Source organism: Colwellia sp. Bg11-28, assembly GCF_002836245.1.
GTDB classification, from domain to species: Bacteria; Pseudomonadota; Gammaproteobacteria; order Enterobacterales; family Alteromonadaceae; genus Colwellia; species Colwellia psychrerythraea_A.
The window spans coordinates 403699-461369 of the sequence record NZ_PJBA01000001.1; the positions used below are offsets into that span (position 1 = coordinate 403699).

General features: G+C 37.9%; 43 protein-coding genes (2 of these 43 only partly in view). 16 read left to right on the forward strand and 27 right to left on the reverse strand.

Annotation, left to right across the window (positions count from 1 at the left end):
• From CXF79_RS01670 to CXF79_RS01680, 3 genes are all read right to left on the reverse strand, one after another.
• On the reverse strand, positions 1–1275 hold the 5' portion of the coding sequence (locus tag CXF79_RS01670) for a TonB-dependent receptor (RefSeq protein WP_101153647.1). 978 nt of this gene lie to the left of the window's left edge; 1275 of the gene's 2253 nt are visible here — the first part of the coding sequence; the start codon lies at positions 1273–1275; its stop codon lies off the left edge, out of view.
• Between the two features lie 140 nt (positions 1276–1415).
• Positions 1416–2366, reverse strand: coding sequence for an extracellular catalytic domain type 1 short-chain-length polyhydroxyalkanoate depolymerase (locus tag CXF79_RS01675; protein WP_157825823.1), 951 nt, complete (start codon positions 2364–2366; stop codon positions 1416–1418).
• Between the two features lie 166 nt (positions 2367–2532).
• Positions 2533–3429 (reverse strand): LysR family transcriptional regulator, encoded by an 897-nt coding sequence (locus CXF79_RS01680; RefSeq protein WP_101153649.1) that lies wholly within the window; start codon positions 3427–3429, stop codon positions 2533–2535.
• A 149-nt stretch (positions 3430–3578) separates the two neighbouring features.
• On the opposite strand from CXF79_RS01680, the gene CXF79_RS01685 reads away from it, so the two are divergent.
• Both CXF79_RS01685 and CXF79_RS01690 read left to right on the forward strand, forming a co-directional pair.
• Positions 3579–4268, forward strand: a complete 690-nt coding sequence (locus CXF79_RS01685; protein WP_101153650.1) for a type 1 glutamine amidotransferase domain-containing protein — start codon at positions 3579–3581, stop codon at positions 4266–4268.
• A gap of 218 nt (positions 4269–4486) precedes the next feature.
• On the forward strand, positions 4487–5530 hold the full coding sequence (locus CXF79_RS01690) for an NADP-dependent oxidoreductase (protein WP_011041774.1): 1044 nt from the start codon (positions 4487–4489) through the stop codon (positions 5528–5530).
• Positions 5531–5840: 310 nt separating this feature from the next.
• Here the strand turns inward: CXF79_RS01690 and CXF79_RS01695 are convergent, their stop codons facing one another.
• The 4 genes from CXF79_RS01695 to CXF79_RS01710 form a co-directional block, all read right to left on the reverse strand.
• The gene (locus CXF79_RS01695) at positions 5841–6260 is read right to left on the reverse strand and encodes an acyl-CoA thioesterase (RefSeq protein ID WP_101153651.1); all 420 of its coding nucleotides are present in this window, start codon (positions 6258–6260) and stop codon (positions 5841–5843) included.
• Positions 6261–7093: 833 nt separating this feature from the next.
• Complete coding sequence (locus CXF79_RS01700; protein ID WP_101153652.1) at positions 7094–7987, reverse strand: SET domain-containing protein; 894 nt, start codon at positions 7985–7987, stop codon at positions 7094–7096.
• A 417-nt stretch (positions 7988–8404) separates the two neighbouring features.
• Positions 8405–8614 carry a hypothetical protein gene (locus tag CXF79_RS01705; RefSeq protein ID WP_157825824.1) on the reverse strand — a complete coding sequence of 70 codons (210 nt, stop codon included), beginning with the start codon at positions 8612–8614 and terminating at the stop codon, positions 8405–8407.
• 46 nt (positions 8615–8660) lie between these two features.
• Positions 8661–8870, reverse strand: coding sequence for a hypothetical protein (locus CXF79_RS01710; RefSeq protein ID WP_101153654.1), 210 nt, complete (start codon positions 8868–8870; stop codon positions 8661–8663).
• Positions 8871–9329: 459 nt separating this feature from the next.
• Here CXF79_RS01710 and CXF79_RS01715 point away from each other — a divergent pair, with 459 nt between their 5' ends.
• The 4 genes from CXF79_RS01715 to CXF79_RS01730 all read left to right on the forward strand — a co-directional run bounded on the left by CXF79_RS01715 (position 9330) and on the right by CXF79_RS01730 (position 17582).
• Positions 9330–11543, forward strand: a complete 2214-nt coding sequence (locus CXF79_RS01715) for an ATP-dependent nuclease (protein ID WP_101153655.1) — start codon at positions 9330–9332, stop codon at positions 11541–11543.
• A 3-nt stretch (positions 11544–11546) separates the two neighbouring features.
• Positions 11547–13334: a UvrD-helicase domain-containing protein gene (locus CXF79_RS01720; RefSeq protein ID WP_101153656.1), complete on the forward strand. Its 1788-nt coding sequence runs from the start codon at positions 11547–11549 to the stop codon at positions 13332–13334.
• A 259-nt stretch (positions 13335–13593) separates the two neighbouring features.
• Positions 13594–16392, forward strand: a complete 2799-nt coding sequence (locus tag CXF79_RS01725) for an SEC-C metal-binding domain-containing protein (RefSeq protein ID WP_101153657.1) — start codon at positions 13594–13596, stop codon at positions 16390–16392.
• A 452-nt stretch (positions 16393–16844) separates the two neighbouring features.
• Positions 16845–17582: a hypothetical protein gene (locus CXF79_RS01730; RefSeq protein ID WP_101153658.1), complete on the forward strand. Its 738-nt coding sequence runs from the start codon at positions 16845–16847 to the stop codon at positions 17580–17582.
• 89 nt (positions 17583–17671) lie between these two features.
• Here CXF79_RS01730 and CXF79_RS01735 read toward each other — a convergent pair whose 3' ends face one another.
• From CXF79_RS01735 to CXF79_RS01760, 6 genes are all read right to left on the reverse strand, one after another.
• On the reverse strand, positions 17672–18067 hold the full coding sequence (locus CXF79_RS01735; RefSeq protein WP_101153659.1) for a hypothetical protein: 396 nt from the start codon (positions 18065–18067) through the stop codon (positions 17672–17674).
• Entirely contained in the window at positions 18067–20187 is a 2121-nt protein-coding gene (locus CXF79_RS01740) for a hypothetical protein (protein ID WP_101153660.1), read from the reverse strand. Before CXF79_RS01740 ends, CXF79_RS01735 begins: the two co-directional genes overlap by 1 nt.
• Positions 20188–20222: 35 nt before the next feature.
• Entirely contained in the window at positions 20223–21770 is a 1548-nt protein-coding gene (locus CXF79_RS01745; protein WP_101153661.1) for a site-specific integrase, read from the reverse strand.
• Positions 21760–23055, reverse strand: a complete 1296-nt coding sequence (locus tag CXF79_RS01750) for a site-specific integrase (RefSeq protein WP_101153662.1) — start codon at positions 23053–23055, stop codon at positions 21760–21762. The genes CXF79_RS01745 and CXF79_RS01750 overlap by 11 nt, the downstream gene beginning before the upstream one ends.
• A 468-nt stretch (positions 23056–23523) precedes the next feature.
• On the reverse strand, positions 23524–24225 hold the full coding sequence (ssb, locus tag CXF79_RS01755; protein WP_011041773.1) for a single-stranded DNA-binding protein: 702 nt from the start codon (positions 24223–24225) through the stop codon (positions 23524–23526).
• Positions 24226–24584: 359 nt separating this feature from the next.
• Complete coding sequence (locus CXF79_RS01760) at positions 24585–24980, reverse strand: acyl-CoA thioesterase (RefSeq protein ID WP_101153663.1); 396 nt, start codon at positions 24978–24980, stop codon at positions 24585–24587.
• Positions 24981–25422: 442 nt separating this feature from the next.
• Between CXF79_RS01760 and CXF79_RS01765 the strand changes: the two genes are divergently transcribed.
• Positions 25423–27249 carry a hypothetical protein gene (locus CXF79_RS01765; protein ID WP_101153664.1) on the forward strand — a complete coding sequence of 609 codons (1827 nt, stop codon included), beginning with the start codon at positions 25423–25425 and terminating at the stop codon, positions 27247–27249.
• A gap of 72 nt (positions 27250–27321) precedes the next feature.
• Here the strand turns inward: CXF79_RS01765 and pssA are convergent, their stop codons facing one another.
• Entirely contained in the window at positions 27322–28650 is a 1329-nt protein-coding gene (gene pssA / locus CXF79_RS01770; protein WP_101153665.1) for a CDP-diacylglycerol--serine O-phosphatidyltransferase, read from the reverse strand.
• A gap of 125 nt (positions 28651–28775) precedes the next feature.
• On the reverse strand, positions 28776–30818 hold the full coding sequence (locus tag CXF79_RS01775) for an oxidoreductase (protein ID WP_101153666.1): 2043 nt from the start codon (positions 30816–30818) through the stop codon (positions 28776–28778).
• 431 nt (positions 30819–31249) lie between these two features.
• Between CXF79_RS01775 and CXF79_RS01780 the strand changes: the two genes are divergently transcribed.
• Entirely contained in the window at positions 31250–31735 is a 486-nt protein-coding gene (locus tag CXF79_RS01780) for a GreA/GreB family elongation factor (RefSeq protein ID WP_011041767.1), read from the forward strand.
• 30 nt (positions 31736–31765) lie between these two features.
• On the opposite strand, the gene CXF79_RS01785 is transcribed toward CXF79_RS01780, so the two are convergent.
• Positions 31766–31981 carry a dodecin gene (locus tag CXF79_RS01785; protein ID WP_011041766.1) on the reverse strand — a complete coding sequence of 72 codons (216 nt, stop codon included), beginning with the start codon at positions 31979–31981 and terminating at the stop codon, positions 31766–31768.
• Between the two features lie 134 nt (positions 31982–32115).
• On the reverse strand, positions 32116–33480 hold the full coding sequence (locus CXF79_RS01790) for an MFS transporter (RefSeq protein WP_101153667.1): 1365 nt from the start codon (positions 33478–33480) through the stop codon (positions 32116–32118).
• 514 nt (positions 33481–33994) lie between these two features.
• Between CXF79_RS01790 and uvrA the strand changes: the two genes are divergently transcribed.
• The gene (gene uvrA, locus CXF79_RS01795; protein ID WP_011041763.1) at positions 33995–36826 is read left to right on the forward strand and encodes an excinuclease ABC subunit UvrA; all 2832 of its coding nucleotides are present in this window, start codon (positions 33995–33997) and stop codon (positions 36824–36826) included.
• A gap of 92 nt (positions 36827–36918) precedes the next feature.
• Positions 36919–37464 carry a GNAT family N-acetyltransferase gene (locus CXF79_RS01800; protein ID WP_101153668.1) on the forward strand — a complete coding sequence of 182 codons (546 nt, stop codon included), beginning with the start codon at positions 36919–36921 and terminating at the stop codon, positions 37462–37464.
• 59 nt (positions 37465–37523) lie between these two features.
• Here the strand turns inward: CXF79_RS01800 and CXF79_RS01805 are convergent, their stop codons facing one another.
• Complete coding sequence (locus CXF79_RS01805) at positions 37524–37742, reverse strand: helix-turn-helix domain-containing protein (protein ID WP_101153669.1); 219 nt, start codon at positions 37740–37742, stop codon at positions 37524–37526.
• Between the two features lie 609 nt (positions 37743–38351).
• Here CXF79_RS01805 and CXF79_RS01810 point away from each other — a divergent pair.
• Positions 38352–40247 (forward strand): propionyl-CoA synthetase, encoded by a 1896-nt coding sequence (locus tag CXF79_RS01810; protein WP_101153670.1) that lies wholly within the window; start codon positions 38352–38354, stop codon positions 40245–40247.
• 140 nt (positions 40248–40387) lie between these two features.
• Here CXF79_RS01810 and CXF79_RS01815 read toward each other — a convergent pair whose 3' ends face one another.
• Positions 40388–41236: a pseudouridine synthase gene (locus CXF79_RS01815; protein ID WP_232769051.1), complete on the reverse strand. Its 849-nt coding sequence runs from the start codon at positions 41234–41236 to the stop codon at positions 40388–40390.
• A gap of 496 nt (positions 41237–41732) precedes the next feature.
• Here CXF79_RS01815 and CXF79_RS01825 point away from each other — a divergent pair, with 496 nt between their 5' ends.
• The gene (locus CXF79_RS01825; RefSeq protein WP_011041758.1) at positions 41733–42443 is read left to right on the forward strand and encodes a glycerophosphodiester phosphodiesterase; all 711 of its coding nucleotides are present in this window, start codon (positions 41733–41735) and stop codon (positions 42441–42443) included.
• A gap of 55 nt (positions 42444–42498) precedes the next feature.
• Here the strand turns inward: CXF79_RS01825 and CXF79_RS01830 are convergent, their stop codons facing one another.
• The 4 genes from CXF79_RS01830 to hutI all read right to left on the reverse strand — a co-directional run bounded on the left by CXF79_RS01830 (position 42499) and on the right by hutI (position 48678).
• Positions 42499–43785 carry a hypothetical protein gene (locus CXF79_RS01830; protein WP_101153672.1) on the reverse strand — a complete coding sequence of 429 codons (1287 nt, stop codon included), beginning with the start codon at positions 43783–43785 and terminating at the stop codon, positions 42499–42501.
• The gene (locus CXF79_RS01835; RefSeq protein ID WP_101153673.1) at positions 43782–46130 is read right to left on the reverse strand and encodes a bifunctional diguanylate cyclase/phosphodiesterase; all 2349 of its coding nucleotides are present in this window, start codon (positions 46128–46130) and stop codon (positions 43782–43784) included. The genes CXF79_RS01830 and CXF79_RS01835 overlap by 4 nt, the downstream gene beginning before the upstream one ends.
• 25 nt (positions 46131–46155) lie before the next feature.
• Positions 46156–46863, reverse strand: coding sequence for a hypothetical protein (locus tag CXF79_RS01840; RefSeq protein WP_157825825.1), 708 nt, complete (start codon positions 46861–46863; stop codon positions 46156–46158).
• A gap of 558 nt (positions 46864–47421) precedes the next feature.
• The gene (hutI, locus tag CXF79_RS01845; RefSeq protein WP_101153675.1) at positions 47422–48678 is read right to left on the reverse strand and encodes an imidazolonepropionase; all 1257 of its coding nucleotides are present in this window, start codon (positions 48676–48678) and stop codon (positions 47422–47424) included.
• Between the two features lie 213 nt (positions 48679–48891).
• Between hutI and hutC the strand changes: the two genes are divergently transcribed.
• From hutC to hutH, 3 genes are all read left to right on the forward strand, one after another.
• Positions 48892–49629, forward strand: a complete 738-nt coding sequence (hutC, locus tag CXF79_RS01850) for a histidine utilization repressor (RefSeq protein ID WP_011041753.1) — start codon at positions 48892–48894, stop codon at positions 49627–49629.
• 139 nt (positions 49630–49768) lie between these two features.
• The gene (gene hutU / locus CXF79_RS01855; RefSeq protein WP_101153676.1) at positions 49769–51463 is read left to right on the forward strand and encodes a urocanate hydratase; all 1695 of its coding nucleotides are present in this window, start codon (positions 49769–49771) and stop codon (positions 51461–51463) included.
• A 164-nt stretch (positions 51464–51627) separates the two neighbouring features.
• Positions 51628–53172 (forward strand): histidine ammonia-lyase, encoded by a 1545-nt coding sequence (hutH, locus tag CXF79_RS01860; protein WP_011041751.1) that lies wholly within the window; start codon positions 51628–51630, stop codon positions 53170–53172.
• A 461-nt stretch (positions 53173–53633) separates the two neighbouring features.
• On the opposite strand, the gene CXF79_RS01870 is transcribed toward hutH, so the two are convergent.
• The 4 genes from CXF79_RS01870 to CXF79_RS01890 form a co-directional block, all read right to left on the reverse strand.
• Positions 53634–54566 carry a tRNA-dihydrouridine synthase gene (locus CXF79_RS01870; RefSeq protein ID WP_101153677.1) on the reverse strand — a complete coding sequence of 311 codons (933 nt, stop codon included), beginning with the start codon at positions 54564–54566 and terminating at the stop codon, positions 53634–53636.
• Between the two features lie 347 nt (positions 54567–54913).
• Positions 54914–55828, reverse strand: a complete 915-nt coding sequence (locus CXF79_RS01880; RefSeq protein WP_011041747.1) for an SDR family oxidoreductase — start codon at positions 55826–55828, stop codon at positions 54914–54916.
• 27 nt (positions 55829–55855) lie between these two features.
• Positions 55856–56353 (reverse strand): nuclear transport factor 2 family protein, encoded by a 498-nt coding sequence (locus tag CXF79_RS01885; RefSeq protein WP_011041746.1) that lies wholly within the window; start codon positions 56351–56353, stop codon positions 55856–55858.
• A gap of 31 nt (positions 56354–56384) precedes the next feature.
• Complete coding sequence (locus CXF79_RS01890) at positions 56385–57281, reverse strand: bifunctional GNAT family N-acetyltransferase/hotdog fold thioesterase (RefSeq protein WP_101153678.1); 897 nt, start codon at positions 57279–57281, stop codon at positions 56385–56387.
• Positions 57282–57337: 56 nt separating this feature from the next.
• On the opposite strand from CXF79_RS01890, the gene CXF79_RS01895 reads away from it, so the two are divergent.
• Positions 57338–57671, forward strand: partial view of a hypothetical protein gene (locus CXF79_RS01895; RefSeq protein WP_011041744.1) — the 5' portion only. 428 nt of this gene lie beyond the right edge of the window; 334 of the gene's 762 nt are visible here — the first part of the coding sequence; it begins with the start codon at positions 57338–57340; the stop codon falls past the right edge of the window.

Below are 57671 nucleotides of genomic sequence, written 5' to 3' on the forward strand. Positions count from 1 at the left end.
AGTAAACGATAACTTTTCAGTCAGATTATATGAACCTTGTGCATAAACAGCATAACTTTCGCTATTATTACAACCACTTTTTTCTGCTGTTAAACTTTGAAAAATGATGGCGTCATAATGACCGCATGACTCGCCATCAAAATAATATAATCCAGAAACAAATGATAAGTTATCTCCATTATAATTTAACTGAATTTCTTGCGAGAATTGCTCATCATCATAAATAGCTGGTACATCAAAAATTTGTAAAGGAGTATTATCAAAATCAATATTCGTTGGAGAATAATTCTCACGAGCTGCCGTCACTGATTTTAATGACCAATAATCATTAATATAATATTCAGCGGTTAAACTCCAGCCTTCATTCTCAACCACATTTTTGGTTGGTAAGCTTGTATATGAATCATATACACTATCAGGTATAGGCGCATCGGTTACTATACTAGGTAATAAACGGTAACCACCTTTAGCGTTGGAATCATCTTGGGTATTATCGTAATTAAAACGGAAGAACCAATCATCTGTAGGGGTAAATTCAACCGTTACTCGACCAGCAAAAACATCCTTGTTATAGTTTTCTAAATCTTGCCCAGGTAAGCCTGATTGTAAAAACTCACCGTAACCATCACGAGATAAGCTGGCTAAAGCAAAACCAACATAGAGTTTGTCATCAACTACTGGCACCGCACCAGCCACTTTATAATCTTGACGTGCGTAATTACCAAAAGTTGCTTTTATGTCAAACTCCGCATCTCCTGACATTTTTTTGGTGACATATTTGATTGCGCCACCTATGGTGTTTTTTCCGTATAAACTACCTTGTGGACCACGTAATACTTCAATACGTTCAACATCAAGAATATCAAGCACAGCGCCTTGTGGACGTGCAATATATACGTCATCAACATAAATACCAACGCCCGGTTCATAACCCCATAAAGGATCCTCTTGACCAACACCGCGGATAAAGGCGGTCAATGTTGAGTTAGTACCACGGCTACTTTGTAAGGTAGTATTTGGTGAGAATTGCTGAACTTCTGTCATCACGCTAATACCGTTCTGTTCAAGTTGTTCTGCACCAATAGAGGTAACGGCGACAGGAACATTCTGCAGAGTCTCTACGGTTTTACGAGCGGTAACTTCAATACGTTCAAGACCTGAGTTATCTTGAGCGGTTGTTGATTCATTTGCTTCTTCTGCAAGGGCAATGTTAGTGGTTAACGCGCTGGCAATAGCTAAAGCGAGGTAACTTAATTTTTTGTTATAGCGTTTCATAGTAGTGCCTTATTATAATTTTATTGAATCAGTTGTTTTAAGATTTTTTTTGATGTTTTTACTGATGTTTAAACTCTATAACAAAACTAGACAAAGTTAATTTGTACTATAGTACCATAGAGGTTAGTTACTGAATATTATCAACTTTTACCTTTTACACCCCAAAATTCGATGATATTCATAGCACTATCAAACGAAGATTCATATAAAAAGTCCGCACTCGCATCTCTATTTTTGTAACTAGAATTAACGCTTAAACCGTGACCAATTTCATTAATTTCAACCAACTTAACTTGCACAGGCTCTTCTTTATTTTGCCAAAGTGTTTGCTGATAATCTGCGAGTAAAGATTTACTTGGTTTCAATGCAGTTTCTGAAAGCTTTGACCACTGCAAAGCTAAGCTCTGGGAATTTTTGGGATTGACAACTTTATCTTTACTGCCCGTGATGACAATAAGCCTCGGCCATTGTTTAACGGCTTCATTACCGTGCTTTGCTAAGCTAGCTAGTTCGACTGATGACTGTGAAGGGCCATTTCTCATGCAAGAAATTGCTTTAGCCAAATTATTAGCACAAGGATAAGGTAAACCCGCAATAACAGCGCCAGCAGAGAAGAGTTCAGGATAGTGAACTAACAATGCACTGGTCATAGCACCGCCAGCGGAAAGGCCTGCAATAAATACATGGTCAAATTCTGACTGCGCCTTTAGTGCGAGGATCATATTTTTGATCGACAACACCTCCCCTTGATCCTTGTCGCTATCTTGCTCTGAGAACCAATTAAAACAGGAGGTAACATTATTTTTTTTACTTTGCTGTGGTAGTAACAGAGTGAAATTATGTTGTTTAGCAAGCAAAACAAAGCCACTTTGTTTTGCTAAGGTTTCACCTTGCTGCACGCATCCGTGTAGAAATACCACAAGGGATTTAGATTGCTTGGTCGGTTGAAAGTAACTTGCCGCTAAGTTGCCAGGGTTATCACCAAAATCAGTTAAAGGCTGAAAGTTTTCTAATGGATGAGAGGTAGCAATTGCGGAACAACTAAGGCCGCATAGGAACGTCCACAAGAGTGGCTTTAATTTATGTAACATAGTATCAATATTCAGGTTTTGTCGTATGACAATAATGGCGCAATGCCACGTAGCTCTGTATGGTACTTTAGTGCCAAGCAAGATTTAACTGAATGTTCTATGGGTGAAAGATCTTAATTTAATTTACGAAATAGCAAACAAAGTGGATAACCAAAGGCTGGCCCGCTTACTGATTCTTTAAGAAGTATGCTTTTAAAAAATCTATCAACAACCGCAATTTCTTCGACTCGGCATTCCCTGGAGGAAATACCCCATAGACATGAATATCCCTCATATCGTAATCATCAAGTACCGAAAGCAACTGCCCTGCTTTGATTCTAGGTTTTGCATCATAAACAGGAATACGACCTAGACCGTGGCCACCTTCAACAAAAGCGGTTCTTGCTGCCGCATTATTTGTGCTGATTGTGCCTTTCATTTCAATGCTAAAAGAACGACTACCTTTTGTCAGCTCGAGCGAACCCGCAGTTAACTTATACAGCACCCATTGATGTTTATTCAGCTCCGTTGGGTGTTTAGGAAAACCAAACTTTTCAAAATATGCGGGTGAGCCACAAAGACAAGTGCTGAGTGTTGATAATTTTGCTGCTTGTAGGCCTGAATCGGCTAAAGGAGCACCACGAATAGCTAGGTCTATGCCTTCTTTGATAATATTTACCACTTCATCCGTAAGCATGACATCAAGTTCAATTTTAGGGTAAATGGTACGAAACTCATTAAGTGCAGGAACAATAGTTTGCAAACCAACATTAACTGGACAGGTAATCTTTAATAAACCGACCGGTTCATGTTTAAGATTTTCAATCTGTCGATTAGCCGCTGATGCTTGCTCAGCGATAACGCGGCAATATTGATAATACTCAAGCCCTGCTTCAGTCGCTGAAATAGTGCGAGTAGAGCGATTCAGTAGTTTTATACCTAATTGAACTTCAAGTTTTTTTATATGGTAACTCACCACCGCACGAGAGAGTCCAATATGTTTAGCAGCACCACTGAGCGTACCCTGCTCAATCACTTGGGCAAAAACAACCATACTTTTTAGCTGTTCAAAAGAAATATTCATCGTTAACCTATCAAGATGATCATACCCTTATTGTATCATTTATTGATACAAAGAAGTCTATATAATCTGCATTGTTAGCTTAGCTCTACTCAACTACACTTACCGTCAATGAAACATCCCTGGCAATAATTTAAATATCGAGGTTTACAATGCAAACTAAAAACATATTAATGGTATTAACATCACACGCTGAATTAGGTAACACTGGAAAGAAAACAGGCTTTTGGGTAGAAGAGTTTGCAGCCCCTTATTACGCGTTTAAAGATGCAGGCATAAACGTTACTTTAGCTTCTCCAGCAGGAGGACAAGCGCCAATCGATCCGACTAGTGAATTAGATGATTTTCAAACAACAGCAACCAAGCGTTATTTCGAAGATGCTGAAAGCCAAAACCTTATCGCCAATACTCAGGCTTTAGCGCAAATCAACAGTGAATATTTTGATGCGGTATTTTACCCAGGTGGACATGGCCCTTTATGGGATTTAACAGACAATACCAATTCCATCCAATTGATTGAACAGTTTATTGCCGCTAGCAAACCTGTTGCAGCTGTTTGTCATGCTACTGCCGCTTTATTAAATGTTAAAGATAGTAACGGTGAGTATGCAGTTAAGGGTAAAGCGGTTTCAGGTTTTACCAACACTGAAGAAGACGCTGTACAGCTAACCGACATTGTGCCTTTTTTACTCGAAGATGAATTGATCAAACGCGGTGCTGACTATCAAAAAGTTGAAGATTGGCATGCCTTTGCGGTTCAAGACGGTTTACTCATTTCGGGTCAAAACCCAGCCAGTTCAATCTTAGTCGCTGAAAAATTAATGAGACAACTAAACGGTTAATGACTTCTGCTCAGCACTGAGTTTATTGAGCAAAATTATCTTATTCAATTTAGTGCTGACTCTTTAATACCAATCAGAATGATGAATGGCTCAACTTCAGTGCAACATAAGCAATAAGAGTGATTTTTCAAGAACAAGGCCATTTAAAAAGATTACTGAGTTAGTCTGATTGCTATAACGACATAACTTTTATTTACTGCTTAAAAAGAGAATTACTAATGAATCAAAACAAACAAGTAAATCGACAAATATTGTTAGCTTCACGTCCTTTTGGTGCGCCAAGCCACGACAACTTTACACTAGCACAAACAGCCAAGCCTAGCCCAAAACAGGGTGAAGTATTATTACGTACGGTATATCTTTCATTAGATCCCTATATGAGAGGTCGTATGAATGATGCAAAATCTTACGCCGATCCCGTAGCATTAAATGAGGTAATGGTTGGTGGCACTGTTTGTAGAGTCGAAGAATCGAAGCATGCTGATTACCAACAAGGAGATTGGGTTGTTTCTTTTGGTGGCTGGCAGGATTACAGCATATCAAATGGCGTTGACTTACTTAAGTTAGGTAATGATATTTCAAACCCATCTTATGCACTAGGAGTTCTCGGTATGCCGGGTTTAACTGCCTATATGGGATTATTAGATATTGGCCAACCAAAAGCTGGGGAGACAGTTGTCGTTGCAGCTGCAACAGGTGCCGTAGGTAGTTTAGTAGGGCAAATTGCTAAAATACAAGGCTGTAAAGTGATTGGTATAGCGGGTGGTACTGAGAAGTGCCAATATGCCGTTGATACCCTTGGTTTTGATGCCTGTTTAGATCACCACAGTGATGAATTAGCTACCCTACTGGCAAAAACTTGTACTGATGGTATCGACGTTTACTTTGAAAATGTTGGCGGTAAAGTCTTTGATGCCGTATTACCGCTACTTAATCCTAAGTCTCGTATTCCTTTATGTGGCCTTATTTCACAATATAATGCCACTGAATTACCTGATGGTCCTGATCGTATGTCTTCGTTAATGGGCACATTATTGGTTAAGCGCGCTAAAATGCAAGGTTTCATCGTATTTGATGACTATGGCCACCGTTATGGCGAATTTAATAAAGCGATGATGACATGGCTTAGTGAAGGAAAGATCAAATACAAAGAGCACAGAGTAGAAGGCTTAGAAAATAGCGTATCGTCATTTATTGGTTTGTTGGAAGGCAAGAACTTTGGCAAGTTAGTAGTTCGTGTTGGTCCTGATGACTTAACGTAACTAAGCTATATACCCGTTAACCTTCAAAGTACATCTAGATTGGTACCGAGTTTAAACGCGTATAAAAACAAAAACCCAGCAATTACGCTGGGTTTAGAGTGTAAAACTAGGTTCTATTGTAGTTATTAAAAACGTAGCGCTGATAAGACTAATTATTCAACGTATCAATAAATGCTTAATTTAATAAAGGCCCCCCCAAAAAAAACAAGTAATTTATCTGTTATTACCAACAAAGGATTAATGACTCATTTTATTTTAAAAGTTTATTTATAATAAGTATCACAAACCTAAAAAAACTGCTGCATTTCAGTTAATAAACTGTTTTAGGAATAGAATCACTATAATGCATATTAAGCTTTTGTTTAAAGTTATTAGAAATAGGACGTGACTCTCGAGCAAGAAAATCAAAGTGAACCATCACTGCAGTCCCAGTGACATGCTTTACGCCGTTTTGCCATGCCTCTTGATATACATCTAGCGAGCTTATACCGATACGAGAAATATACGTTTTTATTTCAACATCATAGTCAAACAAAAGTGGTAAATGAAACTCAATAGTACTTTTTGCTAAAGTCAATGCCCATTGACTGATGCTTAAATTAAATTCTGGACTAAATAGTCTGAATATTGGGTTTCTTGCACCTTCAAACCATTGTGGAATAACAGTGTTGTTAATGTGCCCAAGAGCATCTGTTTCGCCTACTCGTGGTTTTATTATTTCATAAAACATATTTTATCCAATTGATTTAAAGGTTAAAGCCTGAATGAATCAAATATATAATACCTATTCGAAACATTATACTCATATTTTGAAATAGTGAATATTTAACTCACAGTAAAACTTTCAACTTATTCCTCAGTAAATTGTTAAATGAGTCTGCTGAGCTTACTATTTATTTAGGTATTGATAGTTGACTAAGATATAGAGTTATTATGCCCTCTCGTCGGCTCAGTTACTGGTGAAAACACACCTATTTAGCTTTTGTTATATACGATTATATGAGTTTCCTGGTTAGCCATAAAGCTCCACCAAATAGATAAATTGAAAGGTATATTCACTCACGATCGATATTCCGCCTATTTTCAACTTATTTAAAGTTTACATTTTTATTTTATCAATAAAGACAAAACCCCTTGTTTTAAAACGAAAAAAGGCGAGCCTAAGCTCACCTTTCTTTACATTATATAAATATTCCGGTCAAAATGGTTATAAGCCCCTTAATCAAGGTAATTTCCACCATCGCCTTTAAATACGCTAGCTAAAAAGAACAGTAAATTATTATGTAACCTTTTTTGTAAAAATAATCATAATATTAGGCTAAAACGTTACATTTTTATTCTAACCTATTTTGCGAGGCAAAAAGTACAACAGGTGAGTTTAGTTTTAGGCATAAATCAACATCTGATTGTTTCATGATATGTTGAATTTAAATATTGTGTAATATTAGCGCATATTTAACAATAATAAGTTCGAGCTACAGCAAGGAAGTACTTTCGATCAGATATAATAATCTACATTCTGGTATAAAAACAGTGAGTCTACTTAGTAAACTCACTAAATCATTATTTTCGAGGTTTGTATTTCTCTCTATTGCAAAGTGAACACGTACAAAAGAATCCGTATTCTCGTTTAAGCTCCTTTTGTCTGTCTTTAAACGGCTTTGATTTGTATTCATCAAAATAAGACCAAGTAATTTCATCACCAATAGAAATTTCTTTCTCAGCTACCAACCCGTCTTTCATACTCTTGAACATTTCAATGCTATCTACCTTTATTCTTTCAGAATTAGGCTCACAAGAGTGATTGGCATATGAAAGGCCTTTTGATATCGTCATTCGGTGTGCAATCATCACTGAATGGGAATTAGGATCATAAATTTCCATTAGAGTTATTACATTATATGTACAGACTAAATTATAAACTTTTTTAACATAACCTTCAGGTTGACCACATGAGTTAGATATAGCGGTAAGAACCTTCTTATCTAATTTATCAAGTTTAGGACAAAAGCTTTCACGAAATTTACCAACCTTTTCCATTTGGTGAACCGCCTCAGGAAGCTTCATGACAATATTCCTAGTTAAAGCCCATGCAAGCCCTTCATTGTGTACATCATTAGATAATGAAACCCAAAGGAATGCTGACTCATAGAGAATTACATCACCCTTGCTAAAATTTACTAACGCTCTTAACCCTCTCAATCCATCATTACGAATGAAGATCTCTACTTTATCATTTGCATAAGCAAAGTGATCCCCTGCATGCTGGCTGCCAGATTTAGCAAACTGGATACGCTTATCTTTTTCCTGTTTTTTCTCTTGATTAAGAAGATCTTTATAGCTTTTATAGCCATGTGAAATAGCTAATTCATTTTGGATGGTTGTGAGTTTTTTAGACTGGTCTTGTTTTCGAAGAGATTTAGCTTCTCTACGAATAGTTTTACTAGTTTTTGACATAATTACCCCGACAATTATCCGTTCACTTCCTGGCACGTGAACAGTTTCGAAATAATTACCAATGTAATCATAAGAGAGATTTACAAATTTTTTCTAGTGTTGACTTAGCAACTTTATTTTCCAGGAGTGCGTCTAGGCTAGCACAAACAAACTTTACACAAAAAAAATAAGCTATGCAAGTAGATAACCTAAGATGGTAGTTGGATGCTCGATAAAGTTTATGCATTCAATTTCAACGTAAATGACTGTTTAACTAGAATCGCTCTTCTGTTTTTATTGCTAATCGAAGAAGCTTATAGAAATGTATTATTATATCAATACTTCCATCATGGCTGGGTCCAACTACAAAATTTTAGTTCCTATTTTTGGAGGCGTTTAATGATTTCATGGCAACAGCACTCATATAATGATCCTACATTAAGCAAAGCCGTCATCCCTAATATGTTCAAGGTATTGCCGAACTGCTTCAAATTCTCCACCATCAACAGCTTGCTTAGCTGTTTTATTCAGTGAAGGGATTATCTCTGATTCATACCATTTTAAAGCAGACTCTTGTGAACCCGCCCACTCATGAATGAAGCTTAAAACAAATTCTTTCTGCTTATCTGAGATAATTAACCTCACCAAGTTTAAAGCTTGAATAATGGAGCAGATCTTCAAGCTCTGTTTTATATTAATCTGTAGGTATTCTTATACCATCAAATAATTCTCGATTTAAACACCAAGTTATAGCAAGTTGATCGAACTCATTACTGTCAATTGAAATTGATGTGAAACCGTTAGGTTCGGCTAGTACAACTGGGTTGTCGTTAACCTTTTTATCACTTCCTTCCTGATAAATAATAAGATCATCTTCACTATGAATATACTCTTTCCCTTTCATGTTACCTCCACTGAATAAACGTATTAATTGTCAGTTAAATATCATTAACTCTTTCAACTTACCTTTACCAATAACTAATATCAACAACTTTACGATAAGAAACTGATTTAATTAGCAAAAGCTACAATATAACACAATAATTAGTTAATTTAAGTTGAAGAATTCAATTCTCTTGTGGATTAACATTGTAAATAAAACGACCCTTTTATTTACCTTTCTAAATAACTAAATATCACTTAATTAATATTGTTTATCTGTAAAACAACCCGTAAAGTAATCTATGTAAAATTCCTACACATTTGATTTACAGTGTAAAAATGAGAAGTCCAGTATGATTGATGTAAAACAAAAGGAAGTGCTATTATTGCCCAACTGTTTGATATAAAAGGTAGACTCTTATAAAACTCAAAATAGTGAAATATTTACCTTTTAATAACTTTGACTCGTAGGGAAACATCAATGCATATATCCAAATTATCTTTAATTAATTATCGAAATTTTTTGAATGCTAAACTGCTATTTTCAAAAGGAATCAATACTCTTATAGGTGAAAATGGGTCAGGAAAAACCAACTTATTTAAAGCAATTAGATTATTGCTTGATAACTCAATGCCACGTTCTGCCATTCGCTTAAATCAAGGCGATTTTTGTCGCAAGCTAGGTGATTGGCGTGGTCACTGGATAATCATTAGTCTCGAGTTTGATAATATAAAAGACGATGAAGTCAGCCAGTCTCTTTTTGTTCATGGTCTAGGAAATATTGAAAACCAAGCTGTAGCTAAAGCAACTTACAATCTCATTTTTAGACCAAAAGCAAACATAAGACAGGCATTAGGGTTACTTGCAGAAAATGATAATGTTTCACTGAATGCTCTCCTAGATGAGATAAATATAAGTGACTACGAAACAGTAATCACTGGAAAAAGTAGTGCCGACTTTAATAACCTAGAAGTTTATAAACGTATTGTAGGTGACTTTGACAGAGTAATTTTTCCAAAGAACCTGCAATCACCTGAAACAGGGAGTCCAATTCCAAATATCTTATCTATGTCTGATGAAGTATCTTTTACGTTTGTTAAAGCGTTACGAGATGTTGTTTATGATTTCCGTAACAATAGAACAAACCCTTTATTAACGTTATTGAAGCATAAAAGTGGTGAAATAGACCCTACAGAATTTGAACCTATTGCCGCTCTTGTAGAGGCATTAAACTCTACCATCGAAACTTTACCAGATGTCAGTGACATTAAAGTTGATATCAAAAATACAATTGATGATGCCGTCGGTGATACGTACTCTCCTAATACTATTTCAATAAAATCTGATCTTTCAAAAGAGGCAGAAGAGCTTTTTCAATCTTTAAAGTTGTTTGTAGATGAATCAGATGATGGACATGAAGGCAGTATTGATGAAATGAGCCTAGGTGGAGCTAATCTGATTTATTTGACATTAAAATTGCTTGAATTTAAATATCAAAAGGCAAATCAATCTATCGGAAACTTTCTTTTGATCGAAGAGCCCGAAGCTCATATCCACACTCATATTCAAAAGTCATTGTTTGATAAGATTAACTATCCAAATACTCAGATAATTTACTCAACTCATTCATCTCATGTTTCAGAAGTCAGTAAGATTCAAAATGTAAATATAATAGGGAAAGTAAATGGTCTATGTACAGTGTTCCAGCCCTCTACAGGTTTAACCAATAAACAAATTGGTTTTGTTGAAAGGTATTTAGATGCTATTCGAAGTAATTTACTTTTTGCTAAAAGTGTTATTTTAGTTGAAGGGGATGCCGAGGAGATTCTAATACCTATATTAATTAAAGAAGTCCTAGGGGTTAGTTTAGATGAGCTTGGCATTACCTTAGTAAATATGCGAAGTACAGGGTTTGAAAATATTGCTTTGTTATTTCATGATGAAAGGATAAAGAAAAAATGTAGCGTTATTACTGATTTAGATGCTTTATTTTTTGATGCTACGGAAGTTACTACAGATACAGACGCTATAACAAAACAAAAAAAGAAAGCGCGAGGCTCACAGCAAAAAGGAGGAGTTAGAAAAGTAGCATTGGATGCCTTTTGCAATGGAAATGACTGGGTATCCCCTTTTTATGCTGAGCATACTTTTGAAGTTGATTTTATCAAATCTAAAAACAGTAATTATTTTATTAATATTATTAATGATGTTTACACCGATGCACAGACTATATCTTTAGCAAGGGCTAATTTGATGTCTGTTGATATTAAGAAATCAGGTCAAAGAGCTCTTGCAATGGCAAACTATCTAGGTAAGGGATGGTTTGCGATTACTCTAGGAAAAACAATCGATTTTAACGTATCAATTCCAGAGTACATTGTTAATGCTGTCATGTTTTCTCATGGAACATTTAGTGAAAATATTTTGCTAAAAATCATAAAACATAGGTTTTATCAACTACAAAAATTCATAACCTCACAGAGAGAATCTTTAGCTTCAAACCCTGAGCAAGGTGATGAAAGTTATCATAAGCAATGGAATGATTATTTACTTCCATTGGAAAGTGGAGTATCGAAATTTCAACCTAAATTGACCAAATTCATAAAACAAGGAGGGGATATAAAACTCCTTAAAACTAATATGATTTCAGATATTAATTTACATAGTTCAAACATAATTTTAAAGAGAGTTTGATTTATGTTTGTTTGGGATAAAGATGATTTAAATGATGAACAAGTTGGTGCTATAAATGAGCCGGAAAGTGTATTTTTGATTGCTTGCCCTGGGAGCGGAAAAACCAGGACTTTAACGTACAAAATTGCAAAGGAATTATCAAGTTTAGAAGGCACAAAGAAGTGGATTGTAGCTATAACTTATACGCACCGTGCAGCAGATGAAATAAAGGAACGAATTGAGAATTTAGGTGTCGATATATCTCAGCTCTGGATTGGAACTATTCATTCTTTTTGCTTAGAATGGATTTTAAAACCATACCGATCTTATCACGATTCTTTAAAATACGGCTTTAGAGTAATTAATTCTTTTGATACAGAGGAATTAATTACTCCTTATTGTCAGAAGTATATTAACCCTAAAGTAAGTTATCACGACTGTGGTGGATATCATTATACATCTTCAGGTATTAGTTACTCTTGCGATGCTGGCATAATTGGTCAAGTTACCGAAGTTATCTCTCAATACCATGCGAGCTTAATTTCCAATAATCAGATTGATTTTGAGCAAATATTGTTTTTTGCATATGAGCTTATTTCACAACAACCTACGATTAGTAAAGCTTTGAGTGGATTATTTTCATATGTATTAGTAGATGAATATCAAGATACAAAAGAAATTCAGTATGTAATTTTTGGTGAAATACTTAAAGCTGGCAAGGGTAAGGTTAAAGCCTTTATTGTAGGAGATCCTAATCAAGCAATATATGGTTCACTTGGTGGTTATGCTATTTCTATAGGTGAACTGAGAGCTATTACTAACATTACCATTAAAGAAAAAGAGTTAACAAAAAACTATCGCAGCTCAGCTCGAATTATTAAGCACTTTAGTTATTACAAAGTGCATGCCTCTGGGATTGTCGCTGCTGGGAAGTTAGAGAATTTTCCAAGTCTAATTTCTTATGACCGATTATCGCATAAGGATGAATTGGCAGAAAATTTAGCAGTTATAATTAGAAATAGTATCGAAACACTAGGAATCCCAGAAAATGAAATTTGCATCATTGCACCATGGTGGATTCACTTAGCATGCATGACTCGTAGTTTAAGCTCACAGTTACCTCAATACAGCTTTAATGGTCCAGGACTGACTCCTTTTGCAAGAGATGAGGACAATTTTTGGTATAAATTAACTAAAATAATATTAACTGAACCTTCTCCAAGCCTTTTTGTTCGCAGATTGAGGTGGTCATCTGAAATAATTAATTACCTTAACGATGCGGGTATTGATATTTCAGAGATAACAAAAAAATCATTATTACGTCTAATCAATTCAATTAAGTTTGATGAACAGGATGGTTTAAACCATTTAGATTTAATATTTAATGAGTTATTCAATCAACTAGGGATCGATTTCACACTCTCCCCCACGCTAAATGAGCATTATAATACTTTCTTTGAAAGCTCAAATAAACGCATCAAAATGATCAAAAAAGAAAACAGCATATATGCTGGGACGATTACGGATTTTCGTAATGTATTTAAAAGTAAAAGTGGTATTACTGTCTCAACTATACATGGAGTAAAAGGCGGAGAGTATGACGTAGTCATAGCCTATGGCCTTTTAGAAGATATAGTTCCTCACTTTAATGACAAGAGCTACGGTAGTGCTAATAAATTAATTTATGTCATTGGTTCAAGGGCTAGAAAGCATTTACACCTAATATCGGAACAAGGACGAGGAAATAAATGGTACCCAAAAGTCCCTACAAATATTTTGAATGGGCATAGCTTTGACTATGACTCTAATTAACCTTGAATGGTGTAAATCCTAACCGTTGGAATAATACCTTTCATGCACAAAGGTGAGCACTTGAGGTATAAGCAACTAATGTTCGACTTTAAAGAACTAGCTGATAAGTGATTTGGTGTTAAGTCATTCACTATAAACAATTTTTGAGCAGTACGTTATTCATCCGCAGATGTTGTATTTATTAGGCTAGCGGCTACATTAGTTGGAATGTCATTTTGAATTTTCCACTTACCAATTTCTAATTATGTGAGAACAAAATATGCAAGGAAGCGATGACAAAAAAGTTCCAGAAGTCTTGGATGCAGCTCAACTGGTACGTATCGAGTCAGTACATCGAGGATTCTTATATCAGCATCTGTATACGGTAGGCTGCTTGTTGTTGGCGCAAAAGGCAAATATCGATATAGTAATGGTTGAGCTTGATGAGGATATAGAACTTATTACCGAGCAGGAGCGAATTTATGTACAGGTTAAAACTCGTTCAAAGCCAATAATACCCAGCGAGATTTCAGGCGCCCTAGAGCGTTTTGACGACCTACGAAAAGAGCATGCTGAAGGGAGGCGTAAAGGAAATGCCTCCTTTGTTTTCGTTGCGAACCAGTCGCCGAGCGTTATGCTCCAAAAGACTATCGACAATAATAAACTCCCTGCTGATGTTCTTTTCGTTTGCCCTCAGTCAACTACTAAAACCTCCCCTGCGCTCCCACCCGCATGGGAGTCGCTTACTGATGCAGCGGCGTGGTGTATCGCCCAAGCGGAGGAGCTGAACTTTTCATTGTTGTCCCCGGACTCCCTGATATGGAAGTTGGCCGGGTTGGCACAACTTGCGGCCACTGGTAGCACCGCTGACAAACAACATTCATTTCACATCAAAGACCTACCAGACCTATTTGAGCAACTAATTGTTCAGTTACAAGACTTCCCCACGCCTCCAGCGTATTACAGACCACAAAAGCAGGAACCTTCTCTGACATCTGATGATCGTGTACGTATTCTTTGCGGTTTATCTGGCGCAGGTAAAACCGCGTGGGCAGCTCAAGCAGCGCTGCACAGCACGCAATTATGTGCCTACTATGACACTGGTGACCTTCCTGGACCTGCCTTAGCAAGCACGCTGGTTCGTGAATTGGCAGCAAAATTTGCAACAACGAATCGAGATGGTTTGCGAAAAATTCTACTACCTGGCGCTAGTGGTTACGAGGCTCTGAAAACGTTCGACACATTCGTAGAACAGCAAGGGCTCACTCTGCTGCTGGTTTTAGATAACGCTCATCGTATTCCTGTAGAAAATCTACGTGATGTTCTGAATGCAACCAAAAATATTAGCTTTGTTCTGCTGTGTCAGCCCCATGAAAACGTTAGAGAGCTGGAGGCTATTACGGGGCTTCAGCGTCAAACACTTCTGGGATGGGATATTGATACTGTTGCCGAAGCCGTAGACGAGCTCGGTGGATTTTCCACGGCTCAGGGCTATGAGCAACTTCGGGTTTATACTGGTGGACTGCCATTGTATGTTCAGAGCGCAGCGAAGATCGCGGTCACAGAATACAAAGGGAATGTCGATAAACTGTGTGCTGAACTTCAGCAACAGGAAAATAGCGTAGAGACGGCACAGGAAGTCATCCTGTCTCGTGTTTATCAGGGATTCGACAAGCTAGTTCAAGATTCACTGGCATTATTTAGTTTGGCTGATGTGGGGTTGAGTCGTGATGAAGTTTCGGAGCTTCTTGTCGATTCATTAAAAATAACCACAAGACGTGCTGCTGCAATCATTAAAAAGATGCGAGCCACCGGAACCGTCGAGGTTTTCGGGAATCAGACGCTGAAGGTACATGATGCAGTCAGGGTACTGGGACTGCAACATTTAGAGCTTATGGACCCGGTGCTAGAAAATAACGCACTGAAGGCGTTGAAAGAAATGCTGGTCGTGAGCCTTCACCAAAATCGCGATACATCTAGATTTGCACTGCTGACCCAAATTTATATCAAGCTAAATGATATCATGACACTCATTGACCTTTCAGGTGATGAGCTGTTTTATGAAATGGGTATCAACGTCGACATTCTGTCAAGTCTGGAGCGTGCATTGATTACAGATACGTTGGAACCTATTGATAAATTTTGGGCATTGGATGGGATAGTATTCTCTGAAATAAAGGAGGGCCATACTGAAAATATCACCCAGCGATTTGAAGCCATGGAAGTTCTTCTTGCTGAGCATGAGTTTGGTTATAGAGAACAAACCGCGTATGCAATGAAGCGGATATTATTCTCAGCAGGAAATGGTGACGCGCACGAGGTTAAACGACTTGTAGAACAAGTCAGTACTAAGTTTCCCAATGCTGAGCATGAACGAATTTTTGATTATAATCATGCCATCGCTCTTTGGAAGTTAAAGAAATACAATAAAGCAGATTTACTGTGTTTGAAAGTAATCGAAGGATATTACGACTTGCTCGGCATCCGTTCTCAAGACGTGATGGGTAAAAATTCGGATGTGCTATGGACAATTATCAATCGACCAGAAAATGTTCAGGAATATCTCAAACATCTTGCGGATGCTCTAGATTTGTACGCTACAAATCGCGAAGCGTGGGGTAAGCCAACGCCGTTCGCCCGTATTCATTCGATAAAGTTTTACAATATGGTTGGTGCAGGAAATTCTATGGTGCGAGTTGGCCAGGACTTAGTTGATCAATTTATCGACATGAAAGACTTTGAAGGTGCCCGAGAGGTCATGGAGCAGCATGTTTTGCCTGTTGTGAATGCGGCTGGATTGGTGGGAAAACTGGTTCAGGTCAGAAGCCATTATGCTGTCATCTTAGCACTTGGCGGGCACCATGAGGACGCTGCTGCTGAAATGCGCCGCTTGGATCCATATTTTGAGGGATTAACCGGCGAGCAACGTCAAGAAGTTGAAAACCAATCAAATTACATTGCCTATCTCTCTTATAACGCGTTGAAGCTTGCTGCCAAGAAGTCGTTTGGCTCTGTAGGAAGAAATGAGCCTTGCCCTTGTAGTTCTGGTCTTAAATATAAAAAATGCCATGGTGCCTGACTCATGTAAAGTGCTCGAGTTTTGTCAATACCTAAGAACGTATGCTTAGTGGTCAAAAATTAATTCGATTTTAAAGACCCTGCTAATAAATTTAGTTCTTGGTGACAGAAAATGATTTTTTGAACGGACGATTTAACCTATATTTAATTTAGTTAAGTGTAAGGATCATTCTGCGCTCGAAGAGCACTAGTCCCAATTTTTTCCATATACTTTTTAATAAATTGTTAATGGTTATTAATTTGTATAAGTAATACAGATCAACCAAGTTAGGTTAGCATTAACCACCTGAAGCAATGTTAACTAGCAGTATTTAGGCACTTACATAAATAATTTTTTTATGACACCTAGTCATTTTATATTATAAGGATTTAATAATAAGTATTGTTCAGGTATTACTGAAACATATTCATAATACCCCCTTAGCCGTCAATCAATTTTTAGTATGGAGATATATGAGTACTGAATCCGATATCATAAACAAATTGAAAGAAGCATTAAAAACATCTTGTGATGATGCGTTTTACTTCTCTGATGATGAGACTCAGCTAATAGAAGCTGAATATCTTCTAACCGTAAATGCAGCTAAAGCAATCAAAGAGCTAAATCATTATTTTGGTGAGCCATATAAAATACGCCTAGAAAATAATACGAAAAAATTCGCATCGGCCTGTACGCCATTATTTGGAAGAAAAAAAGCCGATAACTTTCTTGGCTATAAAAGTGTCATTCGCACTGAAAACAACTCTAAGAGGTCTGGAAATATTGATATCGCCGTTTATACGACTTCGAATGGTTTAGACAGTCCGCTTTGTGCAATAGAGGTTAAAGGGTTTAATCCTAGTAAGGAGCTAATTATTGAAGATCTCGAAAGGAACTCCGAATATTTTGAACTAACCTCCCCAACAGGAACTTCCACTCTTCCTTTTACAGCATTCATTGCGCTTCACAGCTATAAGAGTGTGTGGGATGATGACAAAGAGAATAAAAATATCGAGAAAGTGAGGAAACGCTATCAGGGTTATATAAACGAGAATTCTAGTCTAAACACTTTGTCTCATGACATTGATGTTATGACAATTCGTAGAGGGGCTTCACCCTGTCCTGATGACCCTCATATCCAAGAACAGGGTCTACAAGGAGATGAGGATTATCACTTTATTGGAATTGTGATCACAACCAAAAAACATTAAACAAATCCCCATACACAGAAATCAGGGCTTTTTTTGAGCCCCAATAAAAAATTTCCTAACCATAATAGCTTAAGCATTATCAAAACCGTCTACCCCCTTTTTATAGGCAGAGGCATATTAAGCATGCGCATGTTAACTCCGTGTTTCGAAGCGTTGTACTGCCAGACCATAAACTGAGAGAGTAAATTGTTATTCTCTCTGTCTAGCCTTTCATTTTCTAATTCAATACGCTTAATCTTTTTTGCTGCTATAGAAAGCGACGCTGGAATCACTAGGGGCTCAATATCACTAGATTTATTTTTCCTAGCTTTCATCGCCTCTTTTATTCTTCTAAACTTTTGTAGCGTTTGCCTCGTTGATATTAAACCTAGTGTATCAGTCAGATGGCTCTTTAAGTTTTCATAAGTTAATTTCCTACTATCTGGCCAATTTTCTATAACCTTGACGATACTTTCAATCTCTAGATCTGTTAAATGATGTGCCATTAGTTCTCCTTACCAAAGTTTTTGTTCATTAACGATTGTAATTTATTCAACCCTTTAGGCTTCTGGTTTACTAGCCTCTTAGCTTTCATCTTTAAAACATCAGGAATAATTTTTCGGTTATTTTTAGTTAACTCATTATCTAAACGACTTGTTGATTTAATTGTTAACTTTATAGGAGAACCGTCTGAAATCTTGTCACTTTGTAGCAAGCTAATAAGTTGTTTACACCTTTCAATTGACAACTTTTTCTTTTCAATTTGCTCCAAGTGTACTATCTCCCCCTCTGATATTACTCTTTGCATCTTTTCCCAAGCATGTAATTCTAAAGCTAATCTATCTTTCAAATTATCTAGCTTAACTTTATCCCCTTTAAAACAAACTTGTTCTTCGCAATTTAAGCAATCTCTAGTTTTTTTGCATGGGGTTAAAGCCAAACTCTGCAGACATACACCATACTTAGTTATATTGAAGGTTTGCCGTGAATTCGTATTCATTTCGTAAATTGACTCAGGCTCTACAACTTCATAAGTGCGTACCAATTCATTTTGAGCGCTTGAACCAGTATTCATTATCAAAGCTATATCTGTTTTGTATTTTTCAGCTGGAGTATGGTTATAAACTCTGTTGTGTTTGGCGTCAGCTCTTCCTGCCCACTTAGTCAATACACTCTCAGACATACCATTTACATTAGCAATAGTACTTAATAAGTGTCTCAACTGATGGGACTTGAGCAGTATGTCGTCAGGGTAATCATACCGCTGAAAGATACTTTGAACGTTAGCCATTTCATCAGATAACTTCTTCTTCTTTTTTGTTGGTGCTAAGTCTTCATTAAGGATATTGATATCTGGCATCCACAATTCAGCAGGGCTAGTATTTCGTTGATTGTTCAACTGGTACTTAAAAAAACAAAAGAGTGCCTCTGACCATTTTACTTTTATTCCGTTTCCATTGCGGTAATCCACATAAGGAAAATCTTTGGGTAACATATCTAATAAAGCAGGAATAAGATCAGTCAAGCAATATAAATAACATTGAGTTTTTAGCCCTCTTCTCTTTAGGTAGCCATTAGCATTGCCTTTAAACTTATAACTTCCTTTTATTTGACTATATCCAAGAGCTTGAGCTGCTTCAATATTAGTTAATTTAACGTCGTCTGCTACCTTAGGACAACAAAAATGCCTAGGGAAGGAAGCCTTCAATCCTTTTTCATAATACCCTTTCAACTCTTCCAGTTGTTTAGCCCATTGGCGAGAGGATTTAGTTATTTCTTTCAATCTTTTAATAGCTTTGAGAGCAACAGGAACCATAACTTCAGGGATCCACTCAACTTCATAGCCAAACCCTTTACCTGAAAACCATTTAATTCCCGTGCAATTATTGCCTTTAGAATCAATATCTTTATGAATACATTCAGCCTGTAGGTAAAAAAGCTCACTACCACGCGCAGGGGCACTAAATAATATACTTATCGATGATGTCGTAAACTTGTCTTTATCTGATAGATTAGTACCTCCAAGCGAAAAAGTTTCAGCAAGAGAGAGTAACGCCCTTTCATCAGGAAGTTTTGCTTCTCTTACCTTTGCAGCACTTTTCCCCACCTTTTCAATTAAATCGGGAGCTCTATTAATTGGGTTTTTCCAAGTAAATGTTTTTATCAATTTATGCTCGACGAGGAATTCTTGAAGCTTTTGCAGTTGGGAGCCCCCGTGATATGAGGCTCCTGGACTATAGTTCTCCTGCAATACTTGAGCTGCATTATCAAATACAGCACCATTTAGCTGTGTTATATCAACTACTGTATTATTTTGAAGCATAGCAACCTCGATCGCCCGTATAGCCTTTATTTCATTTACATTTTTTGCTCTCTGCAAGGTTTGCTTATAAGTTATATAAGCCTTTGCAAATGGCATAATAGAACGATCTAAGCAGTTATCTTTTTTTCTATCTCTTGAAGATACGCCTAACTTGGTAAAATTACATACTTTCGGCCAGTATGCTGAATCATATTCAACGTCAGGATTGAGGCACGGTAGTTTCTGACTAAAAGAGATAAACTCTTTTAAATTCTGGATTGCCGAAAGCTCCTGCTTCGACTGGAAAACAATCAACTTTTTCATTTATGAACTCCTTTCATATAAATAACTTTATCCATTTACTGTATATTTCTCGTATGATTCTCGGCACACTGTTTAATAACTTGGCCAACAGCAATAATTGCCAAGTCATTTACAGCTGCAACTGCTAGATCTTCAGTTTCAACTCTTATTTTTTCTCTCTCATCAATAAGGGTTGCTAACACACTTGAGTGAGGAGCATCTTTCCATGGCATAAATTTAGGGCAAGTGTAGCAAGCAGTTGGCTGACAGCTTGAACATGCACTTGCGCCACATGAACCAACCGTTGAATCAAAGTCTTCTGTTCTAACTTTAGTAGCATCAGGAAAGCCTTCCTTTGCTTCTGTTTCAGAAGATACTAATTTCCCTTGAAATGCTTGGGCGTACTTCAGCATTGGCTCATTCATTATGCTAGATATTTTTTCTGCATGATCAGGATGGTTTTGAACGTATATTCCTGCACTCTGAGTATCACTATGATCAAGCAGTGTTGCTATCGTCAAAACACCTGAGTTTGCTCTAGCCGCTCGTGTACCTAAGGTGTAGCGAAATCTATATGGGTTAGCCCGTAACGCTGAACCAGTTCGTTCAGATACAATACCTAACTTTTGAATTGCTCTTGTTGTATTTATTGATAAATTCAGGGTTTTTATATGCAGTACATCACGCTCTAATAAAGCATCAATTTCTCCAAAACTCATGTTTTTTAATTGACGAACTGCGGAGTAGTCGGGAAATAAAGGTAAGCTTTTTTCTTCAATAATGCGTAAAGGTCGACCTAATAATTTTTCAGACTTCTCTTTTACACTCTCAATTTGTAGACTGATAATTTGTCCAATCTCTTCAATTAGAGCAAATTTTGTAAATGCTAACCTAAAATTACCACCACGAACTTTAGCCCTAGGAATATTTATAATATAAATTAATTTCCCTATAGCACTATCATCAAGAAACAGGTCGCATAACTTTAAATTTGATAATTGAATAGGACGACGTCCCGTAGCAGTAAATAGTTGAATTAAATTATATTCTTCAATTGTAAGTCCTCTTGAAGCATATTTCTGATCTGATTTTAATAAAATTGTTTCAAACTCTACATCAGAAAAAGGGCCTGTTTCCGGGCAAAGTGACAAAACAGGAACACCTTTATTTGTACCATCCAAACGCCATGCATCCATAAGCTTATGACTTGAGTTATCAATAGATTTAAACCCCAGACCTTTCAATTGTCGAAGGAATGTTCTCAAAGTAGCCAGGTCAGGCTCTCCTTTTTTACCCATGAGTGATTTAAACGTCAATAATGCCAATTCACTAAACGAACTTTCACCAGTAAGTTTTACAAATTTTCTAATCGAGAAACAAAGACGGTTCGTGTAGGAAGCAGACAAACTTTCTGCAAAATATTTCAATGTATTTCTCATATCTTCACGTAAGTCGCTATTAAACTCAGACAAGAAGGAAGTATTTACACAAGTATTCCTATCAAGTTTCCAACGGTCACTGTTTGAGTCAAACTCATATCCCATTACTGACACATTTTCCTCAATCAGTGAATCGAGAAGTTTTTTTTCATTTTTAACAGACATGTAATTTCTCCTCTATACCTTCACTAAGTTTGATTTGATTCGTCTTTTTAAGGTTCTTCTTCTGCATATCAAGAGCAAGCTTCATTGCTTTCTTTTCGTTATATCTCTTAGTATAAATGCGTGCCGTTCCAGAACCTTCCTTCCACCCCATATGGTAACTTCTGGCATCTTCAACTTCTTTTTCTGTCATTTCCCCTGACTCTAAAAGAGGTTCCGAATTACTAGAAAAATCATCATTCCATGTGTGCCTTAGCATATGCGGTGAAACTTTAAATCCGACCACATTACTAATATCCTCAAAAATACTATTTAAAGTTCTTAAAGAAAGAGGGAAACCATTGTTTTTTCCTCTACCGTGACTAACGATCAAATACGGTGTTTTTGTTCTTTGGGGACGATGATAGATGATATAATCTTCTATCATCTTCAAGCTGTTTTCAGACTGACATATATTCCTTCCAAGAGTTTTAACTAAAGGCTGAGAAACTCTTGGATCATTTGAAGCATTCGCATTTCGTCTAATACGTAGATGCCCATTTGTAAAGTCTATATTATCCATTGTAATATTTAGTAGCTCAGACCTTCTGATACCATCTCGTGCTAATAAATCGAAAATCATCATATTGCGAAAACGAACACTCTCAGATTTCCAAGGGTTTTTCTTTGAGTTAAATTGCACAACCTCTAAGATTTTATTGAACTCACATTCAGTTAATGATTTAAATTCATTATTGGATTCAGCAAACCTATCTGATGGTCGAAATTGCTTTAATAGAGTAATCATCTCTGATTTTTTATTCTTATCATCATCAGGCATCAAATACGTTGCAAGCCATTCACAATAAGAAATAATATTAGATATTCGATTATAAAATGTTCCCTTTTCAACCGAGTCTAAGTCAATACGAATGGAGTGACGGGATCTTTCTTTTCTCTTGGGATTAATTAAAACGATATTTGTAGGCTTAGCTTCTAGTGCCCCATTTAAAACATATGATTTTTTACGCTTACATAAATCTACAATGCTTAAGATTTCATCGTAACTCAAAGTATTACCTAGCTTAAAAATCTTGTCCAAATCTAATTTTCGCAAAGCGCAAACATCTCTAAAAAAAACAAGATCTCTAAGGCATGCCCTAATAGTTGATATTGATCTATTTTGATTTCTAAGGTGTATCATTGCATACAAGTTTTCGTGAATAACTGGCAACCCACTTGTATTGTTAATTAATAAACTAGCTCTTTCCCCACCTTCCATGATGAAGCTTTTTATTTTTACTGACATATATCCCTCTGTAAAACTTAGCAATCTAACTTGCTAAAAAGCTTATCAACCAAAGGAGCCCAGTGTCAAATTTCTGTTTTAAAACAATATGTTAAAAAACATTATTATCCATTAATATTACACTACATTTAATTAGGTGTTTTATTAAGCATATGAAATGAATCAATTAATAAATATAAAAAAAACATAAAAATAAATATAAAAAAAGTTTGATTGTTTGTTTTTTGAACAGCAAAAACTAGTTTTGACATACAAAAAGTAAATTGTAGAGGAAGTAAGAGGGAGGAAATTTGAACGAATACTGGTAATAAAAATATTGTACAAAATATCTAGGTGCGAAATAACCTAAATAAAACACAGGAAAAGTTTACAAATTTATTAGTTAATTTTGAAAACTTTTCCATGTAACTTATTGATAATAAAGTGAAGAGGTTAGTTAAACGTTACTTTATTAGTCTTAGTAACCTGTTAAAACGGGATATCATCATCGAAATCAATTGATGGTTCTTGTGGGTTCACTTTAGGTGCTTGCTGTTGCTGATAACCACCTTGTTGTGCTGGTGCTTGTTGAGGAGCAAAACCACCTTGTTGTGCTGGTGCTTGCTGTTGCGGAGCAAAGCCACCTTGTTGTGCTGGTGCTTGTTGTTGCGGAGCAAAGCCACCTTGTTGTGCTGGTGCTTTTGCTTGCTGTCCTTGGTTAGAAAATCCACCTTGTTGAGCTGGCTGGTTAGAAAATCCACCCGATTGCTGTGGAGCTTGTTGCTGGAAGCCACCACTTTGCTGTTGTCCTTGATTAGCAAAACCACCGCCCTGACCTTGAGACGACTTTCCATCTAACATTTGCATTACGCCATTAAAGCCCTGTAATACGATTTCAGTCGTATATTGATCTTGACCTTGTTGGTTGGTCCACTTACGCGTTTGCAAAGATCCTTCAAGATATACTTTTGAACCTTTTTTCAAGTATTCACCAGCAATTTCAGCAAGTTTTCCAAACATAACAACACGATGCCATTCTGTTTTGTCTTTCTGCTCACCAGTTTGTTTGTCTTTCCATGAGTCTGACGTTGCAACAGTAATATTTGCTACTGCACCACCATTTGGCATAAAACGTACCTCAGGATCTTTACCTAAGTTACCTACTATGATTACTTTATTTACACCCGCCATGAAAATATCCTATTAATTGAGCTATTAAGACGTACGTCATTTCTTTTTCTATTTAAATAGAAAGAAAGTGTGTCTTTGAAATTTAGTTTAAGGGGGTAATTCTATAGTGAGCAGCGATCAAATTCGAGTGATTTTTTGCTAAAAGCTGATTTATTTTAATTTAATCTCTTTTAAAAATACCGAACCAAATTGCAGATGAAAAACAGCGTATAAACACCGCATTGATATTGACTACTAATTAATTGTTATCACTGAGAATTAGTAGGTGACGCTAATATCTATACCAGTGATCAATCTACATTTATTTTTCAGAAGAGAATTAATCTAAATAAACTGACAAATAGCAAAAGTTATGCAGACTATAACTCAATAAAGTGTTCTGTTAGCTGAGTACGAATATCATCAGATATTTTTTTAGAGCTTTGCGTCTCATAATCAAAATTTACCATGGCTGCCGTTCCCGACACACATTTTTCTCCGTGCTGCCAAAGTTCTTGATAAACATCAAACGAGGCGCCGCCGATTCGGCTAACGAATGTTCTGATCTCAATTTCCTGACCATAAAATAGCTGTCCGTGATAAGAGACTTCTATTTTAGCAATGATAAGTTGCCATTTTTTCGGGTCTAAATCAGGAGTGAAAAACCTAAATATAGGGGCACGTCCACCTTCAAACCAAACTGGTGGTTTAGTATTATTAATATGCCCTAAAGCATCCGTATCACTAAAGTGTGGCATCATTTTTTCACTGAACATAATTAACCTTTTTATGATTATTCGCTTTACGGCACGAACTTAAGTGCTGTAAATATTAATTTTATTGATAAGATATACTATCTTAACTTTATAGAAATTTCATAAATATTAGAATGATATAGATGAAAATGCCTTTATCATCGATTAGCTGTTTATTTTCTCTATACCCAAGCCACACGAGTTGTTAATGTAATTACTACACTCACGCTGATCTTCATAAATACTGTGATTGAAATTAATTCTTTCGTTGAGAAGATATTATTTATGATTCCATGCTGGTGTAACAACAAATAAAAGTGAAAATTGAGTACACTGAGACTAAAAAGCTCCTGTGAACCGAGTAAAACACTAAATAAATAATGTTGAAGTTGCCTGTTAACGCTATAGTTAAATGAGTGATATATAAACGTATTACTCATCACTTCTTTATTTTAGGTACGCGATGCTGTTTTTATTAAAAGTCATAAAAAAAATAAAACAATGTAATGCCATATCGCCAAAATCTAACAATAAAATCTCACTTACTTGGCGAGATGATGTATTTGCTGGACGACTTTCATTGCTAGTCGCCGGCTTACTATTAATTATTTTTTGCCCCATAATATCAGCTACCGAACGCGTAGCTGAAAAGGTAGATAATAGCTCAGGATCAGCCAATGCTATAGATGGAAATTCAATCCAGAATCAATCCTTAAATCAAGCTGATATTGAGCCTTCAGACGAAAAAGTACTGTGCGATACCAGTCAGCCAAAAATAATCTTCAAACCACAAACAATCTTCGATAAAAACGAAGAAGGTTTTACTTTTTTACATCGTTGGGCCAATGCCATTCATATTGATACAAAAATTATAACGCTAGAAAATGAAGCTAATTTTTTTATCAAAAAATGTACAAAAACCTTTGCTGATATGGCTGAACTAGAACGCCATTTACGTAGCAGAAAATACCTTAGAGATGCAGAAGTTAGCGCTGATGAATACGTAGAAAACATTACCATTACCACTTGGGATAATTGGTCACTTATGCCAACGCTTAGCTTTGGCCGCAAGGGAGGAATAAACACTTATAGCTTTGGTATAAAAGAGCGTAACTTACTCGGGTTAGGCATAGATACCGAAATTGAATCATACCGAAATGCCCAGCGTTCAGGTTACAAACTAGTGGCCACTATCCCACTTTTTCAAAAACAAAATACTTCGGTTAAGTTGGGATTTGCTGATAATGATGATGGTCAACAACGTAGCTTATTTCTGCATAAAATATTTGCTGGTTTTCATACCAAGACCGCCTATCATGCTGGCTTTAATGAAGAGTCTCGTAACGACACTATTTTTCAAAATGGTCTAGACCAAAGTGTATTTGGCCATGATATTAGCTTTAAAGAAGCAAGCTACGCATGGCTAAATTTTAACAGTGAGAACCGCTTACTAAGATATCGTGTTGGCATAACACAAGATAAAGAAACTTTCACCGAGCTTTCTGATGAAGAGAATCTCGACTTATCCAATCCTCCTCTGACTAATGTGAAACCCGAAGACAGAGATTTACTCTACCCATGGCTAGCTTTTGAATATATTGAAAAAGATTTTAGAAAACTCACAAATGTGCACTTGATCACCCAAATAGAAGATTTTAACCATGGTTGGCAACTTAACTCTAGCCTTGGTATAGGCAATGGTAACAAAGAAAACTCAGCATGGGGTTTATGGAAGATGCGAGTAAAAAAAGGCTTCAACTTGCATGATAATTCTTTGTTGTTACTTGATCTAGCACTAGCTAATGATATTTACCAACATAGAGATAGTCGTTTACTGGTGAAACTTAGCGGGGAGTATTTTTATCAATTAAATAAAAACTGGGGTTTTTATTTAAGTAATACCAATGTTATCAGTAAAAACCAATATCTTGACCAACCAGTGACTATGGGGGGAAACACTGGCTTACGGGGTTTTCCACTGCAATATCAGCACGGACAAGATAGCATTAAAGTTACTTCTGAAATCAGATATTACCCTGAAGTAAATCTTTTTAAACTGTTTGATTTAGCTGGTGTGGCTTTTGTCGATGCGGGTCGAACCTATGGAGAGTCAACAGTCAAAAATATTGAGGAAGGCTGGTTAAGCTCTGCGGGACTTGGCTTGAGATTACACTCGCCACATTCAGGCGGTAACCATCCCATCATTCACATCGACTTTGCGTTTCCACAAAGCGATAATCCAGAAATTAATGGTTTTGAAATTAGAGTGCAGGCAAAAAAATCATTCTAGCTACCTTTTAATCATCAACCTTTAAACAATATTTTGAGCAATAAAGGAGATTATTGCTTCAACAAGTCGATACTACAAAAATCGCTTCAACACTCTATCTATTTGGGCAACACGTATCTTTTTCAATAATTTTTGAGGTTTTTCAGGGTAGTCTTCTACTGAATCAATATCAGAGAAATGCGAAACTTTACTCGTATTGACTAAAATACCGAGCAGTTCTTCATCCGTTTTTTGTAATAGCTGTTTATTGACATCATCAACCACTAAGCCATTCTCTAAATCCAGTGCCCAAGCACGGGGATTTAAATTACTGCCCGTAATCAAGTGATAGCGGTCATCAACGCGTAAACCTTTGAGATGAAAGCTATTATCTTTATCTTTCCACAAATGGATATTCAATAAACCTTGATCAATAAAATTTTGATAACGCTTAACAAAGCGCTTAAGTAACATCTCATAAACGTAGGGGATGATACCTATGGTACTGAAATCTTCATCATTACCAATAAAAAAGTCATTCGCTGTTTTATCGCCTACAACCACAGTTGTTTTAACACCACGTTTTAGGGCTCTAATCACATCTTTAGCAAGAGAATGAGGGAGATTAAAATAAGGCGTGAAAAGCAGCATATTATCATCAGCTTTTTGCACCAAATGACGAGTAGCTCGATTAAGCTGATTTTTACGGCGACCAAAACCTACTAGCGGTGTAATAAGGGCTTTATTACTCACGAGTTTTGATTGGCTAAAACCTTGTTGTTGAGCAACAATATAGTGAGACTTTTTTAGCTGAATTTTTAATGCGATCAGATTTTTCTTTTGTTCTACCGCATCAGGTAACCATTCTTGATTAAGTAGTGGCGCCAGACCTGAATCAATAAAAGTATCAGATAAATAGTGGCAAAAGCTATCAGCTAATACTGCACTATTGATAGTACAGTAGCGATCTAAACGATATCGCTCACCTTGATGTAGATAAATATCATTGATACTTGCGCCAGTATAGAAAAGCTTCTCATCGAAAACCATGCCTTTTAGGTGTAAAACCCCAAAGACTTCTTTTCGCTTAACAGCAACACCATAGATATTAACGGTGTGAGGATACTCATGTGCTAATTTCAAATAAAGTGCACGGTTACCTAAGCTTGCCTTTTCGCCAATTAAGCCACGTTGTCCGCGGTTAAAATCAACAAAGATGTTAATCTCTATCGTTGGAAAGTTAGCTTTAGCTTGGTATAAGGCATGGAGGATCTCTCTACCCGCCTCATCATCTTGTAGATATAAGGCAGTAATGAAAATACGCTGACGTGCGCATTCAATAAGGGACAACAACTGCTGCTTATATTCTTTAGGCGTGGTAAGGAATTCAATATCACCACTATCGACAATTATTTCTTGCACTGTGCTCTATCTAAAAAAAATTAATTCACGACAGTATATCAATAATAAAGCGAAGAAATATAGAGTTTTTCTTCGGTTCACTACAGCTATCTTCGCATTAAGGTGTTGATTTCATCCAAATAGGCCTAAATTTTCACCGCTAACTCTGCCGCTTGGCGTATCGCACGTTTAGCATCAAGTTCCGCGGCAACATTAGCTCCACCAATTAGATGTACAGGTAAACCACCATCAATTAGCTTTTGCTGTAAATCTCGATTCGATTCTTGCCCTGCGCAGATAATGATATTATCAACTTCAAGCAATTGCTCTTTACCATCAACTTCAATCACTAAGCCTTCCTCAGTAATGGCTTTATAACTTGCGCCAGCCAACATAGTAACGCCTTGTTTTACTAAATTGGCTCTATGTACCCAGCCTGATGTTTTACCCAAGCCTTTGCCCACTTTAGTCGTTTTGCGTTGTATCAGAGTAATATGCCTTGCCGGATCATGCTTAGGTATATCTTGTTTACTTAGCAATGCCCCATTTTTCAGGTATTGCTTATCAACCCCCCAATTTTTAAGCCATGCTTCTGGGTCATTAGTTAATGATTTTTCTGATAAATAAGTGGCTACATCAAAGCCAATACCGCCAGCACCTATAATCGCGACCTTGTTACCAACCTCAACTTTATCTCGCAGCACTTGTAAATATGTAAGTACTTTATTACTGGTATAACCTTCCTCTAAACCTTTAATATCGAGCTTTCTTGGTTTTATACCTGTTGCTAATACCACTTCATCAAAACCAGCAGCGAGTAATTTTTCTGCACTTTGCTCAGTGTTAAGATGCACCTTAATATCAAGCAAACTTATCTGTTTGTTAAAATAGCGTAATGTCTCAAAAAATTCTTCTTTACCAGGTACTTGTTTAGCGACATTAAACTGGCCACCTATCTCGCTAATTTTATCAAATAGTTCAACATGATGTCCTCGCTCCGCAGCATAAACACTAAAAGCTAATCCCGCAGGTCCGGCACCTATCACGGCTAATTTTTTAACTTGTTTAGCTTTTTCTATAACAAGCTCTGTTTCATAACATGCCATTGGGTTGACTAAACATGAGGCTCGCTTTTGTGCAAACACGTGATCTAAGCACGCTTGGTTACAACCAATGCAGGTATTAATTTCATCGGCTTTATTTTCTGCGGCTTTATTAACAAAGTCGGCATCCGCCAAGAAAGGTCTCGCCATTGACACCATATCAGCTTGCCCCGTCGCTAACACTTCTTCAGCAACTTCAGGCGTATTAATTCTGTTAGTTGTGATTAGGGGTATAGACACTTCTTTTTTCATTTTTTCAGTGACCCAGGTAAATGCAGCTCTAGGTACTGAAGTAACTATGGTCGGAACGCGTGCTTCATGCCAACCAATACCAGTATTAATCAGTGTGGCACCAGCCTGCTCTACCGCTTTTGCCATAGTGACAACTTCTTCCCAACTGTTGCCACCTTCAACTAAATCCAACATGGATAAACGAAAGATGATGATAAAATTTTCGCCCACTTTAGCGCGTACTGCTTTAATCGTTTCAATAGCTAGGCGCATTCTGTTTTCAATACTACCGCCCCACTCATCGTTACGCTTATTTGTTCTTACACAAGCAAACTGGTTAATTAAATAACCTTCAGAGCCCATAATTTCCACACCATCATAGCCTGCTTTAGCCGCTAACTTGGCTGAGTAAGCATAATCTTTAATGGTCGATTTAATTTGACGCACTGACATTGCTTTAGGCGTAAAAGGAGAAATAGGTGATTTGATTTTACTGGGGGCCACACCAAAAGGATGATAGGCGTATCGACCCGTATGTAATAATTGCAAGCAGATTTTAGTTGGGTACTGATGAACGGCGTCTGTTACTTGTTTGTGTTTATTTGCTTGCCAGAAATGACTTAGCTCACTACCAAACGGTGCTATTCTGCCGCGTAGATTAGGACTAACACCACCGGTAACGATCAAGCCCACACCGCCTTTCGCTCTTGCTTGATAGAATGCAGCTAATTTTGCAAAACCACCGCGCTCTTCTTCTAAGCCAGTATGCATGGATCCCATAAGGACACGGTTAGCTAATTGGGTAAAGCCAAGGTCTAGTGGCGCTAATAAATGTGGGTAGGCAGTTGTTGTCATAATTATGCTCTGCTATTGGTCGTACCAGTTGTTATAGTGTTATTAATTTACTGACATTTAGACAAAAACACAAGTTATACCAATCGGACTAATTTATTGATCACTTAGCGAGGATTAAAAGGCTTAGAGGCAAGGCATTGATTGAAGAGAATGGTTATTCCCTTGTCAAAATCAATAACGCCGCATGTAAGCCTTTTAAACTCGTCCCTCGGAAGCTCATTAGCAAACTGATAACATCACAAAATGAGTGAAATATAGAGTGACTATGTTCAACTCATTTTGCTTGTTTTAAGCTCGCTAATGTAGCTCTAAGCTGACAAATACATTAATCCGTTTGGTATTATGATAAAATCGCCTCGCTAAAACTGAGCTAACGAAATAACGATCTCTGCATACCACAAACATTTAAAATAACGATTACATAAGACTATATGCCTAATAAGAAACAGCTAGCTGACCTTGTTGTCACTGCACTCTCGAAACAGCTGCAACAAGCTATTGATGCTGCAAACGAAGCTCATGCCGCTGCGGTTGATGATCAAAGTGTTGCTGAAACACAATATGATACGCTAGCGATAGAGGCGAGTTATTTGGCTGAAGGACAGTCTAAGCGAGTGATTGAGTTCCAGCACGCTATCGATGCCTATAAAGCGCTTGAACTAATTGAATTCAATAGCGAGAGCTATATCGCTTTAGGCGCCCTGGTACAATTATCCACTGATTCAGACACCAACCATTGGTTCTTTATAGGGCCTGCTGCCGGAGGGTTTCGCTGTCAGCTAGCTCAACAAAATATCACGGTGATAACACCGCAATCACCTATGGGAATAGCATTAATAGGTAAACAGCTAGATGATGATATAGAAGTCATGCTCGGTAGCAATAAACTTGAAGATTACATCGTTACGCTAAAATAAACTAAAAATGCAAAATTTAGTAAAATCCAGTTAACTTGACGCTATTTTAAAGCCAATTTTCAAGGTAACTTGGTAATGGCCGACAGCACCATTAACTATATGACCTCGGGTTTCTATGACCTCAAACCAATCCATATTATTGATTGATTTGTTACACTCTGCCAAGGCATTTTCAATAGCATCTTCAATACTATTTTTAGATGAGCCAACCATTTCAATTTTTTTGTAAGTGTGGTGTTCAGACATAATAGTCACCGCTAAATTGTTTAAGATAAACTTTAGTTTAGCGTGCTTTTAATATATTGCTGAGAGATGCTCGCTGATAGTCGTATAAAATTCAGGTATCGCGAACACCTTCAGCAGAGGATTATTTCTGTAGTCTAACTTTGAAGTAACGCTTTAATGGCGAGTAAATCCACCGTTTTAACATCAACCTTTAAATAAGCGACTGCCTCGGTGTGCACTAGGGTTGCTTCGATAACACCGGGCATATTGATTAATTGGTCGGCCATTTTATCAGCTTCTTCTTCACAGGTAATATTGGTGGCAAAACTAAAGCTTTTTGATTTTTTCAATGACTGCATACCAAAGCTTAATCCCAACCAGATAACCGTTACTATTGTCATCACTAAGAAGATGGTTTGCTCGCCATATTGGCTCGCTATAAAACCACCCAGAATACCACCAACAAAAGCACCTAAAAACTGACTGCTTGAATATATCCCCATAGCACTACCCTTAACGCCAGCAGGTGCTATACGTGATAAAATTGACGGCATGGTTGCCTCTAAATAGTTAAATGCAGTGAAAAATATTACAACTGACAGCACTAGGCTCCAGAAACCACTCGGTAATAACCAAAGTAAAAATAAAGCGATGGCCAATAGTGTAATAGCCGCACTAAACATGGGTTTTTCTTTCTGTTTTTTAATGGCAAAAATCATAAATGGCACCATTAAAAAGAAAGAACCTAATAAAGTAGGTAAGTAAATTTGCCAATGGTCTTCAAGAGATAAACCACTAGCTACAAACTGTTTAGGCAAAGTAATAAAACAGGCCGTCAGTGTCATATGTAGAATGAAAACGCCCCAATTTAAACGGGATAATTGTGGGTGGCGAATCAAACGAGTAATTTGCTCAGGCAAGGCAACGTTATCGCCACGAGGTGCTTTATTCACTGAGTTTGGCACCATAAATTGAATCATCGCCATGGCAAAGAGAGTCAATAGCCCTGTAAACCAAAATAAGCCACTTAAACCAAAGGCATCAGCAACTATTGGTCCTAAAATCATAGCAAAGGTAAATGATAAACCGATAAACATACCAATGGTTGCCATGACTTTAGGTCGCTGTTCTTCTCGACTTAAATCAGCAGCTAAAGCAAGTATTGCACTAGCAATAGCACCCATACCTTGAATTGCTCGACCGAGTACAACACCATAAATAGTGTCAGACATTGCCGCAACAATACTACCGATGAGAAAGACCACTAAGCCGGCAAGAATTACCGGTTTCCTGCCATATTGATCCGAAAGAATGCCCATAGGGATTTGCAATAAAGCTTGCGTTAATCCATAGGCACCAATGGCTAATCCTAACCAAATGGGACTATAACCCGTTAGTTGTTCACCATAAATGGCGAATACGGGTAAGATCATGAACAAGCCTAACATGCGCACGCCAAAGACACTGGCTAAGGAAAAGGCGGCTTTTTTCTCAATACGGTTTAAACCTGAAACACTCATAACGTTGCTGAAACCTAAAAATAGATGAAGAAATCGGAAAAAATTGCGAGTAGTTTACCACGCCAAGAAGCACAACAAAATCCCCACAATGAAAACAAGGTGTTAAGCGCAATACCCAAACAATCTCAATATGCTTAATTCAGCTGGAATTATAAACGTTTTATTCATCGTTATTGGTTTCGACAAGGACGCTACATGGATGTAGCTTCTTAGAGAATGCTGACGGTACAGGAAGTACCTTATTAGATAATGCAGGAGCAATTATCCTGAGAACATTCTCCTGAATAGCCATTTTATTCAATCAATACCTTGCCTCTAAACCTTTTAATTCTCGCTAATTGGTCGATTTATTAATGTGCTTGGTAGTACCATTTTTTCCTTTCCTACAGTGCCAACAGAACACTGTAAAAATAAACAGTTTAATTTTCATATTATGCCCTAGATTAGTTTTTATACTGTAAATTCTATGACATAATCGTCGGTTCTATTTTATCGCTATTTGAGTTAAAAACGCATGAAGAATATTGAAGTCAGAGGGGCTCGCACACACAACCTCAAAGACATTAGTTTAACTATACCTCGAGATAAACTCGTGGTCATTACCGGCCTTTCTGGTTCAGGAAAATCTTCTCTTGCCTTTGATACACTCTACGCTGAGGGACAACGTCGTTATGTAGAATCGCTTTCAGCTTATGCGCGTCAATTTTTATCTTTAATGGAAAAGCCTGATGTTGATCATATTGAAGGTTTATCGCCCGCTATCTCCATCGAGCAAAAGTCAACATCTCACAACCCGCGCTCAACCGTAGGTACCATCACTGAGATATACGATTATTTGCGTTTGCTTTATGCCAGAGTTGGTGAGCCTCGTTGTCCAGAGCATGGTCAAGCACTAGCGGCACAAACAGTTTCACAAATGGTTGATAAAGTTTTAGAACTTGAAGAAGGCACAAAAGTGATGCTACTCGCGCCTATTATACAAGACCGTAAAGGCGAACATGTAAAGCTTCTTGATAACTTAGCTGCCCAAGGCTTTATTCGTGCGCGTATTGACGGGGAAGTTTGTGACTTATCTGATCCACCACCGTTAGAATTACATAAAAAACACACTATAGAAGTTGTCGTTGACCGTATAAAAGTGCGTGAAGATATTCAATTACGACTTTCAGAATCTTTTGAAACGACCTTAACGTTAACTTCTGGGACTGCCAAAGTCGCTTTTATGGATGAGCCGGACCGTGAAGAACTTATTTTCTCAGCTAACTTTGCGTGTCCACATTGTGGTTACAGCATGCAAGAGTTAGAGCCACGTTTGTTCTCTTTTAATAATCCTGCTGGTGCTTGTCAAACCTGTGATGGTTTAGGTATTGAACAGTACTTTGATAGCTCTCGCGTTATTGCCAATGCAGAGTTAAGTCTTGCCGGCGGCGCAGTTCGTGGCTGGGATAAACGTAATTTTTATTACTTTCAAATGCTGCAAGCCCTTGCCGATCATTATAAATTCCCCGTTGATAAACCGTTTAATAAGTTATCCGCTAAAGCCCAAAAAGTTGTGCTTTATGGTAGTGATGAGCAAGAAATTGAATTTAAATACATGAACGACCGTGGTGATGTTGTGGTGCGTAAGCATCCTTTTGAAGGCATCATCAATAATATGCAACGCCGTTATAAAGAAACGGAGTCAAATTCGGTACGTGAAGAGCTAGGAAAATACCTTAATTCACAACATTGTCCGGATTGTAATGGTAGTCGATTACGCTTAGAAGCTCGCAATGTTTTTATCGAAGATACACCACTCACTGTCGTGGCTGAATTTTCCATTAGTGATGCCCTCAAGTTTTTTCAAGGTTTAACCCTCACAGGCCAGAAAGCACAAGTTGCTGAAAAAATATTAAAAGAAGTAAACGAACGTTTAGGATTTTTAGTGAACGTTGGCCTTAATTATCTCAATTTGTCACGTGGCGCAAACACCCTATCTGGCGGTGAAGCACAGCGAATACGTCTTGCTAGTCAAATCGGCGCAGGTTTGGTTGGTGTCATGTATGTTTTAGATGAACCCTCTATTGGCCTTCATCAACGTGATAATGAACGCTTACTTGGCACCTTGATACATCTCCGTGATTTAGGTAATACCGTTATTGTGGTTGAACATGATGAAGATGCTATTCGCGCGGCAGATTTTGTGGTGGATATTGGCCCAGGCGCTGGTGTACATGGCGGTGAAATTATCGCGCAAGGCACCGTGGATGACATACTCAATTGTAAAGAGTCTTTAACGGGGAAATACCTTTCTGGCGTAGAACGAATTGAAATACCTAAACAGCGTCATGCTTTTGATAAAAAGAATGTCGTTAAGCTCAAAGGCGCTACCGGTAATAATTTAAAAAATGTCGACTTAGTCATTCCTACCGGTTTAATGACCTGTGTAACTGGCGTGTCGGGCTCAGGTAAATCCACACTTATTAACGATACGTTATATAAATTAGCGCATATCGAGCTTAATGGTGCAACGGTTGATGAACCAGCTCCTTACAAAAGCATTCATGGTTTAGAACTATTAGATAAAGTTATCGAGATTGATCAAAGTCCAATAGGCCGAACCCCACGCTCAAATCCCGCGACATACACTGGCATATTTACGGCCGTGCGCGATATTTTCTCTGCGACACAAGAGTCACGTTCTCGAGGTTATAAAGCAGGACGATTTAGCTTTAATGTTAAAGGTGGACGTTGTGAAGCCTGTCAAGGTGACGGCATGATCAAGGTAGAAATGCACTTTTTACCTGATGTTTATGTACCGTGTGATGTATGTAAAAGTAAACGTTATAACCGCGAAACGTTAGAAGTTTTATACAAAGGTAAAAATATTCATCAAGTATTAGACTTAACCATTGAAGATGCTTTTGACTTTTTCAAAGCTATTCCTGCGATTAATCGTAAGTTGCAAACCTTACTCGATGTTGGTTTAGGCTATATCAAACTAGGGCAGTCAGCAATCACTCTATCGGGCGGTGAAGCACAACGAGTCAAGTTATCAAAAGAGTTATCAAAAAGAGATACCGGCAAAACGTTGTATATTTTAGATGAGCCAACCACAGGTTTGCATTTCCACGATATAAAACAATTATTAAACGTTATTCATCGCTTGCGTGATCATGGCAATACGATTGTGGTGATTGAGCATAACTTAGATGTTGTCAAAACAGCCGATTGGGTTATCGACTTAGGTCCTGAAGGCGGCGCAGGTGGCGGTGAAATTTTAGTAACAGGTACTCCTGAACAAGTTGCCAAGCATAAAACGTCACATACAGCGCGATTTTTAAAACCTTTATTAGCGTCAAAATAAAGCCGTAACTTTAATAACGATTACGGCACGCAGCATAACGCATAAAAGAATGCGTTATGCTTCACTTATCTCCTTCTTTTAATAGGAATTTTATGCACATCAAAAATAGTGAACGACTAAAGTTTAGATTAATGGATTCTAAAGATGCCCAAGAATTATGGGAGATAGATCAAGATCCAACAGTGATGAAGTTTCTTAATGGCGGTAACCCCACCAGCATAGAGCAGGTTAACAGCGTATTTATTCCAAGAATGAACAAATACCGGAATAGCGAATTAGGCTGGGGAATTTGGCAAGTATCAAATAAAGTAACTGATGAGTATTTAGGTTGGGTATTGATCCGTCCGATGTCATTTTTTACTGAGTCACCCAATACTAAGGATTTAGAGTTAGGTTGGCGATTTTTCCAAAGTACTTGGGGAAAAGGTTACGCTACAGAAGCGGCAATAGCGATAAGAGATGCTGTAGTTGCCAATACCGATGTTACTCATGTTTCTGCACTAGCCGTAGCTGACAATCTAGCTTCGGTTGGCGTGATGAAAAAAATGGGCATGCACTTTGTCAGAGCTTATTTACATGAAGATCCCATTGGTGATTTTGATGCCGTCCATTATCAAATGTCAGTGAGAAATAAGTAAGCTAAGCTCAAATGATGTGAGTGTCTTTTACTAAGAGCGACTAAGAAAGAGTAGTATTCCTACTCTTCAACCTTGTCTACCTCATAGGTTAAAATATCTCCCGGCTGACAATCTAGCACTTTACACAATTTATTTAGCGTATCAAAACGAATAGCACGCGCTTTATCATTTTTTAAGATTGATAAATTCTGCGCGGTAACCCCTACCCTCTCTGCCAACGTTTTTAATTTCATTTTACGTTTTGCAAGCATGATATCTAACGTGATAATTATAGCCATAATGACACCATCAACCTCTGTTTATGATCAAAATGGATAGCTTGCTTAAAACTATCCGACGTAATAAATAACAAATCAATAAAAGATATATACCCGTTACGAGTAAAAGTTAATAAACTTTAGAGCAGCAATAAAGACACTGATATCACTGGCACAACTCAATACCATGCATATCACTGAAAAGAGCAAATTATTGTCGTGATAACCACACTCTGCTACTAGATAATGCAAAAAACTGCGGCTAAGATTACTACTAACAGAATGAATAAAAGCAGGATATAGCATAAAACAGTCGCTGTATTAACGCTATGTCTTCTTCTACCTTTTATGCTTTAAGATGACAAATTGTCGACATACGCATCTAAAACAATATTATAACTGATTAGCATTATTTTATTTTAAAAGTATTTAAAACAATTTAACCACAAACAAAAGCGAATGATATAAAGCTATTTCTTATCGATAAACATTAAATAACAATCAAATAACAATAAACAATAAATTAAGTAAATCACCCTATTTATTTGGGTATTAGCCTAAGGTCTAATTGGTTAATTTTGTCGACAGTTTTAATGTATGTATATCCGAGTTATCTACAAGGCCAATATAATGAAACACATTGAACAACAAGAATTAGCAATCAATTCACCCGAGAGTTACTGGAAAGAGCAGTCTGAACTAGTTGCTTGGTACAAAAAACCTCAAACGATATTGTCGACAAACACTGATTCTTGGCATGATTGGTTTGCCGATGGCGAATTGAACTCTTGCTATCTTGCGTTGGATTATCATGTTGAACAAGGCCGAGGTGCTCAAACGGCACTGATATATGACTCGCCGGTTACCGGAAAAAAACAAAAATTTAGTTATCTTGAACTGACCAGTCTAGTGGCAAAATTTGCTGATGTACTCAGATCACAGGATGTTACTAAAGGCGATCGTGTATTAATTTATATGCCAATGATCCCACAAGCCGCTATAGCAATGCTGGCATGTGCTCGATTAGGTGCAATTCATTCCGTCGTTTTTGGTGGTTTTGCTGCCAATGAACTTGCAGTACGTATCAATGATGCAGAGCCAAAAGTTATTGTTGGTGCTAGCTGTGGTGTTGAAATAGCCAAAGTTATTCCTTATAAACCATTAATTGATCAAGCTATCGAAATCGCTAATCATAAGCCAAAAAATTGCATCATTTACCAAAGAGAAGAAGTTCAAGCACAGTTAGTACCGAACAGAGATCTTGACTGGCAGGAACAAATGGATGTTGCTGTTGAAATTCCTCCTGTACCCGTTAAAAGCACCGACCCACTCTATATTTTGTATACCTCAGGTACCACAGGCAAACCAAAAGGTGTGGTAAGAGATAATGGCGGTCATGCTGTCGCAATGCTTTATAGCATGAAAAACATCTATGGCATGCAAAAAGGAGATACCTTCTGGGCTGCCTCGGACGTTGGTTGGGTTGTTGGTCATTCTTACATTATTTACGGTACTTTAATGGCAGGTTGTACCACTATTGTTTATGAAGGAAAGCCGATTAGAACACCTGATGCTGGTGCTTTTTGGCGTGTTTGTGCTGAGTATAAAGTTAACGCTTTATTTTCAGCACCTACCGCTTTTCGTGCTATCGGAAAAGAAGATCCAGAAGGTGACTTATTAAAAGATTACGACCTCTCATCATTGAAACGTTTATTCCTCGCAGGAGAACGTTTAGATCCAGCAACCTATCATTGGCTTAAAGAAAAAACACAACTACCAGTAATAGATCATTGGTGGCAAACAGAAACAGGTTGGGCAATTGCCAGCACGCCATTAGATGACGGCTCTGGCAATATAGTAGCAACAAAAGCTGGCTCTGCTGGTTTTCCAATCGCAGGATTTGATGTACAAATTCTTGATGGCGATGGTCAGCAAGTCCCTGCTGGACAGCAAGGTAGTGTCGCCATAAAGCTACCACTTCCTCCTGGCTGTTTAGCCACTATATATCGCGATTCTGAGCGTTTAGTATCAGGGTATTTATCAAATCATCCTGGCTATTATACGTCGGGAGACGGTGGCTATATTGATGAAGAAGGTTATCTTTTCATCATGGGTCGCATTGATGATGTTATCAATGTTGCTGGGCATCGTTTATCAACCGGTGAGATGGAAGAGGTTTTATCGGGTCATCCAGCGGTAGCAGAATGTGCTGTTGTCGGCATTCACGATGCACTAAAAGGGCAAGTACCTCTTGGGTTAGTCGTCATAAAAAATGGTATTACCACCAGTGATGAAGATCTCATTAGCGAATTAAAACAAAGCATTCGTAATGATATTGGCGCAATAGCATCATTGAAAAAACTACTGATCATTGATAGATTGCCAAAAACGCGTTCTGGCAAAATTTTACGTAAAACCCTTAGACAAATGATTGATGGGCAAGAAATTGAAATACCTTCAACCATAGAAGATAGCCAAGTAATAACTGAACTTTCAGGTGCTCTAGTGGGCATCAACAAAGACTAGTTATTGACGTTATACGCATAAGCAAGTGTTTACTTAGTGATAACTTGTTTATGCGAAATGGTAATAAAAAAGAAACTTACATAGTCACACTATGTAAGTTTTTTTGTAATAATCAGTAAGAAGCGTTTAATTGAACTGATTTAGTCTTTTGTTTTATGGCTGTTATAAGGCCAAACATCTTTTTCATCTTCCTCTTTACTAGAAGATGTTTCTGCAGCTGTATTTGGCTCAGTTTTCGATTCACTTTTATTATCTGCATTATTTAATGAGGCCGATAGCTCTTCAAGGTCATTCATGCTTGAAGTCGTCTGTTTAGGCTGAGCTGTATTAATAGCCGTTTTACTAGAGCCTTCAACCGCTTGGTTAATTTCGGCCATTTCAGTTATCGTTAATTCTCGCCATTGCCCCGGTGTTAAATCCCCTAACTCAACTTTCATAATACGTGAGCGTTTTAATTTTAAAACCTCATAATCGAGATATTCACACATACGGCGAATTTGACGATTAAGACCTTGAGTAAGGATAATGGTAAACTCAAAACGGCTTTTAACTTGCACGATACAAGGTTTGGTAATAGTCCCTAAAATAGGTACGCCACGAGACATTCTCTCGATGAAGCGTTCACTAATAGGTTTATCAACGGTGACAATATATTCTTTGTCGTGAGCATTTTCCGCGCGTAAAATTTTATTAACAATATCGCCATCACTGGTGAGAAATATCAAACCTTCCGATGGTTTATCTAATCGACCGATCGGAAAAATACGTTTTTTATGACCGATGGCATCAATAATATTTCCGCGCACATGTTTTTCAGTGGTACAGGTAATACCAATAGGTTTGTTATAAGCGATATAAATACGATCCGATTTGTCATCACTAATTGGAGCAATATCGTATCCATCTACTTTAACGACATCGCCCGCCAACACTTTAGTACCAAGCTCTGGCACTTTATCATTGATGGTTACCCGATTGGCTTCTATCATTTTATCGGCACTACGGCGCGAACAAAAACCAGAATCACTAATGTATTTATTTAAACGTTTTGGGGGAGTCGAAGTGGTCAATTTGTCGCTGCTCATTTTATTTTAGTACAATCTCGTTACTCGGTATTATACTTAAAACCAACACTAATGTATTAATCATATTTAATTCATACCAAGTCCATTAGGTTATTTCTCACTCAGCGAGAATTAAAAGGCTTAGAGGCAAAGCATTGATTGAAGAGAATGGTTATTCAGGAGAATATGCTCCTGCTTTCTCTAAGAAGCTACATCCATGTAGCGTCCTTCTCAAAATCAATAACGATGTATGTAAACCTTTACCTTTTATTAGGTACTCGCCCTTGGGAGCTTGTCAGAAAAGCAATAACTTCACAAATTTGTTAGATATAGAATGACTATACCAGCACAAATTTTATTTGTTCTGGCTTCTCTGACATAGCTCTGAGTTGGGAATAAATTTAATGGAATAGGTATAACTATGTTAATTTTTGCACACAGAGGCGCTAGCGGAGTTGCACCAGAAAACACGCTACGATCCATTCGTACAGCATTAGAAGCTGAAGTAGATGGTATTGAAATAGATATTCATGAAGTTGACGGTAAATTATTTGTTATTCATGACCGATGGCTGCACAGAACCACATCAGGCCAGGGGCAAATTTTTAACTATGATTATCAGTATTTACGCAGCTTAGATGCAGGTGACGGTGAAGTTATTCCAACCTTAGACGAAGTATTAAAGTTGATTGCCGGAAAATGCACTATCAATATTGAATTAAAAGCAGTGAGAAATTTAACGTTATTATTTTCCTGTATTGATGACGCTATCAAGACAACTGAGCTATTGAGTAATGATGTTTTATTTTCATCTTTTAATCACAGGTTATTACATGCCATACAGCAACAGCGAAGTGATTTTGCTATCGGCGCTCTTACGGCATGTTACCCGTTAGACTATGCAAAATTTGCCGAACAACTAAATGCTTATTCTGTTCACCTTGATGTCGACTTCATTAGTGAGCATTTTGTCGCTGATGCTCACAAACGCGGCTTAAAAGTATTTGTCTATACGGTCGATGAATTAGAAGATATCAATGCCATGAAACATTTAGGTGTCGATGGTATATTTTCTAATTACCCAACAAAAGCCAAAAGCCATATTGCCCATTTAAACGGTATTGCCAAATAAGCACGATGTTATTGGGTATTTAAACCATTTAAATGTGTGAGGTACTCATCTAAACTTAGAAAAAATAACGGGCAGCTAATTGAAATTGTTTTTCGATTAGGTCAACCGGCTCAGCAGTATAGTATCGAGCAGGCCTGTGGCTATCAATAATGGTAAACTCTGCTGATAAAAACCATGGCTTACTCAAACGATAACTGTGATTTAATGTCAGGGCTTGACCTTGTTCATTATTATTATCGCCCCAAGTATCATCATTATCTGTCACCGAAAAATCTTCAACTCGCAAAGTACTTTTATGCTTTCTATTCGCAACAATGGCTTGCCAATTATAATGTAGCGCGACAAAGGCACTGGCATAGTCATTGTTGACTACATCCACCTGACTTTCGCTTTGCATCAAGGTATCACCTGATAGATACTGCGCAGTTAACGATAAGTTTTTACTAAAACGCCAACGAGCACCTAAGTGATAAAAGCGTGTTCGCCAACCGTACTGTCCATCAATGACTTTATAAGGGGTTGCTCTGTTATCATAATAACCCGCAGATATTTCACCCTTTCCTCTTAGTTTCCATTCTCCTCGTACGTGGAATCCTACACGGTGGTCTAGCTCGAAAAAAGGGTCAGATTTATCTGCTTGCCCTGCTAATGCCTGCCCGTCAGCACGAGCTGGAAACCATGGAAAAGCACGTTGCTCTGTCCAAAGCGTTTGTCTGTTACTTATTGTCCAACCATGCCAAGCTAATAAAGCGCCTGCGGGATCATTATTGATAAAGGCCGTCGCTGAAAGTGATAGATCATATTTATTATTGTTCATTCGCCCTAAACGAGTCACTTTAAACTCTGAGCCCAATACTCGAATTTCTTCACCAAGCCAGGTATTTATTGTTGATGAATCTAAGGTGTCTTTACTTGCCCAAGCGTAAGCATTATTTTCAAGGGAGATTTCTGGATAGAAGATACCCACTTTAGTTTGAAAGCGATAACCTGAGCTAGTGGGTAGTGAGCGATATTTTAGATAGGCTTCAGTAAATCCTAAAACAGTGCTTTCACCATCACCGCTAGCTTTAGGATAAGCATTAACGACGCCATGGGCACTGAGACCATTTTCCCAAGATACCGATAAATCTGCGCCAATCTGCGCCACTGAGAAATGTAGACCATCACCTAAGCCAAGCTTACCTTGTCCGCTAGTAAGGTAACCTTTATCCAAAGAGTCAATGTAACTAACTCTAAAGTCTACAATGCCATGCGCAGTATATTCAGCCGCTCGAGCCATGTGTAATGGAAAATAGAATAATAAAACCAAAAACTGGCAAAGCATTATGCCTGTTTTAATCAAACCTTTTCCTCAACATCTTGAATAGTTAACTGTGCTAACAGCCATGGAGTTAACTCAACTGCCGGTTTTGGTTTACTGATATAATAACCCTGCGCAAGTTCACAGCCATGAGCTGCTAACCAATTTAACGCAAATTCATCTTCTATTCCCTCAGCAACCACGTGCAGTCCCATATTATGAGCAAGTTCAATTGTGGAGCGCACTATAATTTGATCATCTTCATCATGTTCAAGGTGTTGAATAAATGATTTATCTATTTTTAATTCATGTACTGGCAATTGTTTCAATTGTGCTAATGATGAATAACCCGTGCCGTAATCATCGATCGATATTTTCATACCGTAATCTTTAAATTCTGCCAATAATTTAATTGCCGCCTCAGGGTCTTCTACTACAGAGCTCTCGGTCACTTCCAGCGTAATTTTTTCTGCAGGTACCTTGGCCGCCATAATTGACTGACAGATAAAGTGATGAAAATCGTTCTCTTTTAAATTTTCTGCAGAAACATTTATCGCTATATTCAAATCAATACCCTGTTCTTGCCAAGCATTATATTGGTCCAATGCGGTAATAAATACCCAACGTGTTAACGCCTTAATTTGACCTGTTTGTTCTGCAATGTGAATAAAATTATCAGGAGGCACCATGCCTAATGTAGGGTGCTGCCAGCGAACTAATGCTTCGGCGTGAGTTACCGTTTTAGTTTTTAAACACATTTTAGGTTGAAAGTGTAATTCCAACTCACCTGCCGGAATAGCTTGTTTCAAATCGTTAATCAAACTTAAACGCTCAACCGTATTAACATCAAGATCAGGATGGTATATTTGTACTAACTTCCTCTTCTCTCTTGTACTGTTTAGCGCCGTATCTGCCATTTGTAATAATGATTTATCATCAACAGCATGCTCAGGATACGCTGCTACGCCAATCCTAACTTGCAGCTGTAAGCTAATGCCCTGATAATCAAATATTGGTTCAAGCTCAGCTCTTAGCTGATAAATAGCTTCATCGACCTTCAAATGTTCTACCAATAAAATAAATTCATCTGCTCCTAAATGTGCCAAGGCGTTAAAACTATTCATTTGACAAAGATTATGTAAACGACTTGCAAGTTCTTTAATAACTTCATCACCTACATCATGACCCAATGTATCGTTAACATCTTTCAAACGACTAAGATTTAAATGTAAAACTAGAAAATTTTTCTGTTGTTCTATGAGTTTTTTTAGGGTTTTATTGAGTTTGTTTCGGTTGGGTAAATCCGTTAATGGATCATGATCTGCACGATGAGTAATCGCTTCTTCACGCTGTAATACCGCAGCTTGCATTTGATTAAATTCGTCTGCAAGTTGCCCTATTTCATTGTTATCTTTTAACGTAACTTTTTGCTGATAATCTCCGCTAGCGATTACTTTAGCTTGAGCAACCAAGCGTTTAATCGGCTTACTAATAGAGCCCGCAATAAAATAAGCACTAGTAAGTGACAACAATAGGGTTAACGCTGCTAGGAATAAAAACTTCCACCACTGTTCTTGCAATAAGGCGACAAAATTAGCTCGTAAACCATGCATGGCAACACCGAATTCTTGGTCATCAAATTCGGTGATTAATGAGTGAGTAGCGATATATTGATCGGGGGCTTTATTTTCAATAACCTGCACCGCCAACTCTAGTAACTTATCGTAACTTTCATTGTTTTCACTACTCTGGACAACTGAAATCAACTGCCACGCACCTTCATTTTTGATAATAAAATCGGTATTTAAACCAGTAATATTTTTAAATTCATCCGCTAATCGCTCATCTATTTCAAAACCAAAAGCGATCCATCCTAACGTTTTAGCACCCACAGTAACTGGCGATAAACTCAATTGATAAAGTGCATCATCAATCATATATAAATGCGCTGCTTGACCGGTTTCAAGCCATTCACTGAAACGAAAGGCACTGTTTCGTTCAGCGCCTTGTCGAATTTTACCTTTACCGTTTACAAAATGACGTTGTAATTGTCCATTGATGATCCCTGCTGAAGAGATGGTCATGGCCAAATCAGCATCAATACGTTTTCTATGATTATTTAACGCAAATAATAAACTGCGAGTATCCTCATTAAAGACTTCTTTTAAACCATAATCTTTCGCTACTGTTTCAGCAAAAGTAGATAAATAGGTCAGTCTGCGATCAAATAACTCAGTAAAAATGGTTTTTGCTGTCGTTAAACGGTTATTAATTTCTGCCGCTTCTTGATTTTTCTTTTCGCTATATAGGGTCCAAAAAGCAATGGCTTGAACCATTAATAACAGTATGACAAACAATAAAAATATTTTATTTTGTAAACTCTTCATTCATTAACTTCTTATTTTTTTTATACTAATAATCGGAAAGAAAATCAAAATCATCATCACTTTTTTGGACAGGAATATCATCCATATTTTTCTGTAAAGTCAAAGTAATGATGTCACCGGCTGAAAGATCCTTTTCTATAATCATTCGATTATTCTCTGCTCGCATTTGAGGGTGCCATACCACAACGCGATATTTTCCTAATTCACTTAGCGTAAAACTAGCGAGCCCTTGTTCATCCGTTTTAGCAAAATAAGGCGTGTCTACGACTAAAAGGTAACCACTCATCCAATCGTGAATATTACAGCCCATAGCAATTTCAGCAGCGTGATTGAATTGTGCTGTTGAGTCAGTTTTACCTGCACGTATTTTAAAGGAGAATTTGTTTTCACTATCGGCTGAGTAAATATGGTGAGTAATATCATCTTTATTTACAAAGTTGACCGCAGAGGTACTTTGACTAACGCTTATATAGGGAATAAAGGATTTACTATGCTGACTAATTTCAACTGTTTTACTCCGTTGTGGTAAAACTTGATCCATTAACGGCTCAATATACACCACCATATTTTGCAAAGGGTTGTTCTTTACATTCTTAACTTGTACTTGAACACAAGTTGTATTTTCTTTTGGACAAGCTTCCACCGACCAAGAGGCCAACGAGATAAAAAACAATGAAGAAATATAGACACAATAAGGTAAAAGCGCAGAGCGCAAAAGAAAAGGATGGCTCACCATCTACTCCTATCAAATTTCACTTGAGCGTGCAGTGTATACCAGTTTTGTCTTGGTGGAAAATCGTTGCCTTAATGCTCGCTAATTTTAACTGAACTGTCATATATATTGAGGTATTTCAAGGGCTGCACACTTTTCACGCTATTTTTTAGTATACTCAGCGAAGAAAAGTCAGGCTAACACCAACCTGGTTATTAACCTGATTTCGTCATGAGTACTGCATTACAATACTTATACCTGCTCTACTTGAAGATGCTCGTTTCAGGAAGTCTGAGCGATTCATAATCAAGGCCCATTTTTTTATTACGGGTTATTCCCTTAAAAAGAAATGTAACGCAGAACATTATTTGCTCAGCCTTCCCCAAGGGCGGGTTTAGAAACGCTTTATGCTGCGTTATTGATTTCGACAAGGACGCTACTGGATGCAGCTTATTAGAGAATGCAGGAGCATATTCTCCTGAGTAACCATTCTCTTCAATCAATGCCTTGCTTAAAGGCGTTTCTAATTCCAGCTGAATCCTGCATCTTCAAGTGGAACGGGTATATAACTTAGCGCTCTTACGCACTCTCATTCCTCAATACTTGCTGTCCATTTTGAATTAAACGACTCAATGGATTTACCCCAAACTGATAACAAAGCTCTGCCGGTTGATTAATATTCCATAACGCAATATCAGCATCATAACCAACTGCCATCTGCCCTTTGCTTTCACTTAATCCTAAGGCTTTAGCGCCATAACAGGTGATACCTGCCAATGCTTCAGACGGTGTTAATCTAAACAAGGTGCAGGCCATATTAAGCATTAGGTGGATATTATGAATAGGGGAAGTGCCAGGGTTTGCATCCGTAGCGACTGCCATAGGTACTTGATGTTTACGAAGCAGTTCTATCGGTGGTAATTGGGTTTCACGTAGGAAGTAAAAAGCTCCGGGTAATAATACGGCAGTCATGCCCGATTTTTTCATCGCTTTAATACCCGCTTCATCTAGGAACTCAATATGATCAGAGGACAAAGCATTATAATTAGCTGCCAATTCAGAAGCACCTAAGTTAGATAATTGCTCAGCATGAACTTTAATAGGTAAGTTATGGGATTGCGCGGCATCAAAAACACGTTTGGTTTGTGCAAGGCTAAACCCTATGCCTTCACAAAATACGTCAACGGCATCAGCTAAGTTTTCACTCACCACTTGTGGCAACATTTCTTCGCAAACAACATCAAGGTAACCTTCGGCATTATCTTTGTATTCTATCGGTAAAGCGTGCGCCCCCAGAAAAGTACGTTTAATTGTAACAGGCAGTTCATCAGCTAATAAGCCCGCTACTTTTAGCATTTTGATTTCGTTTATCGTATCTAAGCCATAACCTGACTTAATTTCAACCGTAGTAACACCTTGCTGATGTAAAGCGGTTAAACGCGGTAAAGCGCTGGCAAGTAACTCTTGTTCACTTGCCTTTCGCGTCGCGGTAACTGTTGAGACAATCCCGCCGCCCGCATTAGCAATTTCTTGGTAGCTTTTACCTTGTAAACGCATTTCAAATTCATTGGCACGGTTGCCGCCGTACACTAGGTGTGTATGACAATCGATTAAACCAGGTGTTAACCATTGTCCCTTGCAATCGATAACTTCAATATCTTCATCTGTTACCGAAAAGTGCTCAGGTAAATCACTTTCTTTACCTAACCAAGCAATTTTACCTGCGCTAATTGCTAATGCACCTTGAGATATTTCACCGTAACTTTCACTGCCATCAGTCATAGTCGCCAGATTTACATTGATATAAAGAGTTTGCCAGTGCTTAAAGAGTGTCATGCCGCGACCTTATGGAGAAAGTGATGAAAGCGAAAATGATAAGCCAGTCTTCATAGATATAAAAACTTGAAAATAATCTCAGCTGATAGAAAAACTTTTACTTTTAAATTTTAACTTGAAATTATGCCGATCGCAACTTGTATATACAACTCTTGCCTTTTTATTAAATATGTGAGATCGTATAAATAAGTTCAAACAAAGCCAAAACTAATCATGACTATCAATGCTAGTAACAGCGCAACAAAAAAAGATAAGCCTGCCAAGTATACTATGATCAAGCAATATATTTGTGAACATATTGAGTCAGGTGAATGGCCGCAAAATGCAAAAGTACCTTCTGAAAACGAGCTTACACAGCAATTTGATGTAAGCCGCATGACGGCAAGACGTGCTCTACAAGAACTAACTGAGCAAGGTATTTTAGTACGTTCTCAAGGTGCTGGCACTTTTGTCGCAACGTTTAAGTCACAATCATCCTTGCTAGAAATTCGCAATATTAGTGATGAAATTAGTGATCGTGGTCATCAACATAAAGCTAAGCAATTATTATTAAATTCTACTGCCGTTACTGATGAAATAGCTATTTTACTCAACTTGAAAAATAACGAAGATGTTTTTTATTCTGAGATATTACATTATGAGAATGATGATGCGATTCAATTAGAACAACGTTTTGTCAATGTCAGTTTAGTGCCTGATTATTTATTACAAAACTTCACACAAATCACCCCACATGAATATCTTTCATCGGTTGCTCCCTTAACTGAAGCAACCCACGAAATAGAAGCCATTCTCGCAAGTGATGAAATTTGCCAACAATTAGACATACAATCAACTACGCCTTGTTTACAAGTTAAACGCCGTACTTGGTCGAAACAAGGTGTCGTTAGTGTCGCAATTTTGACATCACCTGGTGATAAATACCGTTTAGGCAGCCACCTTAAATTTTAAGCATGTTTGCTTACTTGCTCTTAGTATTATCGAGTAAGTAATACCGCGAATTTTATTTTTACAACTATAGTTTACATACTCTTTTTTATTGCACTTATACGTCTTTAAATGCTGAGTATTTGTACCATGAGGAAAAACGATGACAACTAACATAGACCCACGCTTAGACACTTCACGCGTAATTCGCGCTGACCGCGGTACTGAAATCACCGCAAAAAGTTGGTTAACTGAAGCCGCTAAACGTATGTTAATGAACAACTTAGATCCTGAAGTTGCTGAACATCCACAATCGTTAGTGGTATATGGCGGCATAGGTCGTGCAGCACGTAACTGGGAATGTTACGACAAAATTATTGAAGTGTTAAACCGCCTTGAAAATGATGAAACCTTAATGGTGCAATCAGGTAAACCTGTTGGCGTATTTAAAACTCACGAAAATGCACCGCGCGTATTAATTGCTAACTCTAACCTAGTACCTAATTGGGCTAATTGGGAGCATTTTAACGAGTTAGATAAAAAAGGCCTGATGATGTACGGCCAAATGACTGCAGGCTCTTGGATTTATATTGGCTCACAAGGTATTGTTCAAGGCACTTACGAAACATTTGTTGCTATGGCAAACCAACACTTTGGTGGCAGCGCTAAAGGCAAGTGGGTACTTACTGGTGGTTTAGGCGGCATGGGTGGAGCTCAACCACTAGCAGCAACCATGGCTGGTTTCTCAGCATTAGTGGTTGAATGTGATGAGACTCGTATCGATTTCCGTATTAATACTCGCTACGTTGATAAGAAAGCAAAAACATTAGATGAAGCATTAGCAATCATCTTTGAAGCAAATGAAAAAGGAGAAGCGATTTCGGTAGGTCTTTTAGGCAATGCTGCTGACGTTTTCCCTGAGTTAGTTAAGCGTGGTATCACCCCTGATGTAGTCACTGACCAAACGTCTGCACATGATCCATTAAATGGTTACTTGCCACAAGGCTGGACCATGGAACATGCCGCACAAATGCGCTTGAAAGATGAAGCAGCTGTAGTTAAAGCGGCTAAGCAATCTATGGCGGTACAAGTTCAAGCCATGCTTGATCTACAGAAAATGGGTGCTGCTACTACCGATTATGGTAATAACATCCGTCAAATGGCATTGGAAGAAGGTGTAACAAACGCTTTTGATTTCCCTGGTTTTGTTCCCGCTTATGTTCGTCCATTATTCTGTGAAGGTATTGGACCGTTTCGTTGGGTTGCACTATCTGGCGATCCAGAAGATATCTACAAAACAGATGCTAAAGTAAAAGAACTTATCCCTGATAACCCACATTTGCATAACTGGTTAGACATGGCGCGTGAGCGTATTGCTTTTCAAGGTTTACCTGCACGTATTTGTTGGGTTGGTTTGAAAGACAGAGCACGTTTAGCGTTGGCGTTTAACGAAATGGTTAAAACCGGTGAGCTTTCAGCGCCAGTCGTTATCGGTCGTGATCATTTAGATTCAGGCTCTGTTGCTTCACCAAATCGTGAAACTGAAAGCATGTTAGATGGCTCTGATGCCGTTTCGGATTGGCCATTACTCAACGCTTTATTATCAACTTCGGGTGGCGCCACATGGGTTAGCATACACCATGGCGGTGGTGTTGGAATGGGCTTTAGTCAACACTCTGGTGTGGTTATTGTTGCTGACGGTACTGATGATGCAGCTAAACGTATTGGTCGTGTATTATGGAATGATCCTGCAACGGGTGTTATGCGCCATGCAGACGCCGGCTACGATCTCGCTGTAGATTGTGCCAAAGAGCAAGGTCTCGACTTACCCATGATAAATGGTGCAAACGGTAAGTAGTAACAAATTTCAGCTACGCAATAAAACTAAGTAATGTGATCCTCGAAGCATCTTATCGAGGATCCAGCTTCAAGTGAGTAGATTCCCATTAATCCATGAAGGGAATGACTAACTTAAGGTTATTAACATAGAACACTATATAGATAAAAATTGAGAAAATTATAATGAACCATATTACTGAACTAAAAATTATTCCAGGGCAGTTAACGCTAGCTCAATTACGCGACGTAAACCGTTTTGACGGTATCAAATACAGCTTAGATGAAAGTGCTTTTTCTGAGATTAATAAAAGTGCTAACGCAGTACAGCAAGTGATTAAAGATAATCGTGTTGTTTACGGTATTAACACAGGTTTTGGCTTATTAGCCAGCACACGCATTAAAAATGAAGAGCTAGAATTATTGCAACGCTCTATTGTTCTTTCACACTCAGCAGGTTTTGGTGAGTACATGGAAGACTCAACAGTGCGTTTGATGATGGTACTTAAAATAAACTCACTTTCACGTGGTTTTTCAGGTATTCGTTTACAAGTTATTCAAGCATTAATTACCTTATTAAATGCTGAAGTATACCCATGTGTACCAAAGAAAGGTTCTGTAGGCGCTTCTGGTGATTTAGCACCACTTTCTCACATGGTTTTACCTTTATTAGGTGAAGGCGAAATGTCTTACCAAGATCAAGTGATTCCAGCCGCTGAAGGATTAAAAATTGCAGGTCTTGAGGTAGTAACCCTAGCAGCAAAAGAAGGTTTAGCGTTATTAAACGGCACACAAGCTTCTACAGCGTTTTCTTTAGAAGGTTTATTCCATGCTGAAGACTTATACGCTGCAGGTACGGTAATTGGTTCTATTTCTGTAGAAGCCGCTATGGGCTCTCGTGCCCCGTTTGATCATCGTGTACATTTTGTCCGTGGTCAAAAAGGTCAAATTGATGCGGCACGTGCTTATCGTGAAGTATTAACTGATAGCTCTGAAATTGCTGAGGCACACGTTGATTGTGAAAAAGTACAAGACCCTTATTCACTTCGTTGTCAGCCTCAAGTAATGGGTGCTTGTTTAACACAAATTCGTCAAGCGGCAGAAGTATTGCACGTTGAAGCGAATGGCGTAACAGATAACCCGTTAGTTTTCGCTAACGAAGGTGACTTTATCTCTGCCGGTAACTTCCATGCTGAGCCTGTTGCTATGGCCGCTGATAATTTAGCCTTAGCTATTGCTGAGATTGGTTCATTATCTGAACGTCGCATGGCGTTATTAATTGACTCAAGCTTAAGTAAACTACCACCATTTTTAGTTGATAACGGTGGTGTTAACTCTGGCTTTATGATCGCGCAAGTTACTTCTGCAGCATTAGCTTCAGAGAATAAGTCACTTGCTCATCCCGCTTCAGTTGATAGTTTACCAACCTCTGCTAATCAAGAAGATCACGTATCTATGGCATGTTTTGCTGGTCGTCGTTTAGCAGACATGAGCGAGAATACTAATGGCGTTCTTGCCGTTGAGTACTTAGCCGCAGTGCAAGGTTTAGACTTTAGAGCTCCGCTTAAGGGCTCGCCTCTTATTGAAAAAGCAAAAGCTAAATTACGTGAAACAGTTTCTTTCTACGATAAAGACAGATACTTTGCACCTGATATTGTTGAAGCATCAGAAATTATCTCTGATGGTTACTTGAATCAATATATGCCAGAAGGTTTATTACCTAGCTTTTAAGATGTCCAATCAACAATTAGCTTATTGAGCATTAGAATAAAAAACGAAAAAAGGTAGCTTAATAGCTACCTTTTTTATTGCTTTGATAGAAAGGATTTAACCGACTAAATATATAGCCAAACCTTGCTACTCAATAATACACCGTCATACCCGAAGTCTCTGATCGGGTATCCAGTTTTAAATATCTTATACCCGTTCCACTTGAAGATGCATTATTCAGCTGGCATTAGAAACGCCTTTAGGCAAGGCATTGATTGAAGAGAATAGTTATTCTATTGTCGAAATCAATAACGCAGTATAAAGCGTTTCTAAACCAGCCCCTTGGGGGAAGGTTGAGCAAATTATACTCTGCGTTACATTTCTTTTTAAAGGAATGCTTAATAAAAAATGCGCCTTGATTATGAATCGCTCAAACTTCCTGAAACGAGCATCTTCAAGTGGAGCGGGTATATATTCAAGAATTACAATGCCGCTCTAATACCTTCTGCTGTTTTTAATCTTCTAATTTCGTCAAACAAGACATCGGCTTCTTGATAATGATTTTTTAAATATTTAAGCCACTGCTTGATACGATTACAGTAATACTTGCTCTTGTCACCGTGAGTTTCAAATTCTGTATAGGCCGATAATATAGCCCGAACTTCTAACCACGGCATATTATCGCTTTCTTGTTTAATGACCTGTCCTAAATTAGGAATAGTTAGTGCGCCACGGCCAACCATAAGATCGGTACAGCCAGAAATTTCTCGACACTTAATTGCATCTTCTAAATTCCAAATCTCACCATTGGCGATAACGGGAATATTAATTGCGTTTTTTACTTTAGCAATCCAGTGCCAATGAGCAGGTGGTTTGTAACCTTCTAATTTAGTACGGGCATGTATAGTAAGTTCATTGGCACCAGCAGCCTCAACCGCTTGACCATTTTCTATGGCGAGAGTCTTATCTTCATAACCCAAACGAATTTTAGCACTAACAATGGTATCGCTAGGTACAGCTTCTTTAACGGCTTTTATTATTTGATAAAGATTTTCGGGATTTTTTAATAAAATAGAGCCGCCCCGACTTTTATTAACCGTTTTAGAGGGGCAGCCAAAGTTTAAATCGATACCACTTGAACCAAGCTCAATAACTTTAGCGGCATTTTCAGCCATATATTCAGGGTATTGTCCCAATAACTGTACACGAACAGGTGTTCCCGCTTTAGTGCAGCTACCGTAAACATCAGCATCAATTAACTCCGGGCAGTATCGATGAAAAACACGATCTGGAAGAACTTGATCAACCACACGAATAAACTCAGTGACGCAGAGGTCATAACTGCCTACTTGCGTCAGTAAATCACGCATTCTGTAATCCAGCACGCCTTCCATAGGCGCCAGTACAACTCGCATTAGTATGAAGAGTCCTTTGTAGAATACAGTGGTTTTTCGGTTTTATTTATCCGAAAACGAGTACTGATATTAATGAGTAAAAATAAAAAGCTAACGTTAAAGAAGCGACGATAAGGTGAATAAATAACGTGAATAGTTGTAAATTTTCTTGCCAGAAGAAGATTGGCCCAGCATACGTTACATAACAAAGATCCAAAATAGTGACATGACCCCAGACAACAAGAAATAGTAATTTAGCTTGATGACGAATTATAAATTTTGTTGGGAATAGATTCAAAAGTTGGCTCTTCAATAAGTATCGGCGCTAGTATATCAAAAGCGCTGATACCCTGTATAAGAATAATGGACTACACTGCTAACTCAAGCCAAGCAAGTAAATCGTCATAAACAAATTCATAAGCTAACTCTGCCTGAGTTTTCTTGCCCGATACTACCTTGGGCGCATTATCTTCTGATAGTTCGATCTCTTCAAACGTAGGCGTTGGTAATTGTAAAGCACTTGCTGCAGCTTGGTAATATTGCTTTTTTGTGACTTTAGTTGAACTCACACCATTAAAAATGCCTCCGCAGTTAGCACTTTGTAATAATGTCTGAATGAGACCAACGGCATCTTGCTGATGAATTAAGTTAACAATTGCTTGGGGGCTTTTTAGCATATGACCATTTAGCAAAAACTTGCCAGGATGACGCTTTGGTCCCACTAAACCAGATAACCTGAGCACATAAGCTTTCTTATTGCCTACTTCAGCATTTAACGCATTTAAGCGAGACTCATTTCGGCCAGGGTGATTAAAGCTTAATACCGCTTGCTCAGCTTGATTTAATACCGAAACTTTATCAGCCGACATATCTAAAATGCTGTTTTCCTCAACGTCTCCTGATAAGCCGTTATATATCGCACTGCTGCTCAGTAAAATAATCTGTTCGACACAGTTGCCGACTTTAGCTGACTCAACTAGCTGTTGTACTTTATCCGCATAATCAACACGACCCTGCCTAAATTGTGGCGTAATGGCGATAACTAAACATTGCTGCTTAAAAATGGGGTGGGTATTTAACTGTGCTTGTTCTGCTGGTAAAGATAATACTTCAGCTTCTATACCTTGGCTTTTCAATTGTTCGATATTATCTATATTGCTTCGCGTCGCAAGGACTGCTATATCCTGATTTTTCAGCTGATAGGCTAATGCGCTACCCAACCAACCACAGCCAATGATACCTACAGAGGAGATTTTATCATTATTCACTACTTTATTAGTCATTGCGTTACTCGTTTTATATTAGTGATACTACTTGCTCTGCTCAAACATTTTGATTTGTTTAACGAGGGCTTTAGCTAAACCATTAGGCATAGGGATTGATAAGTTATACTGGGATATTTTCCAGCCTCCGTCAGTTTTTATTAATATACCTGAGCCACGACAAGTGCCATAACTTTCGCTAAAGAGTAACTCATCAAAAAAGGCTACCTGCCCTTGTTTAACTAAGCTGATATTTCGCTCAGTGGGAGTATAGAGCCAGCCTTTGCCTTTAGAAAAATATGGCACCACAAAAGCCTTAAACTCTTCTTTGCTCCAGCGCTCGCTCGCATCGGTACCAAGAAAAATGGCATCTTGGCTAAGTAGGTTAAAATAAGGCGTAGCCTGTGCGTCTGCTGCCGCCTGATGAAAGCTATTTAAGACCTTAGTTATACTTTGTTCATCATTCACAGCAAGCACTGCAAAACTACATAATTGAGCAGTTAGTCCAAAAACTAACGCAACGACTAACAGACTAAACTTTCTCATGGTTTCTCACTTTTTAAAGTTCTGGCTTAAGTTATGGTGTAGGCACTAATACCGCATAACTTCCGGTAAAGGTAGCCGCAATATCTTCACCACTATAAAGGTGAGCCGTTAAATTAATACGTGCATTTTTTCCTCGGGTTAATCGAGTAAAGTCACCTGAGACCGATTCAGCAGAAACTTTTGCATAACCAATGCCTGCTATCGGTGCATGATATTTAATATCCGCCTTAGCTAAGACAATATCGCCTTTCAATTGCTGCTGCTGCAACTGTAAATACACCCAGCCCCAACCAGATAAAGTGGCCAAGGTATAAATACTGCCGGCAAACATAGTGTTATGTAAGTTTTTATTAAAATCACCATCACAATGAGTAATAAGCTCTTTACCATCAAAATAACTAATTTTAATATTCATCGCTTTACTGAGCGGAATAGTCTTATGCCAAACCTCTTGCAGTGCTGTTGACACTTGTTCTTGGTGATCATGTGCATGAGCTAAGGCTTTATTCATCACAAAGTGTTTAATTTCATCAAACAACAGGTGTGAAAAACCTTGTAAGCTATAACCAAGTTTTTGGTAAAACCCTACAGCATCTTCTCGCGCATTCAACGTAATCTCAGTAATACCTAACTTTTGTGCTTGGTGTTCAAGCGCTTCAATTATTTTCTGACCGAGTCCCTGCCCTTGTGCTTCAGCACTTACCGCCATAAAACGAATTTGGCCAGAAAACTGATCAGATTTTTCTAGTCGCCCAACTGCGATCACTCTATCATTTTCATCAAGGATCATACGATGTATAGATTCTTGCTCTAAGCTATCACGCTCACTGCCTAAGGCTTGTTCCCATGGCTGACGTAATATTTGCCAACGTAATTGGTAATATTGTTCAAACTCTAAAGCTGTTTTTGGTGACCTGCAGACATTCATTGACTATCCTTACGCTTATTCAATGCGTTATAATAATTAAATTTAGGAATTGGCTTATGCAGTTAGCGAAACACTTAGCCCAAGGGAGGTTAGTGTATTTAAGCCAACAACAAGATGCAATAACGGTGAGTGAAAATGACTCTTATCGTTGGATGGCATTTAGTGATGTAGTGCAAAGTGTTATGCACAAACGTAAACCTTGGCAATTAACCTTACCACATCAGATCGCTCTGCTATTACCACTGCTATTTTTTAAACCAACCCGCATCATTGAACTAGGATTAGGCGGCGGAAACCTCACTCGGTTTTTACAGCATTTATCGCCAGATATAATGTTAACCACTGTTGAACACAGTCAGGAGGTTATCAACAGCTTTACTCAATACTTCA

What these genes read in the sequence shown, in the direction of transcription:
- CXF79_RS01675 (WP_157825823.1), bottom strand. Translation starts at nt 2,366, where the DNA reads ATGTTACATAAATTAAAGCCACTCTTGTGGACGTTCCTATGCGGCCTT.
- CXF79_RS01680 (WP_101153649.1), bottom strand. Translation starts at nt 3,429, where the DNA reads ATGAATATTTCTTTTGAACAGCTAAAAAGTATGGTTGTTTTTGCCCAA.
- CXF79_RS01685 (WP_101153650.1), top strand. Translation starts at nt 3,579, where the DNA reads ATGCAAACTAAAAACATATTAATGGTATTAACATCACACGCTGAATTA.
- CXF79_RS01690 (WP_011041774.1), top strand. Translation starts at nt 4,487, where the DNA reads ATGAATCAAAACAAACAAGTAAATCGACAAATATTGTTAGCTTCACGT.
- CXF79_RS01695 (WP_101153651.1), bottom strand. Translation starts at nt 6,260, where the DNA reads ATGTTTTATGAAATAATAAAACCACGAGTAGGCGAAACAGATGCTCTT.
- CXF79_RS01700 (WP_101153652.1), bottom strand. Translation starts at nt 7,987, where the DNA reads ATGTCAAAAACTAGTAAAACTATTCGTAGAGAAGCTAAATCTCTTCGA.
- CXF79_RS01710 (WP_101153654.1), bottom strand. Translation starts at nt 8,870, where the DNA reads ATGAAAGGGAAAGAGTATATTCATAGTGAAGATGATCTTATTATTTAT.
- CXF79_RS01715 (WP_101153655.1), top strand. Translation starts at nt 9,330, where the DNA reads ATGCATATATCCAAATTATCTTTAATTAATTATCGAAATTTTTTGAAT.
- CXF79_RS01720 (WP_101153656.1), top strand. Translation starts at nt 11,547, where the DNA reads ATGTTTGTTTGGGATAAAGATGATTTAAATGATGAACAAGTTGGTGCT.
- CXF79_RS01725 (WP_101153657.1), top strand. Translation starts at nt 13,594, where the DNA reads ATGCAAGGAAGCGATGACAAAAAAGTTCCAGAAGTCTTGGATGCAGCT.
- CXF79_RS01730 (WP_101153658.1), top strand. Translation starts at nt 16,845, where the DNA reads ATGAGTACTGAATCCGATATCATAAACAAATTGAAAGAAGCATTAAAA.
- CXF79_RS01735 (WP_101153659.1), bottom strand. Translation starts at nt 18,067, where the DNA reads ATGGCACATCATTTAACAGATCTAGAGATTGAAAGTATCGTCAAGGTT.
- CXF79_RS01740 (WP_101153660.1), bottom strand. Translation starts at nt 20,187, where the DNA reads ATGAAAAAGTTGATTGTTTTCCAGTCGAAGCAGGAGCTTTCGGCAATC.
- CXF79_RS01745 (WP_101153661.1), bottom strand. Translation starts at nt 21,770, where the DNA reads ATGTCTGTTAAAAATGAAAAAAAACTTCTCGATTCACTGATTGAGGAA.
- CXF79_RS01750 (WP_101153662.1), bottom strand. Translation starts at nt 23,055, where the DNA reads ATGTCAGTAAAAATAAAAAGCTTCATCATGGAAGGTGGGGAAAGAGCT.
- ssb (WP_011041773.1), bottom strand. Translation starts at nt 24,225, where the DNA reads ATGGCGGGTGTAAATAAAGTAATCATAGTAGGTAACTTAGGTAAAGAT.
- CXF79_RS01760 (WP_101153663.1), bottom strand. Translation starts at nt 24,980, where the DNA reads ATGTTCAGTGAAAAAATGATGCCACACTTTAGTGATACGGATGCTTTA.
- CXF79_RS01765 (WP_101153664.1), top strand. Translation starts at nt 25,423, where the DNA reads ATGCTGTTTTTATTAAAAGTCATAAAAAAAATAAAACAATGTAATGCC.
- CXF79_RS01775 (WP_101153666.1), bottom strand. Translation starts at nt 30,818, where the DNA reads ATGACAACAACTGCCTACCCACATTTATTAGCGCCACTAGACCTTGGC.
- CXF79_RS01780 (WP_011041767.1), top strand. Translation starts at nt 31,250, where the DNA reads ATGCCTAATAAGAAACAGCTAGCTGACCTTGTTGTCACTGCACTCTCG.
- CXF79_RS01785 (WP_011041766.1), bottom strand. Translation starts at nt 31,981, where the DNA reads ATGTCTGAACACCACACTTACAAAAAAATTGAAATGGTTGGCTCATCT.
- CXF79_RS01790 (WP_101153667.1), bottom strand. Translation starts at nt 33,480, where the DNA reads ATGAGTGTTTCAGGTTTAAACCGTATTGAGAAAAAAGCCGCCTTTTCC.
- uvrA (WP_011041763.1), top strand. Translation starts at nt 33,995, where the DNA reads ATGAAGAATATTGAAGTCAGAGGGGCTCGCACACACAACCTCAAAGAC.
- CXF79_RS01800 (WP_101153668.1), top strand. Translation starts at nt 36,919, where the DNA reads ATGCACATCAAAAATAGTGAACGACTAAAGTTTAGATTAATGGATTCT.
- CXF79_RS01805 (WP_101153669.1), bottom strand. Translation starts at nt 37,742, where the DNA reads ATGGCTATAATTATCACGTTAGATATCATGCTTGCAAAACGTAAAATG.
- CXF79_RS01810 (WP_101153670.1), top strand. Translation starts at nt 38,352, where the DNA reads ATGAAACACATTGAACAACAAGAATTAGCAATCAATTCACCCGAGAGT.
- CXF79_RS01815 (WP_232769051.1), bottom strand. Translation starts at nt 41,236, where the DNA reads ATGATAGAAGCCAATCGGGTAACCATCAATGATAAAGTGCCAGAGCTT.
- CXF79_RS01825 (WP_011041758.1), top strand. Translation starts at nt 41,733, where the DNA reads ATGTTAATTTTTGCACACAGAGGCGCTAGCGGAGTTGCACCAGAAAAC.
- CXF79_RS01835 (WP_101153673.1), bottom strand. Translation starts at nt 46,130, where the DNA reads ATGAAGAGTTTACAAAATAAAATATTTTTATTGTTTGTCATACTGTTA.
- hutI (WP_101153675.1), bottom strand. Translation starts at nt 48,678, where the DNA reads ATGACACTCTTTAAGCACTGGCAAACTCTTTATATCAATGTAAATCTG.
- hutC (WP_011041753.1), top strand. Translation starts at nt 48,892, where the DNA reads ATGACTATCAATGCTAGTAACAGCGCAACAAAAAAAGATAAGCCTGCC.
- hutU (WP_101153676.1), top strand. Translation starts at nt 49,769, where the DNA reads ATGACAACTAACATAGACCCACGCTTAGACACTTCACGCGTAATTCGC.
- hutH (WP_011041751.1), top strand. Translation starts at nt 51,628, where the DNA reads ATGAACCATATTACTGAACTAAAAATTATTCCAGGGCAGTTAACGCTA.
- CXF79_RS01870 (WP_101153677.1), bottom strand. Translation starts at nt 54,566, where the DNA reads ATGCGAGTTGTACTGGCGCCTATGGAAGGCGTGCTGGATTACAGAATG.
- CXF79_RS01880 (WP_011041747.1), bottom strand. Translation starts at nt 55,828, where the DNA reads ATGACTAATAAAGTAGTGAATAATGATAAAATCTCCTCTGTAGGTATC.
- CXF79_RS01885 (WP_011041746.1), bottom strand. Translation starts at nt 56,353, where the DNA reads ATGAGAAAGTTTAGTCTGTTAGTCGTTGCGTTAGTTTTTGGACTAACT.
- CXF79_RS01890 (WP_101153678.1), bottom strand. Translation starts at nt 57,281, where the DNA reads ATGAATGTCTGCAGGTCACCAAAAACAGCTTTAGAGTTTGAACAATAT.